At 68.7% G+C, this 57,671-nt stretch carries 50 protein-coding genes (2 of these 50 cut by a window edge); 31 read left to right on the top strand and 19 right to left on the bottom strand.

Features of this window, described 5'->3' with window-relative positions; translation table 11 throughout:
- The 3 genes in view from hscA to iscX are tightly spaced (at most 10 nt apart) and all read left to right on the top strand, a layout consistent with a single transcriptional unit that may run on beyond the window.
- Positions 1-5: the end of a Fe-S protein assembly chaperone HscA gene (gene hscA, locus PO78_RS09645; protein ID WP_012585420.1), read on the top strand. 1,864 nt of this gene lie to the left of the window's left edge; the window shows 5 of its 1,869 coding nt (coding positions 1,865-1,869); its start codon lies off the left edge, out of view; the stop codon is at positions 3-5.
- A 10-nt stretch (positions 6-15) separates the two neighbouring features.
- Entirely contained in the window at positions 16-357 is a 342-nt protein-coding gene (gene fdx, locus PO78_RS09640; protein ID WP_012585419.1) for an ISC system 2Fe-2S type ferredoxin, read from the top strand.
- A gap of 1 nt (position 358) precedes the next feature.
- On the top strand, positions 359-553 hold the full coding sequence (iscX, locus tag PO78_RS09635) for a Fe-S cluster assembly protein IscX (protein ID WP_004315108.1): 195 nt from the start codon (positions 359-361) through the stop codon (positions 551-553).
- A 108-nt stretch (positions 554-661) separates the two neighbouring features.
- On the opposite strand, the gene PO78_RS09630 is transcribed toward iscX, so the two are convergent.
- The 6 genes from PO78_RS09630 to dapC all read right to left on the bottom strand — a co-directional run bounded on the left by PO78_RS09630 (position 662) and on the right by dapC (position 6,646).
- Positions 662-1,120: a response regulator gene (locus PO78_RS09630; RefSeq protein WP_004315106.1), complete on the bottom strand. Its 459-nt coding sequence runs from the start codon at positions 1,118-1,120 to the stop codon at positions 662-664.
- Positions 1,121-1,175: 55 nt separating this feature from the next.
- On the bottom strand, positions 1,176-2,129 hold the full coding sequence (gene prmB, locus PO78_RS09625; protein WP_004315104.1) for a 50S ribosomal protein L3 N(5)-glutamine methyltransferase: 954 nt from the start codon (positions 2,127-2,129) through the stop codon (positions 1,176-1,178).
- Between the two features lie 59 nt (positions 2,130-2,188).
- A complete protein-coding gene (dapE, locus tag PO78_RS09620; protein ID WP_012585418.1) occupies positions 2,189-3,346 on the bottom strand; it encodes a succinyl-diaminopimelate desuccinylase in 1,158 nt (385 codons plus the stop codon).
- Between the two features lie 24 nt (positions 3,347-3,370).
- Positions 3,371-4,543, bottom strand: coding sequence for a PilT/PilU family type 4a pilus ATPase (locus tag PO78_RS09615; RefSeq protein WP_004315100.1), 1,173 nt, complete (start codon positions 4,541-4,543; stop codon positions 3,371-3,373).
- A gap of 73 nt (positions 4,544-4,616) precedes the next feature.
- Positions 4,617-5,438, bottom strand: a complete 822-nt coding sequence (gene dapD / locus PO78_RS09610; protein ID WP_012585417.1) for a 2,3,4,5-tetrahydropyridine-2,6-dicarboxylate N-succinyltransferase — start codon at positions 5,436-5,438, stop codon at positions 4,617-4,619.
- Positions 5,439-5,452: 14 nt separating this feature from the next.
- A complete protein-coding gene (dapC, locus tag PO78_RS09605; RefSeq protein WP_043743430.1) occupies positions 5,453-6,646 on the bottom strand; it encodes a succinyldiaminopimelate transaminase in 1,194 nt (397 codons plus the stop codon).
- Between the two features lie 266 nt (positions 6,647-6,912).
- On the opposite strand from dapC, the gene smc reads away from it, so the two are divergent.
- From smc to galU, 4 genes are all read left to right on the top strand, one after another.
- A complete protein-coding gene (gene smc / locus PO78_RS09600) occupies positions 6,913-10,539 on the top strand; it encodes a chromosome segregation protein SMC (RefSeq protein WP_197068756.1) in 3,627 nt (1,208 codons plus the stop codon).
- Between the two features lie 37 nt (positions 10,540-10,576).
- Positions 10,577-11,659, top strand: a complete 1,083-nt coding sequence (locus tag PO78_RS09595; RefSeq protein ID WP_004301383.1) for a cell division protein ZipA C-terminal FtsZ-binding domain-containing protein — start codon at positions 10,577-10,579, stop codon at positions 11,657-11,659.
- A complete protein-coding gene (gene ligA, locus PO78_RS09590) occupies positions 11,659-13,740 on the top strand; it encodes an NAD-dependent DNA ligase LigA (RefSeq protein ID WP_043743422.1) in 2,082 nt (693 codons plus the stop codon). Before PO78_RS09595 ends, ligA begins: the two co-directional genes overlap by 1 nt.
- A gap of 79 nt (positions 13,741-13,819) precedes the next feature.
- Positions 13,820-14,725: a UTP--glucose-1-phosphate uridylyltransferase GalU gene (gene galU, locus PO78_RS09585; protein ID WP_004301387.1), complete on the top strand. Its 906-nt coding sequence runs from the start codon at positions 13,820-13,822 to the stop codon at positions 14,723-14,725.
- A gap of 55 nt (positions 14,726-14,780) precedes the next feature.
- Here the strand turns inward: galU and PO78_RS09580 are convergent, their stop codons facing one another.
- The 6 genes from PO78_RS09580 to typA all read right to left on the bottom strand — a co-directional run bounded on the left by PO78_RS09580 (position 14,781) and on the right by typA (position 25,752).
- Positions 14,781-16,292, bottom strand: a complete 1,512-nt coding sequence (locus PO78_RS09580) for a c-type cytochrome (RefSeq protein WP_043743421.1) — start codon at positions 16,290-16,292, stop codon at positions 14,781-14,783.
- Positions 16,293-16,308: 16 nt separating this feature from the next.
- Entirely contained in the window at positions 16,309-17,856 is a 1,548-nt protein-coding gene (locus tag PO78_RS09575) for a c-type cytochrome (protein ID WP_043743420.1), read from the bottom strand.
- A 48-nt stretch (positions 17,857-17,904) separates the two neighbouring features.
- Positions 17,905-20,046, bottom strand: coding sequence for a hypothetical protein (locus PO78_RS09570; protein ID WP_043743419.1), 2,142 nt, complete (start codon positions 20,044-20,046; stop codon positions 17,905-17,907).
- Positions 20,047-20,117: 71 nt separating this feature from the next.
- Positions 20,118-21,041, bottom strand: a complete 924-nt coding sequence (locus PO78_RS09565; RefSeq protein ID WP_012585412.1) for a hypothetical protein — start codon at positions 21,039-21,041, stop codon at positions 20,118-20,120.
- Positions 21,042-21,058: 17 nt separating this feature from the next.
- Positions 21,059-23,449: a cytochrome c gene (locus PO78_RS09560; RefSeq protein ID WP_231570671.1), complete on the bottom strand. Its 2,391-nt coding sequence runs from the start codon at positions 23,447-23,449 to the stop codon at positions 21,059-21,061.
- A 485-nt stretch (positions 23,450-23,934) separates the two neighbouring features.
- Positions 23,935-25,752: a translational GTPase TypA gene (gene typA / locus PO78_RS09555; protein ID WP_004301400.1), complete on the bottom strand. Its 1,818-nt coding sequence runs from the start codon at positions 25,750-25,752 to the stop codon at positions 23,935-23,937.
- Positions 25,753-25,873: 121 nt separating this feature from the next.
- On the opposite strand from typA, the gene PO78_RS09550 reads away from it, so the two are divergent.
- Positions 25,874-26,611 (top strand): S-methyl-5'-thioinosine phosphorylase, encoded by a 738-nt coding sequence (locus PO78_RS09550; protein ID WP_004301402.1) that lies wholly within the window; start codon positions 25,874-25,876, stop codon positions 26,609-26,611.
- 25 nt (positions 26,612-26,636) lie between these two features.
- The gene (locus PO78_RS09545) at positions 26,637-27,143 is read left to right on the top strand and encodes a TIGR00645 family protein (protein ID WP_004301404.1); all 507 of its coding nucleotides are present in this window, start codon (positions 26,637-26,639) and stop codon (positions 27,141-27,143) included.
- Between the two features lie 39 nt (positions 27,144-27,182).
- Here PO78_RS09545 and PO78_RS09540 read toward each other — a convergent pair whose 3' ends face one another.
- Positions 27,183-29,759 carry a [protein-PII] uridylyltransferase gene (locus PO78_RS09540; RefSeq protein ID WP_012585410.1) on the bottom strand — a complete coding sequence of 859 codons (2,577 nt, stop codon included), beginning with the start codon at positions 29,757-29,759 and terminating at the stop codon, positions 27,183-27,185.
- A 22-nt stretch (positions 29,760-29,781) separates the two neighbouring features.
- On the bottom strand, positions 29,782-30,612 hold the full coding sequence (gene map / locus PO78_RS09535) for a type I methionyl aminopeptidase (protein WP_004301410.1): 831 nt from the start codon (positions 30,610-30,612) through the stop codon (positions 29,782-29,784).
- Positions 30,613-31,006: 394 nt separating this feature from the next.
- Here map and rpsB point away from each other — a divergent pair, with 394 nt between their 5' ends.
- From rpsB to PO78_RS09440, 19 genes are all read left to right on the top strand, one after another.
- Positions 31,007-31,762 (top strand): 30S ribosomal protein S2, encoded by a 756-nt coding sequence (rpsB, locus tag PO78_RS09530; protein ID WP_004301412.1) that lies wholly within the window; start codon positions 31,007-31,009, stop codon positions 31,760-31,762.
- 165 nt (positions 31,763-31,927) lie between these two features.
- Entirely contained in the window at positions 31,928-32,824 is an 897-nt protein-coding gene (gene tsf, locus PO78_RS09525; protein WP_012585409.1) for a translation elongation factor Ts, read from the top strand.
- 10 nt (positions 32,825-32,834) lie between these two features.
- Positions 32,835-33,548 carry a UMP kinase gene (pyrH, locus tag PO78_RS09520; protein WP_004301415.1) on the top strand — a complete coding sequence of 238 codons (714 nt, stop codon included), beginning with the start codon at positions 32,835-32,837 and terminating at the stop codon, positions 33,546-33,548.
- An 18-nt stretch (positions 33,549-33,566) separates the two neighbouring features.
- Positions 33,567-34,124 (top strand): ribosome recycling factor, encoded by a 558-nt coding sequence (gene frr / locus PO78_RS09515; RefSeq protein ID WP_004301417.1) that lies wholly within the window; start codon positions 33,567-33,569, stop codon positions 34,122-34,124.
- Between the two features lie 52 nt (positions 34,125-34,176).
- Positions 34,177-34,944, top strand: a complete 768-nt coding sequence (uppS, locus tag PO78_RS09510; RefSeq protein ID WP_004301418.1) for a polyprenyl diphosphate synthase — start codon at positions 34,177-34,179, stop codon at positions 34,942-34,944.
- Between the two features lie 7 nt (positions 34,945-34,951).
- The gene (locus tag PO78_RS09505) at positions 34,952-35,773 is read left to right on the top strand and encodes a phosphatidate cytidylyltransferase (protein ID WP_004301420.1); all 822 of its coding nucleotides are present in this window, start codon (positions 34,952-34,954) and stop codon (positions 35,771-35,773) included.
- A 45-nt stretch (positions 35,774-35,818) separates the two neighbouring features.
- On the top strand, positions 35,819-37,021 hold the full coding sequence (gene ispC, locus PO78_RS09500) for a 1-deoxy-D-xylulose-5-phosphate reductoisomerase (protein WP_004301423.1): 1,203 nt from the start codon (positions 35,819-35,821) through the stop codon (positions 37,019-37,021).
- A complete protein-coding gene (gene rseP / locus PO78_RS09495) occupies positions 37,018-38,382 on the top strand; it encodes an RIP metalloprotease RseP (RefSeq protein ID WP_004301425.1) in 1,365 nt (454 codons plus the stop codon). The genes ispC and rseP overlap by 4 nt, the downstream gene beginning before the upstream one ends.
- A gap of 8 nt (positions 38,383-38,390) precedes the next feature.
- Positions 38,391-40,745 (top strand): outer membrane protein assembly factor BamA, encoded by a 2,355-nt coding sequence (bamA, locus tag PO78_RS09490; protein ID WP_004301427.1) that lies wholly within the window; start codon positions 38,391-38,393, stop codon positions 40,743-40,745.
- 34 nt (positions 40,746-40,779) lie between these two features.
- Entirely contained in the window at positions 40,780-41,280 is a 501-nt protein-coding gene (locus tag PO78_RS09485) for an OmpH family outer membrane protein (protein ID WP_004301429.1), read from the top strand.
- 13 nt (positions 41,281-41,293) lie between these two features.
- Positions 41,294-42,328 carry a UDP-3-O-(3-hydroxymyristoyl)glucosamine N-acyltransferase gene (gene lpxD, locus PO78_RS09480; RefSeq protein ID WP_004301431.1) on the top strand — a complete coding sequence of 345 codons (1,035 nt, stop codon included), beginning with the start codon at positions 41,294-41,296 and terminating at the stop codon, positions 42,326-42,328.
- A gap of 6 nt (positions 42,329-42,334) precedes the next feature.
- Positions 42,335-42,769 carry a 3-hydroxyacyl-ACP dehydratase FabZ gene (fabZ, locus tag PO78_RS09475; RefSeq protein WP_004301433.1) on the top strand — a complete coding sequence of 145 codons (435 nt, stop codon included), beginning with the start codon at positions 42,335-42,337 and terminating at the stop codon, positions 42,767-42,769.
- Positions 42,766-43,536 (top strand): acyl-ACP--UDP-N-acetylglucosamine O-acyltransferase, encoded by a 771-nt coding sequence (gene lpxA, locus PO78_RS09470; protein WP_004301435.1) that lies wholly within the window; start codon positions 42,766-42,768, stop codon positions 43,534-43,536. The genes fabZ and lpxA overlap by 4 nt, the downstream gene beginning before the upstream one ends.
- A gap of 40 nt (positions 43,537-43,576) precedes the next feature.
- Positions 43,577-44,734: a lipid-A-disaccharide synthase gene (gene lpxB / locus PO78_RS09465; protein WP_004301437.1), complete on the top strand. Its 1,158-nt coding sequence runs from the start codon at positions 43,577-43,579 to the stop codon at positions 44,732-44,734.
- Positions 44,731-45,342 carry a ribonuclease HII gene (gene rnhB / locus PO78_RS09460; RefSeq protein ID WP_004301438.1) on the top strand — a complete coding sequence of 204 codons (612 nt, stop codon included), beginning with the start codon at positions 44,731-44,733 and terminating at the stop codon, positions 45,340-45,342. Before lpxB ends, rnhB begins: the two co-directional genes overlap by 4 nt.
- Positions 45,335-46,168, top strand: a complete 834-nt coding sequence (locus PO78_RS09455) for a TrmH family RNA methyltransferase (protein ID WP_004301440.1) — start codon at positions 45,335-45,337, stop codon at positions 46,166-46,168. Before rnhB ends, PO78_RS09455 begins: the two co-directional genes overlap by 8 nt.
- A gap of 111 nt (positions 46,169-46,279) precedes the next feature.
- Positions 46,280-46,792, top strand: a complete 513-nt coding sequence (locus PO78_RS09450; RefSeq protein WP_012585407.1) for a hypothetical protein — start codon at positions 46,280-46,282, stop codon at positions 46,790-46,792.
- Between the two features lie 72 nt (positions 46,793-46,864).
- A complete protein-coding gene (gene yaaA / locus PO78_RS09445; protein ID WP_043743412.1) occupies positions 46,865-47,650 on the top strand; it encodes a peroxide stress protein YaaA in 786 nt (261 codons plus the stop codon).
- A 5-nt stretch (positions 47,651-47,655) separates the two neighbouring features.
- The gene (locus PO78_RS09440; RefSeq protein ID WP_041589848.1) at positions 47,656-48,792 is read left to right on the top strand and encodes a M14 family metallopeptidase; all 1,137 of its coding nucleotides are present in this window, start codon (positions 47,656-47,658) and stop codon (positions 48,790-48,792) included.
- A gap of 96 nt (positions 48,793-48,888) precedes the next feature.
- Here PO78_RS09440 and hpnE read toward each other — a convergent pair whose 3' ends face one another.
- The 3 genes from hpnE to hpnC form a co-directional block, all read right to left on the bottom strand.
- Positions 48,889-50,214, bottom strand: coding sequence for a hydroxysqualene dehydroxylase HpnE (gene hpnE, locus PO78_RS09435; protein WP_012585404.1), 1,326 nt, complete (start codon positions 50,212-50,214; stop codon positions 48,889-48,891).
- A 67-nt stretch (positions 50,215-50,281) separates the two neighbouring features.
- Positions 50,282-51,115: a presqualene diphosphate synthase HpnD gene (hpnD, locus tag PO78_RS09430; protein WP_043743411.1), complete on the bottom strand. Its 834-nt coding sequence runs from the start codon at positions 51,113-51,115 to the stop codon at positions 50,282-50,284.
- Positions 51,112-51,960 carry a squalene synthase HpnC gene (hpnC, locus tag PO78_RS09425; protein WP_004301452.1) on the bottom strand — a complete coding sequence of 283 codons (849 nt, stop codon included), beginning with the start codon at positions 51,958-51,960 and terminating at the stop codon, positions 51,112-51,114. The genes hpnD and hpnC overlap by 4 nt, the downstream gene beginning before the upstream one ends.
- A gap of 267 nt (positions 51,961-52,227) precedes the next feature.
- On the opposite strand from hpnC, the gene PO78_RS09420 reads away from it, so the two are divergent.
- The 3 genes from PO78_RS09420 to PO78_RS09410 all read left to right on the top strand — a co-directional run bounded on the left by PO78_RS09420 (position 52,228) and on the right by PO78_RS09410 (position 56,652).
- Positions 52,228-52,905, top strand: coding sequence for an ABC transporter ATP-binding protein (locus PO78_RS09420; RefSeq protein WP_012585402.1), 678 nt, complete (start codon positions 52,228-52,230; stop codon positions 52,903-52,905).
- Positions 52,902-55,454: an ABC transporter permease gene (locus PO78_RS09415; protein ID WP_043743409.1), complete on the top strand. Its 2,553-nt coding sequence runs from the start codon at positions 52,902-52,904 to the stop codon at positions 55,452-55,454. The genes PO78_RS09420 and PO78_RS09415 overlap by 4 nt, the downstream gene beginning before the upstream one ends.
- A gap of 106 nt (positions 55,455-55,560) precedes the next feature.
- Positions 55,561-56,652 carry a carotenoid 1,2-hydratase gene (locus PO78_RS09410; protein ID WP_041589846.1) on the top strand — a complete coding sequence of 364 codons (1,092 nt, stop codon included), beginning with the start codon at positions 55,561-55,563 and terminating at the stop codon, positions 56,650-56,652.
- 165 nt (positions 56,653-56,817) lie between these two features.
- Here the strand turns inward: PO78_RS09410 and PO78_RS09405 are convergent, their stop codons facing one another.
- Complete coding sequence (locus tag PO78_RS09405) at positions 56,818-57,402, bottom strand: hypothetical protein (protein WP_004310869.1); 585 nt, start codon at positions 57,400-57,402, stop codon at positions 56,818-56,820.
- 33 nt (positions 57,403-57,435) lie between these two features.
- Positions 57,436-57,671 carry the 3' portion of a hypothetical protein gene (locus tag PO78_RS23375; RefSeq protein WP_231570669.1) on the bottom strand. Its footprint extends 295 nt past the window's final position, so the window shows 236 of its 531 coding nt (coding positions 296-531); its start codon lies off the right edge, out of view — the gene reads right to left on this strand; its stop codon occupies positions 57,436-57,438.

Here is a 57,671-nt window from a genome sequence, read left to right as displayed (position 1 = left end):
TCTGATACTTCGCCCATGACCCAGATCATCGTCCTGCCCCACGTCGAACTCTGCCCGGACGGCAGCGTCCTCGAGGCCGCCCCCGGCACCACCCTCTGCGACGCGCTGCTCGAGCACGGCATCGACATCGAACACGCCTGCGAGAAGTCCTGTGCCTGCACCACCTGCCACGTCATCGTGCGCGAGGGGTTCTCCTCGCTGAACGTCGCCGAGGACGAGGAGGAAGACCTGCTCGACAAGGCCTGGGGCCTGGAACCGCAGTCGCGCCTGTCCTGCCAGGCGGTGGTCGCCGCGACCCCGCTGGTGGTCGAGATCCCGCGCTACACCATCAACATGGCTCGCGAAGGAAAGCACTGACATGAAGTGGACCGAGGTTCAGGAGATCGCCATCCAGCTCGCCGACGCCCACCCCGACGTCGACCCGACCCGGGTGAATTTCGTCGACCTGATGAACTGGACGATGGCGCTGCCCGATTTCGACGACGATCCCAAGCGCTGCGGCGAACGCATCCTCGAAGGCATCCAGCAGGCCTGGATCGACGAGGTCGCCTGAAGGTGCGCGCGTCCGGTGCGCGAGCGCCGGACGCGGCATGCGTCGTCGTCGACGCGGTTCGGCTGGAATCGCGACTGGCGTCGCGCCTACGGGGGACTCCCGCGTCGCTCAATACGCCCCGCGCGCGACCGTTTCGGTGGACTCGTTGAGTTCCAGCCAATAGTGCCCGATCAGTCCGATCGCGCGCTCGAAGCGGTCGAAATCCACCGGCTTGCGGATGTAGCTGTTCGCTCCGAGGCGGTAGGCCTGGGCGAGATCGAGCGGCTCCCGCGAGGTGGTCAGCACCACCACCGGCAGCAGCGCCGTGCGCTGGTCGGCGCGGATGCGGCGCAGCACCTCCAGGCCGTCGATGCGCGGCAGCTTGAGGTCGAGCAGCACGACCGCCGGCAGCGGCGGCAGCGGCTGTCCCGCGCGACTCCCGGTCGAGAACAGGTACTCCACCGCCTCCACGCCGTCGTGCGCCACCACCACCGGGCTGGTGATGCGGTTGCGCGACAGGGCGTGGAGCGTCAGCGCCTCGTCGTCCGGATTGTCCTCGACCAGCAGGATCGGTCTTTCGCTTGCCATGTTCCTGAATGAGGTGAGGGGGGTAGGGGCGGCCGAGGCCGCCGAGGCGGCGGGATTACAGGTCCTTGCGCCGCAGGACGAACACCATGTCGTCGCCGCCGCGGGTAGGCAGCCACTCGAAGGGCAGGTCGGGGAAGGCGGCTTCGACGATGGCGCGATTATGCCCGACCTCGACCGCCAGGATGCCTTCGGGATTGAGGTGTTCGGCAGCCTCGGCGAGCAGGCGGCGCACCACGTCCAGCCCGTCCTCACCCGAGGCGAGCGCCATCTGCGGCTCGTGCAGGTACTCCGGCGGCAGGGCTTCCATGGCCTCTGCGGTCACGTAGGGCGGGTTGCTCAGGATGAGGTCGAAGCGGCGGCCTTCCAGCCCCTCGAAGACATCGCCGTGCACCAGCTCGATGCGATCCTCCAGGCCGTAGTCGGCAACGTTGATGCGCGCCACATCGAGCGCGTCCTCCGACAGGTCGACCGCGCTCACGTGCGCGTTCGGGAAAGCGTGCGCCATCAGGATCGCCAGGCAGCCCGAACCGGTGCACATGTCGAGCACGCTGCCTACCGCCTCCGGATCCTCCACCCAGGGCGCGAAGCCGTCCTCGAGCAACTCGGCGAAGAAGGAGCGCGGCACGATCACGCGCGGATCGACGGTGAAGCGGAAGTCGCCCAGCCAGGCCTCGCCGAGGATGTAGGCGGTGGGGACGCGCTCGTCGACGCGCTGCTCGATGGCTTCGAGCAGGCCGATGCGCTCCTCGGACGGGATGCAGGCGTCCATGAACGGCTCCAGGCGGTCGAGCGGCAGGGCGAGGCTGCCGAGGATCAGCCACACCGCCTCGTCGAAGCTGTCCTGCACGCCATGGCCGCAGAAGACGCCGGCGCGATTGAAGCGGGTGACGGCGTAGCGTAGCCAGTCGCGCACGGTCACGAGCTCGGCGAGCGGGCCGTGTTCATGCTCGTGGTCGTCGTGCTGTTCAAGGGCGAGGTTGTCGTCGTCGGCGTGTTGTTGGTTGGCCATGGCAAGTCTGTTCGGTAGATTGGGGGCGGAGGGGGCCGTCATCGCGACTTGCGTCGCTCCTACAGGCGGCCGGGGACGAGCAGGGCGGTCAAGGTGCGCTCATAAACCACGGACAAGGGTTCGATCGCATCGGCTGCGATGTGCTCGTCGATCTTGTGGATCGAAGCATTGACCGGGCCGAACTCGACTACCTCGGCGCAGATCTCGGCGATGAAGCGGCCGTCGGAGGTGCCGCCGGTCGTCGACAGTTCTGTCTCGACTCCCAGCGTCTCCCGGATCGCGGCCGACAGCGCGCCGACCAGCCTGCCGCGCCCGGTGATGAAGGGCTTGCCGGACAGGTGCCAGTCGATCTCGTAGTCCAGCCCGTGGCGGTCGAGCACCTCGCAAGTGCGGCTTTTCAGCTCGTCCGCGCTCGACACCGAGCCGAAGCGGAAATTGAACATCACCTCGCACACACCGGGGATCACGTTGTTGGCGCCGGTGCCGGCGTGGATGTTCGACACCTGCCAGGTCGTGGGCGGGAAGAACTCGTTGCCCTGGTCCCAGTCGCTCGCCGCGAGCTCGGCGAGCGCCGGCGCGAAAAGGTGGATCGGGTTGCGGGCGAGCTGCGGGTAGGCGACGTGGCCCTGCTGGCCCTTGACCCGCAGCGTACCCGACAGCGAGCCGCGGCGGCCGTTCTTGATCATGTCGCCGAGCGTCTGCACCGAGGTCGGCTCGCCCACCACGCAGTAGTCGAGGCGCTCGCCGCGCGCGGCCAAGGCCTCGACCACCTTGACCGTGCCATGGGTGGCGATGCCTTCCTCGTCCGACGTCAGCAGCAGCGCGATGCTGCCAGCGTGGTCGGGATGGGCGGCGACGAAGCGTTCGATGGCGGTGACGAAGGCGGCAAGCGAGGACTTCATGTCGGCCGCACCGCGACCGTACAGCACGCCGTCGCGGATCGTAGGTGCGAAGGGCGGCGAGGACCACGCGCTGTCCGGCCCGGGCGGCACGACGTCGGTGTGGCCGGCGAAGCACAGCACGGGCGCCGCAATGCCGCGCCGCGCCCACAGGTTGCAGACGCCGCCGCTGTCGATGCGTTCGAGGCGGAAGCCGAGCGGGGCAAGGCGGGAGGCGACGAGTTCGAGGCAGCCGGCGTCCTCCGGCGTGACGGAGGGGCGGGCGATGAGCTCGCAGGCGAGCGCGAGGGTGGAGGAGCTGGAGGGGCTGGTCTGCATGGGGGAGGGCGGCCGCGCGGGCGCCTAGTTGTTGTTGAGGTCCAGGGTGAACTCCTGGAAGGAGGCACCTTCCGTGTTGGTCGCCTCGAAGCCGGAGATGGCACTGTTGCCGTTGACGGTCAGCATCGGATCGCTCTGCATCTGCGCGTTGTTGATCAGCCAGTGCAGGTTGCTCGGCGAGTCGGCGTTGGCGAGCGCCTCCTCGAGGGTGATGATGTTGTCGTGGTGGAGACGGTAGAGCGCCTGCTCGAAGGTCTGCGAGCCCTGGGCGAGCGACTGCTCCATGGCCTCCTTGATCGCATTGAGCTCGCCGCGCTCGACCAGCTCGGCGATGTGCCGCGTGTTCATGAGGATCTCGACGGCCGGGATGCGCTTGCCGTCGGGCTTGCGCACCAGGCGCTGGGAGATCACGCAGCGCAGCGCCACCGCGAGGTCGAGGTAGAGCAGCTGGCGGTTCTCCAGCGGGAAAAAGTTGACGATGCGATTGAGCGCGTGATAAGCGTTGTTGGCATGCAACGTCGCCAGGCACAGGTGGCCGGTCTGCGAGTACGAGATGGCGGCTTGCATGGTCTCGCGGTCGCGGATCTCGCCGATCAGGATGCAGTCGGGCGCCTGGCGCATCGCGTTGCGCAGCGCCTCACCCCAGCTCAGGGTGTCGATGCCCACCTCGCGCTGGTTGACCACCGATTTGCGGTGCTTGAAGAGGTATTCGATCGGATCCTCGATGGTGAGGATATGGCCGCTGCGGTTGCGGTTGCGGTGGTCGATCATGGCCGCGAGCGTGGTGGACTTGCCCGAGCCGGTCGCGCCCACCACGAGCACCAGGCCGCGCTTCTCCAGCACGATGTCGTCCAGCACCGGCGGCAGGCCGAGCGCGCCGATGCTCGGAATGTCGCTCTGGATGTAGCGCACCACCACGGCCATCGAGTTGCGCTGCCAGAACACGTTGACGCGGAAGTTGCCGAGATCGCGCCGACCGAAGGACAGGTTGAGCTCGCGCTCGCGTTCGAGCACCGCCTGCTGGGCCGGGGTGATCGCCTCATGCAGCATGCGCTGGATCATCAGCGGGTCCATGACCTGCTGGTTGATCGGCATGGTGTGACCCTGGATCTTGATGTGGATCGGGGTGCCGGCGGTGATGAAGATGTCCGAAGCTTTCTTTTCGGCCATCAACTGGAAGAGATTGTCGAAGATCACGCCTTCGGACTCCTGTCGTCACCCAAGGATTTGCCCGGGAACCGCGCGCAGGCCGGTCCCCGGAGTGCGCCGCTCAGGCGCCGCGCAGCAGCTCGTTGATGCCGGTCTTGGCGCGGGTCTGCGCGTCCACCTTCTTGACGATCACCGCGCAGTACAGGCTGTACTTGCCGCAGGCCGAAGGCAGGCTGCCGGGCACCACGACGGCGCCCGCCGGCACGCGGCCGTAGGTGATCTCGCCGGTCTCGCGGTCGTAGATCTTGGTGCTCATGCCGATGTACACGCCCATCGACAGCACCGCGTTCTCCTCGATGATCACGCCCTCCACGACCTCGGAGCGCGCGCCCACGAAGACGTTGTCCTCGATGATCACCGGTCCGGCCTGCACCGGCTCGAGCACGCCGCCGATGCCCACGCCGCCCGACAGGTGCACGTTCTTGCCGATCTGCGCGCACGAACCGACGGTGGCCCAGGTGTCGACCATCGTGCCTTCGTCCACATAGGCGCCGATGTTCACGTAGGACGGCATCAGCACGACGTTCCGGCCGATGAAGCTGCCTTTGCGGGCGACCGCCGGCGGCACCACGCGGAAGCCACCCTCGCGGAACTGCTCGGGAGTGTAGTCGCCGAACTTGGTCGCCACCTTGTCGAAGAAGTTGAGGCCGCCGGCCTGCACCAGCTCGTTGTCGCGCAGGCGGAAGGAGATCAGCACGGCCTTCTTGATCCACTGGTTGACCACCCACTGGCCGTCCTTCTTCTCGGCCACGCGCAGCGTGCCGGCATCCAGGCCGGCGATGACCTCTTCGACCGCGTTGCGGATCTCTGCCGGGGCGGAAGTGGGCGACAGGCTGGCGCGGTTCTCGAAGGCGGTGTCGATGATCGATTGCAGAGCGTGCATTGGGGGGTTCTCTCTCAGAGGGTTTTGCAGAAATCGATGATGCGCCCGGCGGCCTCGACACATTCGTGGGTGTCGGCCACCAGCGCGATGCGCACGAAGCCGGCGCCCGGGTTGACGCCATTGGATTCGCGGGCCAGGTAGCTGCCCGGCAGGACCGTCACATTATATTCAGCCTGCAGACGGCGGGCGAACTCGGTATCGGGCAGCGGCGTACGCACCCAGTAGTAGAAGCCGGCATCGGGCAGGCGCACCGGCAGCCAGGGCTGCAGCATGGGCGTGATGCGGGCGAACTTCTCGCGGTAGAGGCGGCGGTTTTCCTCGACGTGCTCTTCGTCGTTCCAGGCCACCACCGAGGCCGCCTGCACCGCCGGGTTGAGGGCGCAGCCGTGGTAGGTGCGATAGAGCAGGAAATCCCCGAGGATCTTCGCGTCGCCCGCGACGAAGCCCGAGCGCATGCCGGGCACGTTCGAGCGCTTGGACAGGCTGGAGAACATCACCACGTTGCGGAAGTCGGTGCGCCCCAGGCGCCAGGCCGCCTCCAGGCCCCCGATCGGCTTGTCGGCGTCGTCGAAATAGATCTCCGAATAGCACTCGTCGGCGGCGATGACGAAGCCGTAGCGGTCCGAGAGCTCGAACAGCGTCTTCCACTCGTCTAACGTCAACAGCCGGCCGGTGGGATTGCCAGGCGAGCACACGTAGACGAGTTGGATGTCGCGCCAGGTGGCCTCGTCGATGCTGCCGAAGTCCGAGCCGAAGTCGCTCTCGGGCAGGTTGTTGATGAAGATCGGCTCGGCGTTGGCGAGCAGGGCCGCGCCCTCGTAGATCTGGTAGAAGGGGTTCGGGCACAGCACCTTGGCGCCCGGCTTCGTTCCGTCGACCACGCACTGCGCGAAGGCGAAGAGCGCCTCGCGCGTGCCCGCGACCGGGATCACCTGGCTGGCCGGGTCGATCTTCGGCAGCCCGTAGCGGCGCTCGAGCCAGTGCGCGATCGCGCCGCGCAGCGCGTCGCTGCCGAGCGTGGCGGGATAGCTCGACAGGCCGCCGAGGTTGTCGGCCAGGGTCTGGCGGATGAAACCGGGGGTGGGGTGCTGCGGCTCGCCGATCGACAGCCGGATCGGCTTGAGGTGCGCAGGCGGCTCGACACCGGCGAAGAGGGCGCGCAGCTTTTCGAAGGGATAGCTCTGCAGGCGGGCGAGGTTAGGATTCACGGGTACGCGGGCTCCTTGGCCGGCAATGGACGCGGGCGCCGAGTATACCTGCGTATGGCGGCGGCGCCCGTCGGAAGGCGACGGCGCGAATCCGGGCACAGGACCGCGCTGCGCGGCGACGATGCCTGAATCCGCTGCGTAACGTTTCGATGCGAGGCGGACGCACGGGATGACTTCGGCAGGGTGGTATGATGCCGGCCGCAAAAGCGGAGTGCGGCGGGGTGGATCGCCGGCCTGCACGTCCCGCTGTCTTCCCACTGCCCGCTGTGCGTCTCTCCAAGCTCAAACTCGCCGGTTTCAAGACCTTCGTCGATCCCACCACCGTGCTCACCCCCGGCAACCTCGTCGGAGTGGTCGGGCCCAATGGCTGCGGCAAGTCGAACATCATCGACGCCGTGCGCTGGGTGCTGGGCGAGACGCGCGCGTCCGCGTTGCGCGGCGAGTCGATGCAGGACGTGATCTTCAACGGCTCGACCACGCGCAAGCCGGTGTCGCGCGCGAGTGTCGAGCTGGTCTTCGACAACGCCGAGGGCAGGGCCGCCGGGCAGTGGTCGCGCTATGCCGAGATCTCGGTGAAGCGTGTGCTCGACCGCTCGGGCGAGTCGACCTATTACATCAACAACGTCCATGTCCGCCGCAAGGACGTGATCGACCTCTTCCTGGGCACCGGTCTGGGTCCGCGCGCTTACGCGATCATCGAGCAGGGCATGATCTCGCGCATCATCGAGGCGCGCCCGGAAGAGATCCGTGGCTTCCTGGAGGAGGCCGCGGGCGTCACCAAGTACCGCGAGCGGCGCAAGGAGACCGAGGGTCGGCTGCGCGACGCGCGCGACAACCTCGCCCGCCTCGACGACATCCGCATGGAGCTCGGCGAGCGCATCGTGCACCTCGAGGCGCAGGCCGCGGTGGCGGCGCGCTACCGCGAGCTCGACGCGGCGCACGTCGAGAAGCAGCAGCTCTTGTGGCTGGTCAAGCGCAACGAGGCGCGCGCCGAGCAGGCGCGCGTGGCGGCCTCCCTGAACGAGGCGAGCAGCCGCATCGAGGCCGACAGCGCCCGCCTGCAGGAGCTCGAGACCAGCGTGGAGTCGCGGCGCGACGCGCACTTCGAGGCATCCGAAGCGGTGCACGTGGCGCAGAACGACCTGTTCGCGGCGAGCGCCGAGGTCGCACGCCTGGAGACCGAGCTGCAGCATCTCGGCGAGGCGCGCAGGCGGCTGGAGGCGCGCCTGGCGCAGCTCGAACTCGACCGCGGGCACTGGTCCTCGCGCCGCGAGACGCTCGCCGCCGACCGCGCGCGCTGGCAGGAACTCGCCGAGAACGCAGCGCTGCGCGCCGAGCACGCCGAGGCCCGCCACCTGGAGATCGCCGACCGCCTGCCTGAGCTGGACTCTTCGCGCCAGGGCGCCGACGCGACCATGGCGGCGGCGCGCCGCGAGCTCGCCCAGACCGAGCAGCAATTGCGCGTCGAGGAAACCAAGCGCGCGAGTGCCTTGCGTGCGCTCGAAGCCCTGCAACAGCGTCGCGGCCGCCTGGAGGGCGAGCGCGGCGGGATCGTCGGCCCGGACGAGCGTGTGCTCGCCGAGCGCGAGGCGCGGCTCGAAGCGCTGCAGGACGAGCTGGAGGTGCACCAGCAGGAACTCGCCGCGGCGCAGCCGCGCCTGCCCGACGCGCAGGCCGCGCTGAAGGCGGCGCTGGAGCATGAGCGTGCGGTGCAGCGCCGGCTCACCGAGCTGCGCGCGCGTCGCGACGCCCTGATGCAGCTGCAGGCGCGCGTGCAGTCGCAGGGCAAGCTCGGCGACTGGCTCGAGCGCCACGGCCTCGACCAGCTGCCGCCGCTGTGGAAGCAGCTGCAGGTGGCGGCGGGCTGGGACGAGGCGGTGCAGGCCGTGCTGCGCGAGCGCCTCGCCGCGCTCACCTCGCCCGATCCCGCGCTCGCGCTCGCGGCCGCACGCACCGTGCTCGACGAGACGCCCCCCGAATCGCTCGCCATCGCGCTTCCGGCAAGGTCCGGCGCACCCGCCGAGCGCGCGAATTCTGCACAAGGACCGCTTTCGCCGCAGGGCCGCGTGACCGTCGCCACGACGGCGACGGAATCGTCGACGGCAATCGCGACGGATGTCGCTCCTGCGGTGTTGGCGCTGGCGGGGCTGGTGGAGGTGCGGGATCCGGCCTTGCGCGCGCTGGTGGACGACTTTCTGGCCGGGGCGTGGGCGGTGGAGCGGCTGGAGGACTGGCTGCCACTGCGCGCGCAGCTGGCGCCGAGCACCTGCCTCGTCGGCCCGCGCGGCCAGGTGCTGACCCGCGACGCGCTGGTGCACCACGCCCCCGACGCACGCACCCACGGCGTGATCGAGCGCCAGCGCGAGATCGAGGGGCTCTCCGCCGAATTGCAGGCGCACGAGGACGAGGCCCACCTCGCGCATGACGCGCTCGTCGTGGCCGAGTCGGCTGCGAGCGCGCTGCAGGAACGCATCAACGGCCTGCGCCGCGAGTTGCAGACCATCCAGGCACAGGTGCATGCCGAGCAGGTCGAGGTGCTCAAGCTCGCGCAGGCACGCGCCCGCGCGCAGGAGCGTCGCGAGCAGCTCGCCCGCGACCTCGAAGATATCGTCCATCTCGAGAGCGCAGAGCGCGAGCACCTCACCCGCGCCGAGCTCGAACAGGCGCGCGCGGCCGAGCTCGCGGAGTTGCAGCGCGAACGCCTCGACGCCGCCACCGAGGTGCTGCGCGAGCGCGAACACGCCGTGCGGGAGGCCCGCGCGCTCGAACAATCGGCCGCGCGCGAGTTGCAGGAAGCGAGGTTTTCCGAGCGCGAGTGCGCGGGCAAGCTCGAGGACATCGCACGCAACCAGCAGCTCGCCGGCGAGCAGCTCGAACGCGTCGTCGCCGAGCTCGCCGCGCGTGCCGCCGAGCTCGACGCCACCGACGACCACCGCAGCGCCGAAGCACTGCAAGAGGCGCTCGCGCTGCGGGGGCGCCGCGAGGCCGCGCTCGCCGCCCGCCGCGATGCGCTCGCCGAGGCCGCTGCGGCGCTCAAGCAGGTCGAGGAGCTGCGCCTGCGCACCGAGCACGAGGCCGCGCCGATCCGCGCCCGCGTGGCCGAGCTGCGCCTCGCGCTGCAGGCCGCCGAACTCGCGGTTGCCCAGTTCGAGGAGCGCCTCGTCGAGGCCCGCGCCGACGAGGCGGCGCTCGCGCCGCTGCTCGCCGCCGAGCCCAAGGAATCCACCCTGCAGCGCGAAGTCGCCCGCCTGGCGCGCGAAATCGCCGAGCTTGGCGCGGTCAACATGGCCGCGCTCGACGAGCTCACGACCGCCTCCGAGCGCAAGGGCTACCTCGACGCGCAGACCGAGGACCTGCTGCAGGCCATCGACACCCTGGAAGATGCCATCCGGCGCATCGATCGCGAGACGCGCGAGCAGCTTCAGGACACTTACAATACGGTCAATCGGCAGTTCGGCGCCCTGTTCCCGCAGTTGTTCGGCGGCGGACGGGCGGAACTGGTGCTGACCGGCGAGGAGATCCTCGACGCCGGCATCCAGATCGTCGCCCAGCCGCCGGGCAAGAAAAACGCGTCGATCCATCTGCTCTCGGGCGGGGAAAAGGCACTCACCGCGATCGCGCTGGTGTTCTCGATGTTCCAGCTCAATCCGGCCCCGTTCTGCATGCTCGACGAGGTGGATGCGCCGCTGGACGACACGAACACCGAGCGCTATGCGAACATGGTCAAGCGCATGTCCGCACAGACGCAGTTCATCTTCATCAGCCACAGCAAGATCACGATGGAATTCGCGCAGCAGCTGGTGGGGGTGACGATGCAGGAGCAGGGCGTCTCGCGGGTGGTGGAAGTCGATATCGAAGAGGCGCTGCGCCTGGCCGACCCGGCCGCAGCGTGACGCAGGACAAGCTACACGGAGCAATTCTGGGATCCAAATGGACAGCGAACTTCAGATCGCGCTGATCGGCGCCGGCATCGCCGCGGTGGTGCTGGTGGTGGGCTACAACAAATGGCAGGAGCGCCGCCACCGACGCGAGGCCGAGCGGGCCTTCAAGTCCGAGCACCGTGACGTGCTGCTCGAACCGCGCGAGGAGCCCGCCGAGGGCGAGCGTCGCGAACCCGGCATCGGTGCCGCCGAAGACGAGCCGCGCCGCTTCAGCGAGGCGCCGATGAAGCGCAGCACGCCCGAGTTGCCACGCCTGCTCGATGCGCGCGCCGACTGCGTGATCCGCCTCGAGACCATCGAGGCGCTCGAGGTCGGCCGTGTGTGGGCGATCCAGGCCGAGCAACTCGCCGGGCTGGGCAAGCCGGTGTACTGGTTCGGCTTCAACGATGCGGAGAACGTCTGGCAGCCGCTCGGTCCCGACAGCAGCGGCGCCTGCCACTGGTTCTGCGCCGCGCTGCAGCTGGTCAACCGCCAGGGCTCGATCGGCGAGACCGACTTCATGCGCTTCTCGGGCGGCGTGCAACGCGTGGCCGATGCGCTGATGAGCCTGCCCCCGGCGCTGCCGCCGCGCGGCGAGACCCTGCGCAACGCCACAGAGCTCGACCGCTTCTGCGCCGATGTCGACGTGCAGATCGGCATCAACGTCGTCTCCCGCGAAGGCCAGTTCGAAGGCCGCGCGATCCACGCCGTGGCCGAGAAGCACGGCCTGCGCCTCGGGGCCGACGGCGCTTACCACATGGTCGATGGCGAGCACAGCGTGTTCACGGTGGCCAACCTCGAGTCCGGTCGCTTCTCGCCCGAGAGCCTCAAGGGCCTGGTGACGCGCGGGCTGACGCTGGTGATCGACGTGCCGCGAGTGAGCAACGGCGGTGCCGCCTTCGACCGCATGATGAAGATGGCGACCACGCTCGCCGGCGAACTCGGTGGCGACGTGGTCGACGACAACCGTGCGCCCTTCGGCGCCGAGGCGGCGACGATCATCCGCAACCAGATCGGCCAGTTCCAGAGCCGCATGGCCGACCACGACATCCCCGCCGGCAGCCCGCTCGCCCTGCGCCTGTTCTCCTTGTGATGGACCTGTTCGCCGAAGACGGCCGCGGCGAGACCGCGGCCGACGCCGCCGCACGCGCAGCGGCCCTGCGCGCCGAGATCGCGCGTCACGACCATGCCTATTACGTGCTCGACGCGCCGACGATTCCCGACGCCGAGTACGATCGCCTGTTCCGCGAGCTGCAGGCCATCGAGCGGGCGTACCCGGCGCTGCGCAGTGCCGACTCGCCGACGCAGCGGGTGGGCGGCAAGGCGCTCGCGCAGTTCGCCACGGTGCGCCACCGCGTGCCCATGCTGTCGATCTCCACCGAGACCGACACCGAGGCGAGCGGGGCGTTCGCGTTCGATGCGCGCGTGCGCCGCGCGCTCGGCCTCGACGAGGACGATGCGGCGGTGGCCTACGCCGCCGAGCTCAAGTTCGACGGCCTCGCGATCAGCCTGCGCTACGAGGACGGCGTGCTCGTGCAGGCTGCTACCCGCGGCGACGGCGAGACCGGGGAGGACGTCACGAGCAACGTGCGCACGGTGAAGGCGATCCCGCTGCGCCTGCTCGGCGAGGCGCCGCCGGTGCTGGAGGTGCGCGGCGAGATCTACCTGCGCCGCGACGACTTCGAGCGCCTCAACGCGCGCCAGGCGGAGGCCGGCGAGAAGATCTTCGTCAATCCGCGCAACGCCGCCGCCGGCAGCATCCGCCAGCTCGACCCCGGCATCGCCGCGCGCCGGCCCTTGTCCTTCTACGCCTACGGGCTGGGCGAGGTCGCCGGTTGGACGCTGCCCGCGACCCATACCGAGGTGCTGGACGCGCTCGCCGCCTTCGGCCTGCCGGTGTGCGGCCACCGCGCGCAGGTGCGCGGCGCAGAGGGGCTGGCGGCCTTCCACGCACGTATCGGCGCACTGCGCGACACGCTGCCCTTCGACATCGACGGCGTCGTCTACAAGGTCGACACGCTCGCGCTGCAGAAGCAGCTCGGCTTCGTCACCCGCGAGCCGCGCTGGGCGGTGGCGCACAAGTACCCTGCTCAGGAGGCGGTGACGCTGCTGCGCGACATCGAGGTGCAGGTCGGCCGCACCGGCGCGCTGACCCCGGTGGCGCGCCTCGAGCCGGTCTTCGTCGGCGGCGTCACGGTCACCAACGCCACGCTGCACAACCAGGACGAGATCGACCGCAAGGACGTGCGCATCGGCGACTGGGTGATCGTGCGCCGTGCAGGCGACGTGATCCCCGAGGTGGTGGCGCCGATCCTGGAGCGCCGCGGCGGCGAACTGCCGCGCTTCGTGCTGCTCGACCGGTTCCCCACCTGTCCGGTGTGCGGTTCGCATGTGGTGCGCGGCGAAGACGAAGCGGTCGCGCGCTGCACCGGCGGGCTGTTCTGCCCGGCCCAGCGCAAGCAGGCGCTGCTTCACTTCGCCGGCCGACGTGCGATGGACATCGAAGGACTGGGCGACAAGCTGGTCGATCAGCTTGTGGACGCGGCGATCGTGAAGACGCCGGTCGACCTCTACCGCCTCGGCGTGCTCGCGCTCGCCAACCTCGAGCGCATGGGCGAGAAGTCGGCGCAGAATCTGCTGATGGCGATCGAGAAGAGCCGTGGCACCACGCTGGCGCGCTTCATCTTCTCGCTCGGCATCCGCAACGTCGGCGAGGCCACCGCGCGCGACCTCGCACGCCACTTCGGCAAGCTCGACGCGCTGATCGCGGCCGACGTCGATGCCCTGCAGCAGGTGCCCGACGTGGGGCCCATCGTGGCGAAATGCATCGCCGAGTTCTTCGCCGAGCCGCACAATCGCGAGGTGATCGAGCAGTTGCGTGCCGCCGGCGTGCATTGGGCCGAGGGCGAGCCGCAGGGCTCGGTGGCCGGCGCACTCGCGGGCAAGACCTTCGTGCTCACCGGCACGCTGCCGACCCTGAGCCGCGACGAGGCCAAGGCGCGGATCGAGGCCCGCGGCGGCAAGGTCGCCGGCTCGGTGTCGAAGAAGACGCACTACGTGGTCGCCGGCGCCGAGGCGGGCTCCAAGCTCGAGAAGGCGCAGGCGCTCGGGCTCGCCATCCTCGACGAGGACGGTCTGCGCGTGCTGCTGAACGAAACGGATACAAACGCTTGATGCAAACCGCGCACGCTTGCCGCATGATCGCGCCCGCTGTTGCGTCGCAACCCCCTCTATTCATGGGAGAGCAATAAAAATGAAGAAAGTCACCAAGGCGATTTTTCCTGTGGCCGGCATGGGTACGCGCTTCCTGCCCGCCACCAAGGCGAGCCCGAAGGAGATGCTGCCGATCGTCGACAAGCCCTTGATCCAGTACGCAGTGGAAGAGGCGGTCGCCGCCGGCATCACCGACATGATCTTCATCACCGGTCGCACCAAGCGCTCGATCGAGGACCACTTCGACAAGGCCTACGAACTCGAGACCGAGCTCGAGGCGCGCGGCAAGAAGCAGCTGCTCGAGATCGTGCGCCAGACGGTGCCGAAGGGCGTCAACTGTATCTACATCCGCCAGTCCGAGGCGCTCGGCCTCGGCCATGCCGTGCGCTGCGCCAGCCACGTGGTGAGCGACGAGGCCTTCGCGGTGATCCTCGCCGACGACCTGCTCGACAACAAGGATGGCACGCCGGTGTTGAAGCAGATGGTGGATGTGTACAACTATCACCGCTGCTCGGTGCTCGGCACGATGAATGTGCCGCGCGAGGAAACCCGCAGCTACGGCATCGTCAGCACCGAATCCGACAAGGGCCAGGTGCAGCGCATGACCGGCATCGTCGAGAAGCCCAAGCCCGAGGAAGCACCGACGACCCAGGCCGTGGTCGGTCGCTACATCCTGACCCCGCGCATCTTCGATCACATCCGTGCGTTGAAGCCCGGCGCCGGTGGCGAGTACCAGCTCACCGACGCGATCGCATCGCTGCTCAAGGAGGAGGCCGTGCTGGCCTTCCAGTTCGACGGCGTGCGCTACGACTGCGGTTCGAAGCTCGGCTACCTGAAGGCGACGATCGAGTTCGGGTTGCGCCATCCGGAAACTGGTGGCGACTTCGCGGCCTACCTGAGCGGGCGCTTCGGCGCCGAAGGCAAGGCGGCGAAGGCAGCCAAGTAAGTCCCGTCTCGCGCGTCGAGGCGGGTCGGAAACGGGCGGCCGCGGGTCGCCCGTTTCACATCGTCTTGAGGTACTCGAGCAGGTCTGCCTTGTCCGTGGCGGGGAGAGTGGTTCCGAACGCGTGACCACGGTTGCTGCCACCACGGGCCCCGACGTCGTGCACGGTGCCGATGCGTTCGGCCTCCGGGCCGTGGGTGACGAAGCCGACCCGGTCCGGATCATAGACGTCGTAACCGCGCCAGAAGCGGGTGGGGCGCTGCGCGGGCGGTTCGAGCAGGTCGCGCAGCGAGGGCACCGAGCCGTTATGCAGGTAGGGCGCGCGCAGCCAGATGCCGTCGAGGAAGGCGGCGACGTAGCCGGTCAGCGGGGCTTCGACCAGGCCCGGGCGCTCGATGCCCATCCCGGCCACCACCTGATTCGCTTCGCGCGCCGCGCGTTCGTTCCAGGTCGCGATGCGCTCCGCGCTGGTGCCGACCTCGGCAAGCGGGATCACCGTTCCGGTGCGCGCCGATGCGTGGCAGCTGGCGCAGGTCGTGTCGAACACCTGCTTGCCGCGCGCTACAGCGGCGGTATCGATTGCGAACGGATACGGCGGCGCACGTTTCGCCGAAACGTATTCGATGAGCCAGCGCACCTCGCCGAGGAACTCGGCGTTGTCCTTGGGTGGTGCGCCGAGCAGGCCGAGCGCGGAGTCGATCACCACCGAATACGCGTCGTGGCTGTCGCCGGCGAAGTTCATGCGCATGCCCTGATCGGCGCGGTACTTGCCGAGGTTCCACAGCGAAGGCATGTCGGTCGGGCCGAAACTGTCGTCCATCGGCCAGCGGATCATGAAGTACTTGGTCAGGTTCATCGCATCGTCGCGGCCGCGGCCCCAGGGCGGGAAATCGTCGCGGTACAGCCAGGCGAACTGCTGTTCGCGCTCGAGCAGGCGCTTGCGCGTGATCGGGATGATCACGAAGCGATAGAGCAGGCGGTCGATGAAGGACAGGTCGGTGACCAGATTGATCTCGGCCATCAGGTTGTCGGCGTTGAAGCGTGGGTCTTTCGCGCAGTCGACCAGAAAGCGGAAGAAGGCCCACAGGTTCAGCGTGTGATTGGGGCCGGTCGGCACGAAAGTCGGCGCCGCATCGGCCTGGGTGCGGTAGCTCGTGGTGTGGCAGGACGCGCAGTTGTTGGCCACGCGCGGAAAGCCCACCACCTTCTTCGAGAAGCCGACCGGCAGCTCCTGGCCTTCTTCCCACACCACGCCGAAGGCGGCGTAGCCGCCCGGGCCCGGCAGCTTGTCGGGAAACATCCGCGGCAGCACGTAGAAGATCCAGTAGGGGATGCCGGCATCGCGTTCGGCACCGATCGAGCCGTACTTGAAGCGCATGTCGGGATCGCTGGTGATCCATTCCGGCTGCGCTTCCTCGCGAAAGAACTTGTACCAGGCGAAGGCGCCGCCGGCGGCGCCGAGCGCGAGCAGCACGAGCAGCGCAACGAGCAGGCTGCGGCCGGTGTTGCGGCGCCGGCCGAGGAGCCGGGTGGGGCGCGGCCCCGGATTCGTGCAGGGGGCGAATTTCATGGCGGCACTCCTCGCATCAGAAGGTCTTCAGGTGCTCGACCAGCGCATCCTTGTCCGCGGCGGGCAGATCGGTGCCATAGGCCGGGCCTTCGTGACCGCTGTTGCCGTTGCCCGGCAGCGTGGTGTCGAACAGGAAGTGATCGGTTGCGGTCTGGGCCCTGCCCGTCGGCGCGGCGCATTGCGCAGGATCGGCAGCGCTGGCGAAGCCGACCCGCACCGCATCGATCAGCGTGCCGCCGCGCACAAAGCACGTCGGCCGAGCGAAGGCGGGCTCGAGCAGATCGCGCAGGGTGGGCACGGAGCCGTTGTGCAGGTAGGGCGCGCGCAGCCAGATGCCGTCGAGCGGCATGTTGGCGTAGCCCCAGGTCTTGCGGAAATGGCGGAAACGATGCGGATAGCCCGCATAGAGGGTCGCCTGATTGACCGCCAGATCCCGGGTGTAGGAATCGAGCCGGGCGGGGTCGGTGGCGATGTCCGCGATCGGGGTGACATGGCCGACCTTCGGCCCTGCGAAGTCGCTGCCGCTCGCGCCGTGGCAATCGGCGCAATAGCGCGCATACAGCGCCGCGCCGCGCGCGGCGAGTGTCTTATCCACCGGCAGCGGCCACGCCGGCGGGCCGAGGTCGAGCAGCCAGGCCTCGACCCGGGAGATTGCCGCCAGGTCGATGGTGGGGGGCGTGGTGCCGGTACCGAAGGCTGCACTCTTGTTGCGCTCCTCGGTGTGGGTGTTGTTCCCGTCCCAGTGCAGTTCCATGCGCTCGCCATCGTCACGTTGCATGCGCTTGCGCTGGTTCCAGATCGACGGAAAATCGGCGGCGCCGAGGCGCTCGCGGGCAGGAAGTCGTTGCACCGGAAAATTGAACAGGACCTTTGCGGCGTTGAAGGTGTCGACCCGACCCGGCCCCCAGGGCGCTTGCGCGGACACGAAGCCAAAGCGCGCGCGCAGCATCAGCAGGCGCTCGCGCATCAACGCGATCGCCACCGGATAGACGAGGTAGCGATCGACGAGCCCGAGTCCGCCGCTCAGGCGCTCGATCTCCGGCACGATGAACTCACGCGAGAAGGTCGGGCCAGCGGCGCATTCGAAGAAGAAGCGCTGGAAGGCGAGAATGTCGAAGCGATGGGCGGGCATGCCGACGACCAGGCGTGCGGGCGCAGCGGGCGTGTCGCGAACGAGGCCGGCGTGGCAAGCGGCGCAGTTGAGGAAGACGCGATCGATGCCGAGGTGGCGCCGCTTCGACACGCCCACCGGCAGGTCGCGGCCTTCCTCGAAAATCAGGCCGAGCGACGCGTAGCCGGGACCGGGCAGATGTTCTGCGCACACGGTCGGCAAGGCCTGCCAGATCCAGTACGGGAAGCCCGATGCGCGCTCGCCGCCGGTCGAGCCGTACTTGAAGTGCTCCACCGGGTCTGCATGGACGACCGGCTCGTCCGGCACGAACCGCACGAGGGCATAGCCGCCCGCGAGCAGGAGCAGCAGCCAGGGCAGCAGCACGAGGATGCGGAGCAGCGTGCGCGCGAGGCGCAGGCGATGCGTTGTGGGGACGGACTCGGGCGTGTTCACGGTGACCTCGGATCTGCAGGACGGTGCGGTGCGATGTCGGAGCGCCGATCACCCTGTCGGGACTCGGCAGGGCGCGAGGGTGGCGTACGGATGGGCAAGCACGTCGGCGCTGCGTACGCCACTTGCCTGCAGCACGTGCTCGAGCAGATCGCGCATCGCCGCCAGGTCGGGCGACTGCAGGAAGGCGCCGGCATGCGCGGCAGCGGGCGGCGGCATCGGGGTTTTCGAGCGGGCTGCGGGCGGCAGCCGGTTCATGTCCAGCCGATGGAGCATGCGTTGCGCACAGGTCGCGAGATTGGCGCGTACCTGTGCTTCGTCGCCGTGCAGGAAGCCGGGCGGGAAGGCGGTGTTCTCGGCATGACACTGGCTGCACTGGCGCAGGAAGGGCTGCAGGTCGGCGGGCCAGTGCGTCGTGCGGGACCGGGTGACATCGGCCATCAACGCGGGTGGAGGCGCTGCGGCGGCGGGCGGGGCAGGAACGTCCTCGCCGAGCCCGCGTAGCAGCGGCGCGAGCAGGGCCATCCGGCGTGCCGGGCCGCCCGTCAGCGCATCGTCCTGACCGGCGACATTTGCCTGCGCGAGGGCCTCGACGGCGTGCCCGAGCGGCTCGAGGTCATCGACGAGTTCGAGGGCTGCCACGACCGCTTCGGCCGCGCCCGGCGACCCCGGCAGGTGGGCGCTGCCGCCGTCGCCACCGAGCCGCAAGGTGGTGATGGCTTCCCCGGTGCTGGCGCGGATCGGACCCCCCGCCCTGGCAGTGAGCGCGAAGCGGATCGGCCAGCCGGATGCCGGGTCGTGGTCCTTCGCGATGGCCAGCGTCACACCGGTGTGCGCGCTCGACCCGGACAACTGGAGACGGTCGAGGATGCCGTCGGCGCTGCGCCCGCCGTCGAGCCTGATGCGCGCCTGCAGCCGGACCTCGGATCCGCGCGCGCAGTCGAGGTCGAGCCGCGTTGCGTCGGTGGCCCGGCGCAGGGTGCAGCTCAGGTCGATCTCCCGCGCTGCAGGCTGTGGCATGCGCGCGAGGGCGCGCTCGATGCGAGCAAGGTCGGCGCGCGAGAACAGCGTCCCGAGCAGGTGGATGAAGCGCATCACGTCGCCCGGGTCGCGTCCGCGCCAGTGCTCGATCGGCGCCCGCAGCGCGAGCGGATCGAAGACCGCCGGAATGTCCGCATAGCGCACGAGCTCGGCATCGCTCGGGGGCGCAATCCCGCCCTCGATGCCGGCGAAGGGCTGGCGGTTGGGGATTTGCGGATCGGGAATGACGAGGCCGTCCGGCCAACGCGCCTGCCAGTTGGCGAGCAGCGGATCCACCAGGCGGTTCGTGGCATCCGCGCGCGCGACCGGCGCCCCGGTGCCGATCAGCCGCTGGCGCAGCGCGTGCAGCAGCGCCTGGGCACGGCAGTCGATGCCGGCCTGCGGGGTGGCGAGGGCGCAGCCGTCCCGCCACAGGCGCTGGGCCACGCCGAGGCGATTCGCTCGTGCGCTCGCGGCGTCGATCGCTTCAGGCACATCGACGCCGTGACGCCAGGGCAGACCCTGATAGTCGAGGCCGGTCGCAGCCAGGCGTGCGGCGACCGGCGGGCTGGCGCTGGTCTCGTCCCACGACGGGCGCGAGAAGATCGGCGCCTCGTTCTGGTGGCAAGCGAGGCAGAGCGTACGGTTCGCGGCGACCACCCGCGGCGTTGCCCCGGCGCGGTAGTCGAGCACGAGCTGGAACTCGAAGCGACCCGCATCCTCGTTGTAGCTGATCACCTCGAGCGCCTCGGCACGTTCGTGGTGCGCGACGTACAAGCGGTCCTTCAGGTAGAGGTGTCCCGCGGGTGCGTCGCTTGCCGGCTCACCGGTGACCGCGGCCACCACACGCGGAAAACGGAAGGCATCGACGTCTCCTGCGGCGTGGCGCTGCAGCGAGCGCCCGAGCGGGATCAGCACGATCGCCAGTCCGCCGTTCGGGTCCTCGCCATCGAGCTGCGCACGCACGCGTTGGAGCAGTGCGGGGAACGGGAAGGGCACCTGCTGCGCGCCGTTCGCCCCGCGCTCGAGCAGGCGATCGAACAGCGACCGCCCGTGCGGCGACGGTGCGCGGTCGACCTCGGCGGCATTGGCCGGAGCCATGAACACGCTGCCGAACAGCGCGCCCAGCAGCACCGGGAGCACATGGCGGGAGACAGGACGAGACAGTCTCATGCTCGTTCCCCTGCGCGATCTTGCGGGCCGCGGACGCAGCCGCCGCCCGCAAAACCACGCGCGGACCGTTCTCAGCCACCCCCTGCCGCGGCGGCGATCAAGCGCTGCTGGGTGCCGCTCCAGCAATCCTGATCGACCTGGCCGGTCTTCAGGAACGCTTCGCGACTCGCCGCGATCATCTGCGCGTTGTGGAGGACGAAGTTCACCACGAAGGCGCGGTCCATGTAGGCCCGACCAAGGTAGAAGCCCGGGTAGACCATGCGGATCTCGTCGCGGATCGCGAAGCCGTTGCGGCCCGCGAGCAGGTCGGGCATGCGCCGGTAGCCCGGCAGTTCATCGGTGAAGGCGTAGTCGATGATGATGGATTCGCGCCGGCCGTCGAGCAGGCTCTGGCCGCAGTAGAGCTTCGCCGGGAACAGCAGCCACTGGTCCTTGCCGCCGACATTGAGCTTCTGCAGCGGGGTGTCCGCGCTTTCCTCGACGAGGCCGAGCTTGCGCAAGGTGGTGAGATCCTCGATGCGGTTACGCAGCAGGCGCTCGTCGCGGTAGAACACCTTGCCCTTCCACAACATCTCGCCAACGAGGTCGAGCTTGCCGCCCGCCACATTGACCAGCAAGCCCTTCAGGCCGCCGCCGGCGATCTCGGACAGGCGCAGCTTGCCGCTGCCACCGCGCGGGAAGAACAGGTCGCCGTCGAACGCGCCGTCGGGGATCGGCCCGGCGCTCAGGCGCGCATAGATCTGGTCGACCTGCTCCTGGTCGAGCTGCGCGATGTTCTGCGGCGTGATCTTGTACAGGTCGGCCGTCGACAGCGGATGGCGATGTTCCAGCCAGGCGAAATCGGGCTTGCCGGCATAGCCTTCGGCATGCGGGGCGAAGGCGATCTCCGGCGCCCGCTCCCCGTCGTCGTCGAACAGGCCGCATCCCGTAACCGCCATGGCGGCCAGCATGCAGACGGCGAGCGCCCCAAACGGCCAGTGCGAGATCCTTGTCATGATGAAGTCCCCCATGCTCAAAGCGTTGCGAGGAAGGCGATCAGGGCGTTCTTGTCGGCCTCGGACAAGTCCTCGCCAAAGCGGTGGCCCGCGTTCTCGACCTCGGCGGTGCAACTGCTGTACACCTGCTTGATCAGGTAGGGGCGCGCGCGCAGCGCCTCGACCAGGCCGTTCGGCTTACCGGTCACTTCCCGCGCGACGGCCTGGAGGTCGGCAAGCACCTTCCTCGCGCTCTCCTTGCCCAGGCGCTTGGCGAGGCTGCGCTCGAGCTCGTCGGGCGCGGTCTTCGCGCGCACGAGATCGACGATGAAGGCCTTGTGCTGGAAGTTGCCCAGCGTGCCGGCGGTCACGCCGCGGCCGTCGATCTCGCTCGGGATCGTCAGTTCGAAACCGAGCAGGCGTTCCTTGTCGGTGCCGTCCCATAGCCGCGGGCCGAGGCGCAGGGTCACGTCCTCGTTCAGCAGCGTCACCTTGGGGATGCGCTGGGCGGGATTGAGCAGCGCCTGCATCGACAGGGTGTACAGCTTGAATCGGCCTTCGACGCTCGGGTCGTACTCGAAGCAGGCGGGCTGGCGCTCGGCGGGCAACAGCTTGACATTGCTCGCATCGACGTAGCGCGGACGCTGGGCATAGAAGTCGTTGGCGGCGTTGTGCGGTTTGCCGCAAAGCTCGGGGCCGAGCGCGTTGTTGTGCAGGAAGGGGGCGTGCGCCCACAGGTTGAGCAGCGAGATGTTGCGGTAGTGGCCGCGGCCACCGTCGCCGGGTTCCTTGACGTTGGGGTCGGGCGGCTGTGCGCGCAGGGTTTCGGAGCCGTATTCCTGCCAGACGTGGCCGGCCATGTGGTTCGAGTGCAGGGCGCGGCAGCGGAAGGTGCCGACCTCGGACACTGCGGTGGGGCCATCGTTGCCCAGCCAGTCCTCGCGCAGCCCCGTCTTGAGGTCGAGCTTGTGGAAATCGAGGCCGGCAAGCTGGCCAGTCGCGGCCGCGGGCTGACTCGAGTGGCAGCGTGCGCAGCCATTGGCGAACACTTCACGGCCACGCGCGACCGCACCCGCTCCGAACGTGCGTTCGAGATCGGCGATCAGGTCCTGATCGGTGTAACGCGCGCCGGGGTTGGCAACCCGCAGCGTGTTCTCGCGTGCCTCGCGCAGGTCGGTGGCATGGCCTTCGGCCGACATGAAGAAGTCGAGAATGTTTCCCAAGCGGTCCTCGACGGCGCGGAAGTTCGGGCAGTCCCGCCTACACTGGCCGATGTCGAAGGGCGTCTGGCCAAAGCCGCGTTGTTGCGGATCGAGCTGGCGCAGGTCTGCAAGGTGATTGACCCAGCACTGCTCCGAGCACGAGCCGATGTTGAAGTACACGCGCTGGATGGCTTCGAGCGCGCCGATCGAGTCCTCACCGCCCTTGAGGATGTGGTGTACGGCTTCCTTGTGCAGGGACTTCTCCCAGCATTTGCCGTTGCGGCCCGGCTCGCACCAGCACCGGGTCTCGTCGACGCCCTTGGCGCAGGAGGCGGTCTTGCGCCACTTGATCACGGACTCGTTGGCGAAGGTCGGACGCTTGGCGAGATTGATCAGTGCGTTGATCGTGCCGGGATTGTTGACCTGGTCGGTCGGGATCGCCGAGGTGTCGCTGGTTCCCGGCCTGGCATGGGCGAACATCTGCCATTCGAGGGTGTTCGATGCCATGCCCGAGACCATGATCTCGGAGACGCGCGTGTATTGGTTGCCGATCAGCCCCTTGATGTTCTCCCATGCCGGGCGCGCCGGGTCAGCCGGGGGGTTGAGCGGATCGAAGGCGATGTGGCAGGAACCGCAGGAGGTGCCGATCAGGAAGGGGGGCTCGATGGCACCGTCCTGGAGGTGGGAGCGGGCCGCCTCGCCCCGGCCGCCGGCGGCGGCGATCGGCCGGTTATAGCCTTCCCAGGTGCCCGGGCTGCCGTTGAGCTTCAACCAAGCTGCGCGGTCGAAGCGCGGGTTCGGAAACTTGCGGATGCCCAGTGCGCCGGTCGAGGTGCCGAAACGCAGGTCGCAGGCGTCGTGGCGCTGGTCGGCTGGGCCATGCACATCGCCGGGCTTCAGCGCTGCATCGCGGAAGTCGCAGGCCGGATCGCGGTAGCCGCTGCGCCCGACATGGGGGAGGAGTTCCTCGTCGCCCGGACACCAGTCGAGACCGTAGGTCTCGTCCAGGCTCTTCGCCGGGCAGTCGGGGCTGCCGGGCACGCAGCAGGCCGGATCGTTGATGATGCCCCAGGCGCGGAAGCGGTCGCCGCGCTCGTCGCTGCGCAGCACGCGGAACCAGTCGATCAGCACGCCCACCCGCTGCTGGAACACGTAGGTGTGGAAGCGCTCGTTGCCGGCAGTGGCCTTGAACCAGATCAGCCGTCCGGCGCATTCGGACTCGTTCAAGCCTTCCCGCGCGCAAGCCTCGTAATATGGGAGGTCCTGGGCATGAATTCTTGCCGGCGTCGACGCGGGCGAGGCGGCGGGCGCATCAGCGATTGCCAGGGGAAGGGGCGGGGCGAGCATGGCGGCAATGAAGACAACGGCCGCCAACACCACCTGCGATGATGGACGCATCATGTTCGTTCTCCTGCTCTGTCGGATCGGCAGGGACGAAGGCATCCGAAGCGGACACCCGCAGGGACGCGCTGTGCAGATCGTCGGGCACAACTGCACCCGCGCTCTGCGCTTTGCGCAGCGAAGCTCTCTGTCGGTTCTGGGCGCGCATTACCGCGTGTCCGCGGCGCGCGCTCCATTCATTTGTGGTACTTCCGTGATAGCAGGAAAGCGGGCATTTGCAAACCGTGCGCTGCGTTTGTGGCAAGCGCCCGGATGGCAAGACGCCCCGCGGGCAGAACCGGCGGGGCGTCTTTCGTTCGAGCGGCCTGAGATCAGGACGCGTCGGCCTTGGCAGCGCGCTTGCGGTCGGTTTCCTTCAGGTGACGCTTGCGCAGACGGATGTTCTTGGGCGTGATTTCGACCAGCTCGTCGTCGGCGATGAACTCGATCGCAGATTCCAGGGTGAGCTGGATCGGCGTGATCAGGCGCACGGCTTCGTCGGTACCCGAGGCGCGCACGTTGGTGAGCTGCTTGCCCTTGATCGGGTTGACCACGAGGTCGTTGTCGCGGGTGTGGATGCCGATGATCATGCCTTCGTACAGCGCCTCGCCCGGGCTGACGAACATGCGGCCACGGTCCTGCAGGTTCCACAGCGCGTAGGCCACCGCGTCGCCGTCGTTCTGCGAGATCAGCACGCCGTTGCGGCGCTCGGCCATGGCGCCGGCCATCGGGCCGTAGTCGTCGAAGACGTGGCTGGCGAGGCCGGTGCCGCGCGTCATGGTGAGGAACTCGCCCTGGAAGCCGATCAGGCCGCGAGCCGGGATGCGGTATTCGAGGCGCACGCGGCCCCTGCCGTCCGGCTGCATGTCCTGGAGTTCGCCACGGCGACGGCCGAGCTCTTCCATGACGCTGCCCTGGTGGTCTTCCTCGACGTCGACGGTGAGCATCTCGTACGGCTCGCACTTCACGCCGTCGATTTCCTTGTACACCACGCGCGGGCGTCCCACCGCCAGCTCGTAGCCCTCGCGGCGCATGTTCTCGAGCAGGATGGTGAGGTGGAGTTCGCCACGACCGGAGACCTCGAACACGTCCGAGTCGCCGGTGTAATTGACGCGCAGGGCGACGTTCTTGAGCAGTTCCTTTTCCAGGCGCTCGCGGATCTGGCGGCTGGTGACGTACTTGCCCTCGCGACCGGCCAGCGGCGAGGTGTTCACCATGAAGTTCATGGTCAGCGTGGGCTCGTCCACCGCGATCGGCTTCATGCCTTCCAGACACTCCGGGTCGCACAGGGTGACGCCGATGTTGACCTGCTGGATGCCCGCGATCAGCACGATGTCGCCGGCCTCGGCCAGCTCGGAGGGTTTGCGCTCGAGGCCCTCGAAGGTGAGGATCTGGCTGACCTTGCCCTTGCCGCGGTTCTCTTCGCCGTACATGACGACGACTTCCTGGTTCGGGCGCACGCTGCCGCGCTTGATGCGACCGATGCCGAGCTGGCCCATGTAGGTCGAGTAGTCGAGCGAGCAGACCTGGATCTGCAGCGGGCCGTTGGCATCGACTTCCGGCGCGGGCACGTGCTCGAGGATGGCTTCGAACAGCGGGCGCATGTCCTTGCGCTCGTCGCCCTCGTTGATGACTGCGAAGCCGTTGAGGCCGGAGGCATAGATCACCGGGAAGTCGAGCTGTTCCTCGGTGGCGCCGAGCTTGTCGAAGAGGTCGAAGGTGTGGTTGATGACCCAGTCCGGGCGTGCGCCCGGGCGGTCGATCTTGTTGATGACGACGATCGGCTTGAGTCCCAGCGCGAGCGCCTTGCGGGTCACGAAGCGGGTCTGCGGCATCGGACCCTCGACGGCGTCGACCAGCAGCAGCACGCTGTCGACCATCGACAGGACACGCTCGACCTCGCCGCCGAAGTCGGCGTGGCCCGGGGTGTCGACGATGTTGATGTGGGTATCGCCATACTGGATGGCGCAGTTCTTCGACAGGATCGTGATGCCGCGTTCCTTCTCGATGTCTCCCGAGTCCATGACGCGTTCGGCGACCTGCTGGTTTTCGCGGAAAGTGCCGGACTGGCGCAGCAGTTGATCGACGAGGGTGGTCTTGCCGTGGTCGACGTGGGCGATGATGGCGATGTTGCGAATGGCGCGGGACATGGAGGAGGGCGGCGAAGTCTTTGAAAGGGCGAGGATTCTAGCACGTGCTGTGGCAGCGCAGCATGGATTTCTGAGGGGCGTGCTAGAATCGCGCGCCTCAGCCAAAGGAGGTCTCTTCACCATGCTCGCGATCATCGGCGGCAGCGGACTCACCCAACTGTCGAACATGGAGATCGAGCGCCGCGAGGTCGTGCGCACGCCCTACGGCGAGCCCTCCGGCGCACTCGCCTTCGGGCGCGTCTGCGACGAGCCGGTCGTCTTCCTCGCGCGCCACGGCTACGGCCACACCATCCCGCCGCACCTGGTCAATTACCGCGCCAACATCTGGGCGCTCAAGCAGGCCAAGGCCACCGGCATCGTCTCGGTGGCCTCGGTGGGCGGCATCCGCGCCGACCTGGCGCCGGGCACGCTGATCGTCCCGAACCAGATCATCGACTACACCTGGGGGCGCAAGAGCACCTTCTTCGAGGGCGGCGACACGCCGGTGCGCCACATCGACTTCACCGAGCCCTACGACGAGACCCTGCGCCACCGTCTGCTCGCGGCGATCGCCGCGGCCGGCGACAGCGCGATGGATGGCGGGGTGTACGCGAGCACGCAGGGCCCGCGCCTCGAGACCGCGGCGGAGATCGACCGCCTCGAGCGCGACGGCTGCGACATCGTCGGCATGACCGGCATGCCCGAGGCGGCGCTGGCGCGCGAGCTCGAGCTGCCCTACGCGGCGATCGGGGTGGTGGTGAACTACGCCGCGGGGCGCTCGTCGAGCGCGCACGGCATCCACTTCGACGACATCGAGCTGGTGTTGCAGGAGTCCATGGTGCGCGTGCGCGCCGTGCTGGAGGGGCTGTGCCATGTCTGATCGACCGGTCGAGGAGCGCGATGCGATGAAGCGGATCGAGAGCGGGTTCGAGCACGTGCTGTTCACCAGCCGCTGGCTGATGGCGCCGGTGTATTTCGGCCTCGTGCTGGCGATGGTATTGCTGCTGGTGAAGTTCTCCAAGGAGCTGTTCGGGCTGTTCGCGCAGATCTGGAGCGCCTCGGGCAGCGAGCTGATCATCGGCGTGCTGTCGCTGGTGGACGTGGCGCTGATCATGAACCTGCTGATCATCATCATGTTCAGCGGCTACGAGAACTTCGTGTCCAAGATGGAGGACCTGCACACCCACCGCGACCGCCCGGAGTGGATGGGACACATCGGCTTCTCCGACCTCAAGCTCAAGCTGATCGGCTCGATCGTGGCGATCTCCGGGATCGAACTGCTCAAGGCCTTCATGAACGCCCACAACCTCACCGACCGCCAGCTCGGCTGGATGGTGGGCATCCACGTGACCTTCCTGTTCTCGGGCCTGCTCTACGCCGCCATGGACCGCCTGGCGGGGAAGGGGCACTGAGCGCGCCGCGAGCGCATCCGGAGCGCGCCACGAGCGCGGCTAGACCTGCAGCCGCTCCAGCAGCTCGCGCTCGATCCTCAGCACCTGCGCGTCCTGGTTGAGCACGTTGCCGGTGAGCAGGAAGGTGTCCTCGACGCGCTCGCCCAGGGTGGCGATCTTGGCGGTGTGCAGGCGGATGCCGTGCTCGGCGAGCACCGCGGCGACGTCGTAGAGCAGGCCGGGGCGATCGGCGGCGGTGAGCGAGAGCACGTGATGGCGGCCGGCCTCGTCGGGACGGATGCTGACCTCCGGGCTGATCGGGAAGTGCTTGACCTGCCTCGACATTCTCCCGCGACTCGGGCGCTCGGGCAGCCCCGGTTTCTGCAGGCGGGCGGTGAGCTCGTGCTCGATCAGGATCACGATGTCGCGGTAGGCGGCCTGTTCGCCCGGGTCCTGCAGCATGAAGCTGTCGAGCGCGTAGCCGTGGCGGGTGGTGTGCACCTTGGCGTCGACGATGGTGAAGCCCATGCGCCCGAAGAAGCCGGTCAGGCGCACGAAGAGGTCCTTCTGGTCGCGGGTGAACACCATGACCTGCACGCCGTCCTCGTCCTCGGCCACGCGCGCCTTCACCACCGGCTCGTCGGATTCGGTGCGGTAGTACAACAAGCGGGTGTGCCAGGCGATCTCCTCGGCGGAGTGGCGCATGAAGTACACCGGGTCGAGCCGGGCCCACAGCGCGTCCTCGACGCCGGGGCGCAGGCCGTGGAAGCGCAACTGGCGGCGGGCGTCCTCGAGGCGGCCGTCGAGGCCGAGCGCCTCCTTGGCGGTGGCGCCGCGCAGCAGGCGCTGGGTGGCGAAGAACAGATCCTCGAGCAGCTTGCCCTTCCAGCCGTTCCACACCTTGGGGCTGGTGCCGCGGATGTCGGCGTGGGTGAGCAGGTAGAGCGCGACCAGGCGACGCTCGTCGCGCACGACGTCGGCGAAGCGCTGGATGACCTCGGGGTCGGAGGTGTCTTCCTTCTGTGCGACCCGCGACATCGTGAGGTGTTGCTCGACCAGCCACACGACCAGTGCGGTGTCGTTCACGTCCATGCCGTGCTGGGTGCAGAATTCGCGCGCGTCGGCCATGCCGAGCGTGGAGTGGTCGCCGCCGCGGCCCTTGGCGATGTCGTGGAAGAGCGCGGCGACGTAGAGCAGCCAGTGGCGCTCGAAGGCCATGATCAGCCGTGTCATCAGCGGGTATTCGTGCGCGTGCTCTCCCATCGTGAACCGGCGCACGTTGCGCAGCACCATCAGGATGTGCTGGTCGACCGTATAGACGTGGAAGAGGTCGTGCTGCATCTGGCCGACGATGCGCCGCCACGCCGGGATGTAGCGCGACAGGATGCCGTACTCGTTCATCTTGCGGAACACCCGCACGATACCGCGGCGCTGCTGCAGGATCTGCAGGAAGAGGACACGGTGCGCGGGGTCGGCGCGAAACGCGGCATTAACCTGATTGCGGTGGATCCACAGCGCGCGCAGGGTGCGCGCCGTCATGCCCTTGAGCTCGGAGCGCTGCTGCAGCAGCAGGAAGCATTCGAGCAGCGCGGAAGGGTGGCGCTCGAAGACGTCCTCGTCGCGGATGTCGAGCAGCTCGCGCACGACCTGGAAGCGCGCGTTGACCACGATCGCGGCGCCGCGGTCGGGGAAGATCACGCTGCCGTAGTTCTGCAGCAGCACGGTGTTGAGCTGCATCACCATCTTGGCGGTGACGTAGTAGCGCTGCATCAGCACCTCGGAGGCGCGCCGGGTGGGCGTGGCCTCGATGCCGAGGATGCGGGCGAGCTTTTCCTGGTGGTCGAAGAGCAGGCGGTCCTCCGCGCGCCCGGTGAGATGATGCAGGCGGATGCGGATGTGCTGCAGGAAGCGCTCGATCGCGCGCAGTTCGCCGGCTTCGCTGCCGGTGATGAGGCGGTGGCGGGCGAGGTCGCGCCAGCTGTGGCCAAGCCCGGCCGCGCGTGCGATCCAGCCCAGCATCTGCAGGTCGCGCAGCCCGCCGGGGCTCTCCTTGCAGTTGGGCTCGAGGGCGTAGGGCGTGTCGTTGAAGCGGGCGTAGCGTTGTTCCTGCTCGAGCAGCTTGGCCTTGTAGAAGGCGCGCACGTCGAGCGCTTCGCGGTAGCGCGCGCTCAGCTCGGCAAACAGCGCCGGGTCGCCGGCGAGCAGACGCGCCTCGAGCAGGTTGGTCTGCACGGTGATGTCGTCGGCGGCGGCGATCATGCATTCGTCGACCGTGCGCACCGCATGACCGACCTCGAGCCCGCAGTCCCACAACGCGCCGACCAGCGCCGACAGGCGCGCCTTCAGCGCCTCGTCGGGCGGTGTGGATAGCAGCACGAGCAGGTCGACGTCCGAGGCGGGGAAAAGCTCGCCGCGCCCATAGCCGCCCACCGCCACGAGCGCGGCGGAGGCGGGCATCGCGCACGCCGTCCACAGGCGGACGAGCTCGTGATCCACCAGTCGAGCGCGGCCCTTGAGCAGGATGGAGGTCTGCGGCCGCCCCTGATAGGCGTCGCGCAGCTGCGCCGTGCCCTCGACGAGACGTTGGCGTGCCGTGGTGGCAAGGGTGTGCAGCTCGTCGGTGAGGGCGTCGTTCATGTGCGGGCCTGCGACGGATTCTTCAGCCAGCCGTTGCGAAACGGGCAGCGACGAGCTCGGGCGGGGGCGGGCACCCGGCGGAAAGGGTGAGCACCTCGACACCGGTCTCGGTGACCACCACCGTGTGCTCCCACTGCGCCGACAGGCTGCGGTCCTTGGTGACGATGGTCCACCCGTCGGGCAGCTCGGAGATCGCCGCCTTGCCGGCGTTGATCATCGGCTCGATGGTGAAGATCATGCCGGGCTCGAGCGTGGGGCCGGTGCCGGCCTTGCCGTAGTGCAGCACCTGCGGTTCCTCGTGGAACTTGCGCCCGATGCCGTGGCCGCAGAACTCGCGCACCACCGAGAAGCCGTTGCCTTCGGCGTGCTTCTGGATCGCGGCGCCGATGTCGCCAAGGCGGCCGCCGGGCTTGACGGTGGCGATGCCCAGCCACATGCACTCGTAGGTGATCCGCGTCAGGCGGCGGGCGACGATGCTGCACGCCGAGTCGCCGCCGAGCAGGAACATGCGGCTGGTGTCGCCGTGGAAGCCCTCCTTGATCACCGTAATGTCGAGGTTGACGATGTCGCCCTTCTTGAGCGCCTTCTCGCCCGGTACGCCATGGCAGACCTGGTGATTGACCGAAGTGCAGATCGACTTGGGGTAGGGCTTGTAGCCGGGCGGTGCGTAGTCGAGCGGGGCCGGGATGGTGCCCTGCACGTTCACCATGTAGTCGTGGCAGAGGCGGTCGAGCTCCCCGGTGGTCACGCCGGGGACAACGAACGGCTCGATGTAGTCGAGCACCTCGGCGGCGAGCCGGCAGGCCACGCGCATCTTCTCGATCTCTTCGGGGGTCTTGATGACAATGCTCATTGTTGTGTGTTCTGTGTCGGGGCGGGAAAGCGGGAAGGCTATCGCAAGCGCCGCGCCGCAGCAAACCCGGTATCCGCGCAAACCGCATGCCAACCGATGCCTTCGCCATTTCCGCGGCGGGTACCCGCGAGGCTTGTGTCGGCCTGGGTTTCAATCCGCTTCAGCCTTGAGCACGATGCGGCCGGCGTGATAACATCGTGGGCTTGTCTGCATGTGCAGGCAAAATCCGCACGCCTTGCGGCACAGGGTCCTTCCGGGGCCTGCTCGACATCCTGCGTTCCGGCTCCGGCCGGGACGGGGACGCGCAAATCCCGGGGGGCAGCGTGGTGAACCGGTTTCCCGGTCGCCCATCCGCGAGGCGGAGGTTCAACCCTTGTACAGTTTGGAGCAACACATGTCCGTCACGATGCGTCAGATGCTGGAAGCCGGCGTCCACTTCGGTCACCAGACCCGCTTCTGGAACCCGCGCATGGCCCCCTACATCTTCGGCCAGCGCAACAAGATCCACATCGTCAACCTCGAAAAGACGATGGCGAAGTACAACGAAGCCATGGAGTTCGTGCGCAAGCTCGCCGCGAACCGCGGCAACATCATGTTCGTCAGCACCAAGCGCCAGGCGCGCGAGATCATCGCCGAGGAAGCCCAGCGCGCCGGCATGCCCTACGTCGACGAGCGCTGGCTCGGCGGCATGCTGACCAACTTCAAGACCGTCAAGCAGTCGATCAAGCGCCTCAAGGAAGTCGAGGCGATGATGGAAGACGGCTCGATCGAGCGCCTGTCCAAGCGCGAGGCGCTGACCGTGCGCCGCGAACTCGAGAAGCTGCAGAAGTCGATCGGCGGCATCAAGGACATGGGCGGCCTGCCCGACGCGCTGTTCGTCATCGACGTCGGCTACCACAAGATCGCCATCACCGAAGCCCAGAAGCTCGGCATCCCGGTCGTGGCCGTGGTCGACACCAACCACTCGCCCGAAGGCGTGGACTACCTGATCCCGGGTAACGACGACTCCTCGCGCGCCATCCGCCTCTACGCCCGTGGCGTGGCCGATGCCGTGCTGCAAGGCCGCAGCCAGGTGCTGCAGGAAATCGTCGATGCCGGCGGCGACGAGTTCGTCGAGGTCGAGGAAGAAGGCTCGCAGGAACAGGCCTGATCCTCAGCGAAGGGGGCCCGCGGGGCCCCTTTTGCAATCCGGGTGGCGCTTGCGAATCCCGCAACGTGCGCCCCGCACAATTCCCGATGTCGCGCCGATGGCCCTCCGGTGCGCTGCGCGGCATCCGCGTTTCGAATGTCAAACCGAACCTATTCAGGAGCTAGCATGGCGGAAATCACCGCAAGCATGGTCAAGGAACTGCGCGAGAAGACCGACGCGCCGATGATGGAATGCAAGAAGGCGCTGGCCGAAGCCGCCGGCGACATGGGCAAGGCCGAAGAGATCCTGCGCGTCAAGCTCGGCAACAAGGCCTCCAAGGCTGCCGCCCGCATCGCCGCCGAAGGCGTGGTCGGCATCGACATCTCGGCCGACGGCAAGCTCGGCTCGATCATCGAGGTCAACTGCGAGACCGACTTCGTCGCCAAGAACGACGACTTCCTGGCCTTGGTGCAGAACTGCGCCGGCCTCGTCGCCGCCAAGAGCCCGGCCGACGTCGCTGCCCTGTCGGCGCTGCCGCTGGGCGAGGGCACCGTCGAGTCGACCCGCACCGCGCTGGTCGGCAAGATCGGCGAGAACATGTCGATCCGCCGTTTCGCCCGCATCGAGGCCAAGGGCAAGCTGTTCTCCTACATCCACGGCGGCGCCAAGATCGGCGTGCTGCTGGACGTGGTCGGCGGCGACGAGCAGCTCGGCAAGGACATCGCGATGCACATCGCCGCGTCCAAGCCGAAGGCGCTCGACGCCTCGGGCGTGTCGCAGGACCTGATCGATGCCGAGCGTCGCATCGCGATCGAGAAGGCCCGCGCCGACAACAAGCCCGAAGCGATGCTGGAAAAGATCGCCGACGGCACCGTGCAGAAGTTCCTCAAGGAAGTGACCCTGCTGGCCCAGGTCTTCGTGAAGGCCGAGGACGGCAAGCAGACCATCGAGCAGCTGCTCAAGGCCAAGGGCGCCTCGGTCGCCGGCTTCACGCTGTTCATCGTCGGCGAAGGCATCGAGAAGAAGGTCACCGACTTCGCCGCCGAAGTGGCCGAACAGGCCGCCGCTGCCGCCAAGAAGTAAGGAGAAGAACGTGTCCGCCGCCTACAAGCGCATCCTGCTCAAGCTCTCCGGCGAAGCCCTGATGGGCGACGACGCCTACGGCATCAACGAGGAGGTCGTCAGCCGCATCGTGTCCGAGGTCGCCGAGATCAGCCGTCTCGGTGTCCAGGTCGGTGTGGTGATCGGCGGCGGCAACATCTTCCGCGGCATGAAGGGCGCGGCCTCCGGCATGGACCGCGCCACCGCCGACTACATGGGCATGCTGGCCACGGTGATGAACGCGATGGCGCTCGCCGACGCGATGCGACGCATGGGGCTCGAAGCGCGCGTGCAGTCCGCGCTGCGCATCGACCAGGTGGTCGAGCCGTACATCCGCGGGCGCGCGATCCGTCATCTCGAGGAAGGCCGCGTGGTCATCTTCGCGGCCGGTACCGGCAACCCCTTCTTCACCACCGACACCGCCGCGGCGCTGCGCGGCGCCGAGATCGGTGCGCAGATCGTTCTCAAGGCGACCAAGGTGGACGGCGTCTATACTGCGGATCCGAAGAAGGACCCGCAGGCGCAGCGCTACCATCGCATCAGCTTCGACGAGGCGATCGGGCGCAACCTGCAGGTGCTCGACTCGACCGCGTTCGCGTTGTGCCGCGACCAGAAGCTTCCGATCAACGTGTTCTCGATCTTCAAGCCCGGCGCGCTCAAGCGTGTGGTGATGGGCGAGGACGAAGGCACGCTGGTCCATTCCTGACCTCCGGAGAGGGCTTGCATGATTTCCGAACTCAAGAAGAACATCGAGCAGAAGATGCTGAAGTCGGTCGAGGCGCTCAAGACCGACCTCGCCAAGGTGCGCACCGGCCGCGCCCACACCGGCCTGCTCGATCACGTGATGGTCGAGTACTACGGTTCTATGGTGCCGGTGAACCAGGTCGCCAACATCACCCTGATCGACGCCCGCACGATCGGCGTGCAGACCTGGGAAAAGCCGATGCTCGGCAAGGTCGAGCGCGCGATCCGCGACAGCGACCTCGGCCTCAACCCCGCGAACATGGGCGAACTGCTGCGCGTGCCGATGCCTGCGCTCACCGAGGAGCGCCGTCGCGACCTCACCAAGGTGGTGCGCCACGAGGGCGAGACCGCCAAGGTGGCGATCCGCAACCTGCGCCGCGACGGCAACCAGCAGCTCAAGGATGCGGTCAAGGACAAGGCGATCTCCGAGGACGACGAGCGTCGCGGCGAGGACGAGATCCAGAAGCTCACCGACCGCTATGTAGCCGAGATCGACAAGCTGCTCGCCCAGAAAGAGCAGGAACTCATGCAGATCTGATCCGCGTGCGCGGATCGGCTGTATCGTCAACGGGCACGACAGGAGGCGGAGCATGATCGGAGGGCTGTTCAGGAGTTCCACCCGCGACATTCCCGACGTCTCGCAGGTGCCGAAGCACATTGCCGTCATCATGGACGGCAATGGGCGCTGGGCGCGCAAGCGCATGCTGCCTCGCGTCGCGGGGCATGCGCGCGGTGTCGAGGCGCTGCGCGCCACCGTGCGCGGCTGCGTCGATCGCGGGGTGGAGTACCTCACCGTGTTCGCGTTCAGCTCCGAGAACTGGCGCCGCCCGCAGGACGAGGTTTCTTTCCTGATGCAGCTCTTTCTGAAGTCGCTGCAGAAGGAGATCCGCCGCATGCACGACAACGACATGCGCTTCCGCGTGATCGGGGACCTCTCGAAGTTCGATCCGCGGCTGGTGGACATGATCCGCGAGGCCGAGACGCTCACCGCCGGCAATGGCGGACTCAACTTCACCGTCGCGGCCAACTACGGCGGTCGCTGGGACATTCTCGATGCGATGTCGCGCCTGATGGCGCGCGAACCGGGGCGCCTGGAACGCTTCACCGAAGATGAGATCGCCTCCGAGCTGTCGATGAGCTTCGCGCCGGAGCCCGATCTCTTCATCCGCACGGGTGGCGAGAAGCGCATCAGCAACTTCCTGCTCTGGCAGCTCGCCTATACCGAGCTCTACTTCACCGACGTGCTCTGGCCCGACTTCGACGACGGTGCGCTCGGGCAGGCCATCGGCTCCTATCAGGGGCGGGAGCGGCGCTTCGGCCGCACCAGCGAGCAGCTCAAGGCCGACGCCGGGGAATAGGGCCTCCATGCTCAAGGATCGCGTCCTCACCGCAATCGCCTTGCTGGTCGGCCTGCTGGCGGCGGTGTTCCTGCTGCCGGCATCGGTCTGGCTCGTGCTCTGCGCAGTCTTGTGCGGTGCGGCGGCGTGGGAGTGGGGCGCGCTCGCCCGCTTCGAGCGCGGGTTGCGCGTGTCCACGGCGGTCGCCTTTGCCGCCGCATCCGCGTTCCTGGGTTGGAGCGCGGGGCTGGGCAGCGGCGAGCTCGGCGGTGCTGCGGCCGTGGTGCCGCTCTATGTCTTCAGCGCGTTATTCTGGATCTTCGTCGTGCCGATGTGGCTGCGCGGCAAGTGGGCCTTGTCCAACCCGATGCTGGCTTCGCTGGTCGGCTTCGTCGTGCTCGTGCCGACCGCGCTGGCAATGATGCAGCTGCGCACGATGGGCCCCGGGGTGCTGCTCGGAACCATGGCCGTCGTCTGGGTGGCCGACATCGCCGCCTATTTCAGCGGCCGCGCCTTCGGCCGTCACAAGCTGGCCCCGGCGATCAGCCCGGGCAAGACTTGGGAGGGCGCCGCAGGTGGCGTGCTGGCGGTGCTGGCCTTCGGCTTCGGCGTGCTCGCGATGCGCGGCGCGGAATTCGAGGGCGGCGCGCCGGTGATCGCCGGCGTCCTGCTGGCGTGGACCGCGGTGAGCATCGTCGGCGACCTCTTCGAGTCGCTGCTCAAGCGTCAGGCCGGCCTCAAGGACAGTGGCAACATCCTGCCCGGCCACGGCGGCATCCTCGACCGCATCGACAGCCTGACGTCGACGCTCCCGCTCGTGGCGCTCGGCGCGGTGTGGCTCGCGCGCTGATCCTCCACGGCTTCCGCCGTGCTCCTTCCGCAACGGATTCTCCCCATGCCTGACCCCGCACCGCAGCGCCTGACCGTCCTGGGCGCAACCGGCTCGATCGGCCAAAGCACGCTCGATGTCGTCGCCCGTCACCCCGACCGTTTCGAGGTCTTCGCGCTCAGTGCGCAGCGCCAGGATGACAAGCTGCTCGAGCAGTGCCTGCGTTTTTCGCCGCGCTTCGCGGTGATGGGCGATGCGACCGCTGCCGAACGCCTGCGCGCGGGATTGCGCGCAGCGGGTCGCGACACCGAGGTGCTATGCGGTGAAGAGGCGCTCGAGCGTGTCGCCGCCGCCGACGAGGTGGCCATGGTGATGGCCGCGATCGTAGGCGCGGCCGGCCTGCGCCCGACCCTGGCCGCCGCGCGCGCGGGCAAGAAGGTGCTGCTGGCCAACAAGGAGGCCCTGGTGCTGTCGGGCCGCTTGCTGATCGATGCAGTGGCCGCAAGCGGGGCGGTCCTGCTGCCGATCGACAGCGAGCACAACGCGATCTTCCAGGCCCTGCCCGCCGGCTACGCGCGCGAACCCGCGCGCGCCGGCGTGCGCAGGGTGTTGCTGACGGCCTCCGGCGGCCCCTTCCGCACGGCGCCGATCGATTCGCTCGCGAATGTCACCCCCGAGCAGGCCTGCGCCCATCCCAACTGGGTCATGGGACGCAAGATCTCGGTCGACTCCGCGACCATGATGAACAAGGGCCTGGAGGTCATCGAGGCGCATTGGCTGTTCGGCGCCCCGGCGGACATGATCGAGGTGGTCGTGCATCCGCAGAGCGTGATCCACTCGATGGTCGACTACGCCGACGGCTCGGTGATCGCACAGCTCGGCAACCCCGACATGCGCACCCCGATCGCCAACGCCATGGCCTGGCCCGAGCGCATCGACGCGGGTGTGCGCCCGCTCGACCTGTTCGAGATCGCCCGCCTCGATTTCGAACGTCCGGACTTCGCCCGCTTCCCCTGCCTGAAGCTGGCCTTCGACGCGCTGCGCGCCGGCGGCACGGCGCCCGCCGTGCTCAACGCCGCCAACGAGGAGGCGGTCGCCGCCTTCCTCGACCATCGCATCGGCTTCCTCGACATCGCCGCCGTGATCGCAGCGAGCCTGGAACGCAGCCGGCCGGGCGCGGTCGATTCGCTGGAGGCGGTTTTGGCCGCCGACGCGCACGCCCGCGAACTCGCGCGGGACGAGATCTCCCGACTTCGCCGCGACCGATGACTCTCTTCGATTACCTGGTTCCCTTCGCGCTTGCCCTCGGCCTGCTCATCCTCGTCCACGAACTCGGCCACTACCTCGTGGCACGTTGGTGCGGGGTCAAGGTGCTGCGCTTCTCGATCGGCTTCGGCAAGCCGCTGCTGCGCCATACCGCCGGCAGCGACGGCACCGAATGGGTGCTCGCCGCGTTCCCGCTCGGCGGCTACGTCAAGATGCTCGACGAGCGCGAGGCGCCCGTAGCGGCACCCGAGCTGCACCGCGCCTTCAACCGCCAGAGCGTGTATCGGCGTTTCGCGATCGTCGCCGCCGGGCCGCTCGCCAACTTCCTGCTCGCGATCGCCCTCTACTGGGGCCTCTTTGTCGGCGGCACCGAGGAACTCAAGCCTCGCGTGGCGTTGTCCGACACGCCGGCGATCGCGCAGGCGGCGGGGGTGCGCGAGGGCGACCTCGTGATCGCGGTGGACGAGGAGCCCGTGCGCAGCTGGCAGGACCTGCGCTGGGTGCTGCTGCGCCACGCGCTCGACAACCGCGAGGTGGTGCTGCGCGTACGCACCCTGGAGGACGTCGATGCCTTCCGCCGCATGGATCTCTCGGGCGTGGCGATCGACGAGGGCAACACCGACCTGATCGCGCGCCTCGGCCTGCGCCCCTGGCGTCCGGCGCTTCCGGCGGTGATCGGCAGGATCGCGGATGGCAGCGCTGCCGAACGTGCGGGACTGCAGGTCGGGGATCGCGTGCTGGCGATCTCGGGCACGGCGGTCGCGGCCTGGGCCGACCTCGTGCGCCTGGTGCGCGAGGCGCCCGGACGCGCGCTCGACTTCGAGATCGACCGTGCGGGCGGGGTGGTAGGGCTTGTGGTGACCCCGGACGCGGCCGAGGAGGGCGGGGCGCGGATCGGCCGCATCGGCGTGGGGGTGGGCGAAGCCGCGACGGGCGGCATCGAGATGTTCGGCGAGATCCGCTACGGTGTGCTCGAAGGCCTCGCGCGCGCGGTTCGGCAGACCTGGGAGACCAGCGTGCTGAGCCTGAAGATGATCGGCCGCATGCTCACCGGCGAAGTGTCCTGGAAGAACCTCTCCGGACCGGTCACGATCGCCGACTATGCAGGTCAGACCGCCCAGCTGGGCTTGGCGCACTACCTCAAGTTCGTGGCCTTGATCAGCATCAGCCTGGGGGTCCTGAACCTGCTGCCCATCCCGGTTCTGGATGGGGGGCACTTGTTGTACTATACGGTCGAAATCATCAAGGGCGGTCCGATCCCGGAGCGCATCATGGAGGTCGGTCAGCAGATCGGCCTCGCCCTCCTGGTGATGTTGATGGCATTCGCCTTCTACAACGATCTCAATCGTCTTATTTCCGGCTGAACTCCCGCATGAATCGCAAGCTCCTGCCCGGGCTCCTGGTGGCCCTTTTTGCCGCAGCGCCGGCCCTCGCCTTCGATCCCTTCGTGGTCAAGGACATCCGCGTCGAGGGCATCCAGCGCACCGAGGCGGGCACCGTGTTCAACTACCTGCCGGTCCGCGTCGGCGAGACCTTCACCGAGGCGCAGGCCGCCGATGCGATCCGCGCGCTGTTCGCCACGGGTTTCTTCAGCGACGTTCGCATCGAGACCGAAGGCAACGTCATCGTGGTGGTGGTGGACGAGCGCGCAGCGATCGCCGACATCACCTTCGACGGGGTCAAGGAGTTCGACAAGGACGCGCTCAAGAAGGGCTTGCGCGAGGTCGGCCTCGCCGAATCGCGCATCTTCGATCGCTCGTTGCTCGAGCGCGCGGAGCAGGAACTCAAGCGCCAGTACCTCTCGCGCGGCAAGTACGCGGCCACGGTCACGACGACCGTCACGCCGCTCGAACGCAACCGTGTCGGCATCAACTTCAAGGTGGACGAGGGGGGCGTGGCCAAGATCCGCCAGATCCGCATCGTCGGCGCGAGGGCTTTCGAAGAAGAAGATCTCCTCGACGAGATGCAGCTCACCACGCCCGGCTGGTTGACCTGGTACACCAAGAACGACCAGTACTCCCGCCAGAAGCTCTCGGCCGACCTGGAGACCTTGCGCTCCTGGTACCTGAACCAGGGCTACCTCGACTTCAACATCGACTCCACCCAGGTCTCGATCACACCGGACAAGCAGGACATCTACATCACGGTGAACATCACCGAGGGCGAGAAGTACACCGTCACCGGCGTGCGCTTCACCGGCGACCTGATCCTTCCCGAGGCCGAATACCAGGCGCTGACGAAGATCCGACCGGGCGAAACCTTCTCGCGCGAACGCCTGACGGAGACCACCAAGGCGATCACCGACCGCCTTGGCAACGAGGGTTATGCCTTCGCCAACGTCAATGCCGCGCCGGAAGTCGACAAGGTCAAGCGCGAGGTGGCCTTCACCGTATTCGTCGATCCGGGTCGGCGGGTTTATGTGCGCCGCATCAACGTCGGCGGCAACACCAAGACGCGCGATGAGGTGGTGCGCCGCGAGATGCGCCAGATGGAAGGGGGCTGGTACGACGCGGCGGCGATCAACCGCTCGCGTACGCGCATCGACCGCCTCGGCTTCTTCGACGAGGTGACCGTCGAGACGCCGGCGATACCGGGCACGACCGACCAGGTCGACGTGAACTTCACCGTCAAGGAACGCCCGACCGGAAACCTGATGCTCGGCGCCGGTTTCTCCAGCTCCGAGAACATCGTGCTGTCGGCGTCGATCTCGCAGCAGAACCTGTTCGGCAGCGGCAACGCCCTGACGCTCGGCCTCAACACCAGTCAGTCCAGCCGCACGCTCGCGCTGTCCTTCACCAACCCCTACTACACGGTGGACGGCATCAGCCTGGGTTGGGACCTGTACCACCGCACCTACGACGCCGACGAACTCGACTCGGTGTCGCCGTACAAGACCGTCTCGACCGGCGCCGGCATTCGGCTCGGCTGGCCGATCGCGGAAGACGACCACGTTAACTTCGGGCTCACCGCCGACCGCACCGAGATCACCACGTACAACGCGAGTCCGCTGCTCTACAAGGATTTCTGCAAGGAAAACGGCCTCGACAACCCCAGCGGCGTCGGCGACTGCACGGTTGACAGCCTGCTGTTGACCGTCGGCTGGTCGCGCGACGGTCGCGACAGCTTCACCTATCCCCGCAGCGGCGTGTATCAGCGTGTCTATGGCGAGGTCACCGTCCCGGTTGGCGATCTGCGTTACGGCAAACTCGGCTACCAGTACCAGCACTGGTTCCCGATCGGAACCGACTACGCCCTGATGCTCAACGCGGACGTCGGCTACGCCAAGGGCTTCGGCGGCAAGGACGTACCCTTCTACAAGAACTACTACGTCGGCGGCATCGGCTCGGTACGCGGCTTCGACCAAGGCTCGGTCGGCCCCAAGTACAAGGATACCGACGGCGACATCAGCTCGACCGGCGGCACCCGCAAGGCCGTCGCCAACGCCGAGTTCTTCTTCCCGATGCCGGGCGCGGGCAAGGACCGTTCCTTCCGCATCTCGGCCTTCCTCGATGCCGGCTACGTCTGGGGCAGGGACGAAGAACCGCTCGGCGGCGGCACTTTCGTGGATCAGAACATCCGTTTCAGCGATCTGCGCTACAGTACCGGCTTGGCATTCTCGTGGAGCTCGCCGATCGGCCCGTTGAAGTTCAGCTTCGGCCATCCGCTCAAGAAGGAAGAGAACGACGAGATCCAGCGGTTCCAGTTCCAGCTCGGCAGCGTGTTCTGAGCTGCGGGCGAAACAGTTTCATCCGGAGGCATAATTGAAAGTCAGTACCCTCTCCCTGGTCGCACTCGCTGTGCTCGGCCTTTCCCAGACCGCGTTCGCCGAAACCAAGATCGGCTTCGTCAATTCCGATCGCGTCATGCGCGAAGCAGCGCCCGCCGTGCGGGCGCAGCAGCGGCTGGAGAAGGAGTTCGAAAAGCGCGACCAGGAGCTGCAGCGCATCGCGCGCGACCTCAAGTCGATGCAGGAAGACCTCGAGCGCAACGGCCCGACCATGGGCGACAGCGACCGTCGCAACAAGGAACGTGCGTTCAACGAGCTCAACCGCGACTTCCAGCGCAAGCAGCGCGAGTTCCGCGAAGACCTGAACCAACGCCGTAACGAGGAACTCGCCTCGGTGCTCGACAAGGCCAACCGCTCGGTCAAGCAGATCGCCGAGCAGGAAAACTACGACATCATCTTCCAGGAAGCGGTGTACGCGAACCCGCGCATCGACATCACCGACAAGGTCATCAAGACCCTGTCCGACGCCAAGTAAGACTGGTCGCCCGATGTTCCGACTGCACGAGCTGGTCGATCGCCTGGGCGGCGAGATCGCGGGAGACGGCGATGTCGCGGTTTCGCGCGTCGGCACGCTGGACAAGGCGGGGGAGGGCGATCTCGCCTTCCTTGCCAACCGCAAGTACCTGTCGCAGGTCGGCGAGTGTGCGGCAAGTGCGCTGATCGTCACGCCCGACCTGCGCGAGGCGCTGGCCGGGCGCAACCTGATCCTGACCGCCGACCCCTACCTGTACTTCGCACGCGTCGCGCAGCTGTTCAATCCGCCCCCCGCGGCGCGTCCCGGTATCCATGCGCTCGCCGCGGTCGCCAGCACCCTGCCGGCCAGCGTGCAGGTGGGACCCGGCGCCTCGATCGAGGAAGACGTGGTGCTCGGCGAGGACGTGGTGATCGGGCCCAACTGCCACGTGGGGCGCGGCACTCGCATCGGGCGCGGCACCCGGCTCTATGCCAACGTCAGCATCTACCACGACTGCGTGATCGGCGAGGACTGCATCCTGCATTCGGGCGTGGTCATCGGCGCAGACGGCTTCGGCTTCGCGCGCGAGAAGTCCGGCGCCTGGGTCAAGATCCCGCAGACCGGCCGTGTGGTCCTCGGCAACGACGTCGAGATCGGCGCCAACACGACGGTGGACCGCGGTGCGCTCGACGACACCGTGATCGGCGATGGCGTCAAGCTCGACAACCTCATCCAGATCGCGCACAACGTGCGCGTGGGCGAGCACACGATCATGGCCGGCTGCGCCGGGGTCGCGGGCAGCGCCCGGATCGGCGCGCGCTGCATGATCGGCGGCCAGGCCGGCATCTCCGGACACCTGAGCATCGCCGACGACGTCGTGGTGTCGGCGTGGACCCTGGTCGCCAAGTCGATCGCCAAACCGGGCGTCTACACCGGCAACCTGCCGCTGCAGACGCATGGCGACTGGGTGAAGAACTTCTCCCACCTGCGCCACCTCGACGCGCTCGCCAGGCGCGTCCGCCAACTCGAACAAAACAGCGACGGTCCCGACGACCGCTCGCAGGGCTGAGCCATCATGGACATCAAGGAAATCCTGCAGTACCTGCCGCACCGCTATCCCTTCCTGCTCGTCGATCGCATGCTGGAGATCGAACCGGGCGTGCGTGCGCGCGGGCTGAAGAACGTGACCATGAACGAGCCCTTCTTTCCGGGGCACTTCCCGCACCACCCGGTGATGCCGGGCGTGCTGATCATCGAGGCCATGGCCCAGGCTGCGGCGCTGCTGTCGTTCAAGAGCACCGGCGTGAAGCCCGACGACAACTCGGTGGTGTACTTCGCGGGCATCGACAACGCGCGCTTCAAGCGTCCGGTGGTGCCGGGCGACCAACTGATCTTCGACGTCGAGATCACCCACGCCAAGCGCAACATCTACAAGTACAAGGCACGTGCCAGCGTCGACGGCGAGCTCGCCGCCGAAGCCGAGCTGATGTGCGCGATCAAGACGCTATGATTCACCCGACCGCCATCGTCCATCCGGGTGCGAAGCTCGGCGCCAACGTCAGCGTCGGGGCCTATTCGCTGATCGGCGAGAACGTCGAGATCGGCGACGGCACGCGCATCGGCCCGCACGTCGTGGTCGAGGGCCACACCCGCATCGGCCGCGACAACGAGATCTTCCAGTTCTGTTCGATCGGCGCCAGCCCGCAAGACAAGAAGTACGACGCCGAGCCCACCCGGCTCGAGATCGGCGACCGCAACACGATCCGCGAATTTTGCTCGTTCAACGTCGGCACCAGCCAGGACGCGCACGTCACCCGCGTCGGCAACGACAACTGGATCATGGCCTACGTGCACATCGCGCACGACTGCCAGGTCGGCGACCACACCATCTTCGCCAACAACGCCACGCTCGCCGGCCATGTCCATGTGGGCGACTGGGCGATCCTCGGCGGCTTCACCGGGGTGCATCAGTTCTGCCGCGTCGGCGCGCACAGCTTCTGCGGTGTCGGTACCGTGCTGCTGCAGGATCTGCCGCCCTTCGTGACCGTGGCGGGCAACCCGGCCAAACCGCACGGCATCAACAGCGAAGGCCTCAAGCGCCGCGGCTACAGTGCCGAGGGCATCGCCGCGATCAAACGCGCCTACCGCGCGCTCTACCGCAGCGGCCTCACGCTCGACGAGGCGCGCCAGCGCGTCGCCGAGATCGCCGCCGGGCAGGCCGAGGCCGCGCCCTTCGCCGCCTTCATCGCGGACTCCGGTCGCGGCATCGTGCGCTGAGCATGATCCGCTGCACGGCGCGGGCCGCGTCTCGAACGGCATGAAGATCCGCATCGCCATGGTCGCCGGGGAGACCTCCGGCGACCTGCTCGCGAGCCACCTGATCCGAGCGCTCCGCCGCCATCTGCCCGACGCGGAGTTCTTCGGCATCGGCGGGCCGAAGATGCAGGCCGAAGGCTTCGACGTGCGCTGGCCCTGCGAGCTGCTCGCGGTGCATGGCTACGTCGACGCGCTCAAGCGCTACCGCGAGCTCTCCGGCATCCGCCGCGCGCTGCTCGCGCAGATCCGCGCCGAGCGCCCCGATGCCTTCATCGGCGTGGATGCGCCCGATTTCAACCTGTGGCTCGAAGGCAAGGTGCGCGACGCCGGCATCCCGGCGATCCATTTCGTCGGCCCGTCGATCTGGGCCTGGCGGGGCGGGCGGATCAAGCGCATCGCGCGCTCGGTGTCGCACATGCTGTGCCTCTTCCCCTTCGAGCCCGAGCTCTACGAGCGTGCCGGCGTGCCGGTGAGCTATGTCGGCCACCCGCTCGCCGACGAATTTCCGCTCGAGCCCGACCGCGCCGCTGCGCGCGAACGCCTCGGCATTCCTCTCGAGCGCGGCGTGGTGGCGATGCTGCCGGGGAGCCGGCAGTCCGAAGTGCGCAACCTGGCCGACATCTTCATCGGCACCGCGAAGACTTTGCACGAACGCGATCCGGAGCGCCTCTTCCTGGTCCCGCTGGCCACCCGCGAGACGCGCCAGATCTTCGAGGAGGCGCTGCACCGCAACGATGCGGGCGGGCTGCCGATCCGCATGCTGTTCGGTCACGCCGTCGAGGCGATGACCGCAGCCGACGTGGTGCTGGTGGCGAGTGGAACGGCAAGCCTGGAGGCGGCGCTGCTCAAGCGCCCGATGGTGATCACCTACCGCATCGGCAAGTGGCAGTACCGCCTCATGAAACGAATGGCCTACCTGCCCTGGGTGGGCCTGCCCAACATCCTGTGCGGCGAGACCGTGGTGCCGGAGCTTCTCCAGGACGAGGCCGACCCGGAACACCTTGCCGCCGCGATCGACGACTGGTTCGCCGACGATGCGCGGCGCGCGGCGGTCGCGGCGCGCTTCTCCGACCTGCATCGCACCCTCCGGCAGGACACCGCGCGGCGCGCCGCGGAGGCGATCCTGCCCTACCTCGACAAGGCGGGACCAAAGGCATGAACGCCGAGCTGTTCGATCCCGGACTGCCGTCCTCCAGCCTGATCTGCGGGGTCGACGAGGCTGGCCGCGGGCCGCTGTGCGGGCCAGTGGTCGCCGCTGCGGTGATCCTCGATCCCGCACGCCCGATCGAAGGCCTGGCCGACTCCAAGAAGCTGAGCGAGGCCGCGCGCGAGCGCCTCGCACCGCTGATCCGCGCTCGCGCGCTGGCCTGGGCGGTGGCCGAGGCGAGCGTCGAGGAGATCGACCGCCTCAACATCCTGCACGCCACCATGCTGGCCATGCAGCGCGCGGTGATGGCGCTCGGGATCGCGCCGGCCGAGGTGCGCATCGACGGCAACCGCTGCCCCAAGCTGCCCTATCCGGCGCGGGCGATCGTCAAGGGCGACGCCACCGAGCCATCGATCTCGGCGGCCTCCATCCTCGCCAAGACCGCACGCGATGCGGCCATGCGCGAGCTCGACGCGCAGTGGCCGCAGTACGGGCTGGCCGCTCACAAGGGCTACCCGACCGCCGCCCACCTTGCGGCGCTCGCGGCGCACGGCGTGCAGGCCTTCCACCGGCGCAGCTTCGCGCCGGTGAAGAAGCTGCTCGAGCGCCGGGATGAGTGAGCCGCAGCTCAAGGCGCTGGCATCGCGTGACAACGCCTTCGTCAAGCGCCTGCATGCGCTCGCGCACTCGGCACGCGACCGCCGCAAGCTCGACGAGACCGTGCTCGACGGCGCCCACCTGGTCGAATCCGCGCTCGCGGCGGGCGTGGCCTTGCGCGCGCTGGTGGTGTCGGAATCCGGCCTGCTGCGCGAGGAGCACCGCCGCCTGCTCGCGGCGGCGCCGGCAGAGGTGCCGCGCTACCGCCTGGGCGATGCCTTGTTCGCGCATGTCAGCCCGGTCGACAGCCCCGCCGGCTTGCTGGCCACCATCGCCATGCCGGCGAGCACGCCGAGCGCCCCGGGCGACGCCAGCCTGATCGTGGTCGACGGCGTGCAGGACCCCGGCAACCTCGGCAGCCTGCTGCGCACCGCGGCCGCGGCCGGCATCCGCCACGCGCTGCTCGGTGAGGGCTGCGCGCAGGCCTGGTCGCCGCGCGCGCTGCGTGCCGGCATGGGCGCGCAGTTCCTTGTCCGGATCGAGGAGGGCTGCGAACTGCTCGCCCGACTGGAGAGCTACCCGGGTCTGTGCCTGGCCACTGCCCTGCGCGAGGACGCCCACCAGCTCTACGAGCTCGACCTGCGCGGCCCGGTGGCCTGGCTTTTCGGGGCGGAAGGGCAGGGACTTTCCCCGGCCCTGCTGGCGCGTGCCGACGGCTGCGTGATCATCCCGATGGCGGCCGGCATCGAATCCCTCAACGTCGCCGCGGCCGCGGCGGTCTGTCTGTTCGAGCAGGCGCGTCAGCTCCGCGCCACGGGGACGATCCGAGGCGTGAATTTTCCTTCTTGACTCGGGCGCAGGCTTGCTTCCATGCTTTCCGCATTCCAAGCGGGGCACGGCGGACGCCGCGACAGACCCCGAGGACGAGACCAGGGGTGGTAGCGCCCCGCGAGGAGGATGATGGAAAAGTACGCCAAGACACTCAAGGGACAGGACGAGATCGCGCATCGCACGCACGGCCTCGGGCTGCGCGCCCGCCGCCTGCTGATCCTGGTCGATGGACAGCGCAGCGTCGAGGATCTGTGTGCCCTTACCGGCGACGCGAAGATTGCGGCTGCGCTCGGAGAACTCGCCGAGGCAGGGTTCATCGCGTCCAGCGCCGGGATGGCCGACCCGCCCGAAGCCAGCATACGCGAAGGACAGCCGGCGGCAGGCGCGGCGCCGGTCGCGCGGGCGCACACCGGCCACACGGCCAGCCTGCCGCTCGCGCGCGACTTCATGATCAACACCCTGCGCACCTTCCACGGCCCCTACGGCAAGCTCGGCCTGGTCAAGCGTGTCCATGCCACCCGGAGCAGCAGCGAACTGCGCGCGCTGATCGCCGAATGGAAGGAGTCGATCGACGAGTCACGCCTCGGCCGCAAGCGGGCGGACGAGCTGCTCGCGCTGCTGGAGGAGGTGCTGCCGGGCTGAAGGCGGTGTTGCGGGGCGATTCGCGTTAACATCCGGCCATCCGGCTCCGCGCCGACACAGCGAACAGAAGGCATGATCCTCGTCATCTCCCCTGCCAAGGCGCTCGACTACGAGACGCCGATCACCGTCTCCACCTACACCCGGCCCGACTTCCTCGACGATTCCGCAGCGCTGATCGAGGTACTGCGCGAGAAATCGCCCGCCGAGATCGCCGAGCTGATGTCGCTCTCGGATCCACTCTCCACGCTCAACGTGGCGCGCTACGCGAGCTGGTCGCGCCCATTCAGCCCCGACAATGCACGGCAGGCTCTGCTGGCCTTCAACGGCGACGTCTACGAGGGACTCGATGCGAGGAGCCTGACCGCGGACGAGTTGGCCTGGGCACAGGACCACCTGCGCATCCTCTCCGGCCTCTACGGCGTGCTGCGCCCGCTCGACCTGATGCAGGCCTACCGCCTGGAGATGGGCACCCGGCTGGCCAACCCGCGCGGCAAGAACCTCTACGAGTTCTGGGGCGAGCGCATCACCGACGCGCTCAACGGCCTGCTCGCGCGCGAGGAAGACGCCGGGCGCGAGCGTGTGCTGCTGAACCTCGCCTCCGACGAGTACTTCAAGTCGGTCAAGCCCAAGAAGCTGAAGGGGCGCATCGTCACCCCGGTGTTCGAGGACTGGAAGGGCGGGCGCTACAAGATCATCAGCTTCTACGCCAAGCGCGCGCGCGGGCTGATGAGCCGTTACGTCATCACGAATCGCATCGACGAGGTCGAGGCGCTGCAGGGCTTCGACGCCGAGGGCTACGCCTTCGCCGCCGACGCGTCCGATGCCGATACCCTGGTCTTCCGCCGTCGCGAGGAGTGAACGTGCTGAAGATCAGCTCCAGCTTCGACTCCGGCGCGATCGAGGTCGTGCGCCTCGACGATCCGGCCGACATCCGCCTGCGCCTGCGCAAGGACAACGCTGCCGACTTCCACCAGTGGTTCCACTTCCGCCTGATGGGCGCGGCCGGCAAGCCGGTGCGCATGGTGTTCGAGAACGCCGCGGGCGCGGCCTATCCGGACGGATGGCGGGACTACCGCTGCGTCGCCTCCTACGACCGCCAGAACTGGTTCCGCATCGCCGGCACGCGCTACGAGGACGGGCAGCTGATCGTCGAGCACACGCCCGAGCGCGACAGCCTCTACTACGCCTACTTCGAGCCCTATTCGCACGAGCGTCACCTCGACCTGCTCGCGCGCGTCGAGCTCTCGCCCTACGCCCGCGTGCGCAACCTCGGCAGTACGGTGGATGGGCGGGACCTCGACGTGGTGACGGTCGGGCGCGACGCGCCGGGACGGGTGCCGGTGTGGATCATCGCGCGCCAGCATCCCGGCGAGACCATGGCGGAATGGTTCGTCGAGGGCCTCCTCGAGCGCCTGCTCGACAATGCCGACCCGGTCGCGCGCAAGGTGCGCGAGCACGCCGTGCTGCACATCGTGCCGAACATGAACCCGGACGGCGCGGTGCGCGGCAACCTGCGCACCAACGCCGCCGGGCGCAACCTCAACCGCGAATGGCGCGCGCCCGACCCCGTCGCCAGCCCCGAGGTCTTCCTGGTGCGCGCGGAAATGGAGCGCACCGGCTGCGCGCTCTTCCTCGACATCCACGGCGACGAGTCGCTGCCCTACGTGTTCTTCTCCACCGCCGAGGAGGTGCCTGGCTTCACCGCCGCGGCGGCGGCCGCGCAGGCGCGCTTCGTCGAGACCCTCCTCATGGTCAGCCCCGACTTCCAGACGCAGGAGGGCTACAAGCCCGGCCGCTTCGGCGAGGAACTGCTGACGCTGGCGAGCAAGTGGGTCGCCAACCAGTTCGGCTGCGTGTCGCTGACCCTGGAGATGCCGTTCAAGGACAACATCATCCTGCCCGACGGCCACGTCGGTTGGAACGGTGCGCGCAGCAAGCGCCTGGGCGCGGCCATGCTCGATCCGATCCTGCGCCACCTGCGTGAGGGCGGCGAAGGCTGATCGGGAGGGGAGGCGGTGGCGAGTGGACGTGGCGGCGACGTGCAGCTGCGTCCCCGCTTCACGGCCGCGAGGCCGCGGCCGGATTCACCGAGCGGATCAGGCCTTGTGCCCGATCTCGGCGAGGATCGCGGTCGCGCAGGCCACACCCGAGCGCACCGCGGATTCCAGCGTCGCGGGGTAGTCCGAATCCAGGTAATCGCCGGCCAGCCACAGTCCGGGCAGCGGGGTGCGGATGCCGGGGCGGAAGACGCCTGGCCGACACGCGAAAGTGGCGCGCTTTTCGACGATGACCTGCGACCACTCCGGGGCTGGCAGACGGCGACCGAGCTGGCGTTCGAGCTGGGCGTGCACCGCGAGGACGAGCTCGTCGCGCGCGAGCGCCTCGTGCGGGCCGTGGGCGCTGATCACGCACGAGAAGAGGCCCTCCGGCCCGCCGAGCTGGCCGCGGTCGAAGACCCACTGCGCCGGCCCGGCGGTGCTGCCCGAGGCCAGGCCGATCATCGGCTCGGGGAGCTGCTGGCCGCGTCCGAGGGCGAGATAGACGGACACGATCGGCTCGTGCTCGAGCGCGTCGATCTGCGCCACCAGGCGCTCGCAACCGCCGACGGAGGCGAGCAGCGCTCCGGCATGGTAGGGCGCGGTGGCCACCACCACGTGAGGCCAGGGGTGGCTGCCGGGGTCGCCGTCGAGGCGGTAGCCGCCGGCCACCCGTTCGACGGCCTCGATCGCGTTGCCGGTGCGCAGCCTGCCGCGGCGCACACCGATGTAGCGCGCCGCCGGCACCGGGAAGAGCTCGGACAGGTCGGTGCGCGGCAGCAGCAGCTCGCTGGCGGCGGCACCCGCACCGAGGCTGTCGCGCAGCACGTTCGCGAAGACCTGGGCCGAGGCCGCGGCGGCCGGGGTGTTGAGCGCCGCCACGCACAGCGGCTCCCAGATCAGCTGGCACAGGGTCGGAGTCTGGCGGGTCTCGGCGAGCAGGGCGTCGACCGTCATCCCCGGATCGGCCAGGCGGAAGCCGCGTCGCTTCAACCAGCGCATGAGGCGCAGCATCGCCAGGCGGTCGGCCCAGTGCAGCCCCTGCGCACGCAGCAACCCCACGGCGAGGTGGAAAGGCGCCGGCAGGGACGCGGCCTTCAGGTGCAGGCGGCCGGGGACGTGCAGGGTCAGCGGCAGGTGGGCGAGCTGCTTGGGCGACACGCCGGTGAGGCGCAGCAGGCGGGTAAGCTCGCTGTAGGCGCCGATCAGGATGTGCTGGCCGTTGTCCACCCGCCAGTGGTGGTCCTTGTGCACCACGCGGGCGCGTCCGCCCATGGTGTGCGAGCGTTCGAACACGGTGACATGCACCCCGGCGCGGGCCAGCTCGACCCCGCAGGCGAGCCCGGCGTAGCCCGCGCCGATGATGGCGACGACCGGCACGCTCATGGCCGGAGGTTCCGGCTGCCGTGCCAGCTCGGTCCCGCGCGCTGGGTGCGCTTCCCTGCGGGCGTGCTCATGCGCGGAACCAGGTCGTGCCCGCGAGCCACACCTTGCGCAGCGGGGTCAGGGAGGTGCGGCGGTCGAGCACCAGGAAACCGTCGCGCGCGATTTCGCGCAGCAGGGTGCGGTAGATCGCCGCCATCACCAGGCCGGGGCGCTGCGCCTTGCGGTCGATCGCGGGCAACTGGGCGAAGGCCTGGTCGTAGAACTTCTCCGCGCGCTCGGCCTGGAAGGCCATGAGCTCGCGGAAGGCGTCGGAGTAGCGCGCCTCGAGGAGGTCCTTGGCGGGCACCTTGAAGCGCTGCAGGTCCTCGATCGGCAGGTAGATACGCCCGCGGCGGGCGTCCTCGCCGACGTCGCGGATGATGTTGGTGAGCTGGAAGGCCAGCCCGAGGTCGTGCGCATACTTGAGCGTCTGGCGGTCCTGGTAGCCGAAGATCTCGGCAGCGAGCAGGCCGACGACGCTGGCGACGCGGTAGCAGTAGAGCTGCAGGCCCTTGAAGTCGAGGTAGCGCGTCTGCGACAGGTCCATCGCCATGCCGTCGATGATCTCGAGCAGCTGCTCCTGCGGCAGGCGGAAGCCCTTCAGCACGTCCTTGAGCGCATGTCCGACAGGGTGGGTGGGCAGGCCGCCGTAGATGCGCCCGACCTCCTGGCGCCACCACTCGAGCTTGGTCTGCGCGAGCGAGAGGTCGTGGCATTCGTCGACCACGTCGTCCACCTCGCGGCAGAAAGCGTACAGGGCGGTGATCGCCTGGCGGCGCTCGGCGGGCAGGAACATGAAGCTGTAGTAGAAGCTCGAGCCGCTCTTGGCGGCCTTGTCCTGGCAGTAGTCGTGTGGATTCATCCGAGTTTTCCGTAATTCAGCGCGCGCCAGCCCAGGCGCGCCCAGTCGCCGCGACCAAGCGCGGGGCGGTGGTGGAAGACATCGTAGCCGACCGCCTCGATCCCTTCGAGAATGCGCAGCCCGCCCAGCACGACCAGTCGCAACTCCCAGCCGACGCGCCCGCGCAGGGTACGGGCGAGCGGGGCGCCGTCGAGCATCATCGTGCGAGCACGCCGCACCTCGAAGGCCATCAGCGCGCGCCAGTCCTCGCCCGGGCTGCGTTCGCCGCGGGCGAGCGCGTCGAGCGCGGGCTCGTCGAGGCCAAAGCGGGCGAGATCGTCGAGCGGCAGGTAGATGCGCCGCTTTTCCCAGTCGACCGCGACGTCCTGCCAGAAGTTGATCAGCTGCAGGGCGGTGCAGATCGCGTCCGAGCGGCGCAGGTTCTCCGCGTCCGCCGCGCCATACAGATGCAGCATCAGGCGCCCCACCGGGTCGGCCGAGCGCCGGCAGTAGTCGCGCAGCTCTGCGAAGTCGGCGTAGCGCGTCTTGCCGACGTCCTGCATGAAGGCGTCGAGCAGGTCGCGGAAAGGCTGCAGCGGCAGCGCATGGGTATGTATCGCACGGCCGAGGCGGGCGAACATCGGCGCCAGCGTCGCGTCGGCCACCGGCCGGCCCTGCGCGCAGGCCTCGAGCCCGAGCTGGTAGTCGTGCAGGCGCGCCAACCGCGCCACCGCGGGCGCGTCGCCCTCGTCGGCGACGTCGTCGGCCCCGCGCGCGAAGGCGTAGATCGCCTCCACCGGCTCGCGCAGGCGGGCCGGCAACAGCAGTGAGGCGACAGGGAAGTTCTCGTAGTGCTCGACCGGCATCGGGGCAAAGGAGCGGCGGGATCCGCAGGGTGCCGCAGTATATCCGCACGCCCCGTGGAGAAGCGGCGCAAGCCGCGAACAGGGCGGTTCGCCAATGGGGGCTTCGCAATCTCCACCGCCGCATTCGCGCCTTGCGGCGCTCCTACCGGAGGCATCGCACCGGGAAGCGCATGCAGTAGCGGCGCAAGCCGCGAACCTTTTGCGCAGGGCAATGACACAATGTCGTCCATCTTTCCGCTCTCCAGCCCCGTGCCACGAGGCCTTCCGATGCTGCAGCTCGACGACGTCACCCGCATCCTGCCCGGCGCCCCCGCGCGCGTGCTGTTCGAGCGCCTTGCGCTGCGGGTCAAGGCAGGGGAGTGCGTGGCGATCGTCGGCGAGTCGGGCTCGGGCAAGTCGACCCTGCTCAACTGCATCGCCGGCCTGGAACCGATCGACGGCGGCACGATCCGGGTCGGCGAAACACCCATCGAGCGCCTCGACGACGACGCCATGGCGCGCCTGCGCCGTAGTCACTTCGGTTTCGTGTTCCAGGCTTTCCACATCCTGCCCCACCTGAACCTGCTGCAGAACGTGGCGCTCCCCTTGTGGCTGCTCGGCATCGCGGAGGCCGAGGCCGCGCGCCGCGCACAAGAGATGCTCGGCCGCGTCGGGCTGGGCGCGCGCGCGCCGGATCCGCCGCAGCAACTGTCCGGGGGTGAGCTGCAGCGCGTGGCGATCGCGCGCGCGCTGGTACATCGGCCTCACCTGGTGCTCGCGGACGAGCCCACCGGCAACCTCGACCCGGGGCGAGCGAGCGAGGTACTCGACCTGCTGCTCGGCCAGATCCGCGACAGCCGCGCCGCCGGCGTCATGGTCACGCACTCGCGCAGCGCGGCGGCGCGCGCCGACCGCGTGCTGGAACTTCGAGCCGACGGGCTGCATGACGTCACGGGGCATCCGTGAGCGTGCCTCTTCGACGCATCTTCCTGGCCAGCCTGCTGCGCCGCCGCCTGGCGAGCGCCCTGTCGCTGCTGGCGATCGCGCTCGGCGTGGCGCTGGGGCTGGCGGTGCATCTGATCCACGGTGCCGCGCTCGACGAGTTCGGCCGCGGCATGCGCGCGGTGGCGGGCAAGGCCGACCTGCAGGTGGTGGGGCCGCGCGACGGGTTCGACGAGGCCTTGTTCGCCACCCTGGCGCGCCGGCCCGAAGTGGCGGCGGCGAGTCCGGTGCTGGAGATCGAGGCGCGCCTGCCCGGGCGCGAGGAGAGCCTGCGCATTCTCGGCGTGGACCTCTTCCGGGTGCTGCGCGTGCAGCCCGGGCTGATGCCGCTGGCAGAGGGCGGCGGGGACCTGCGCTTCGCGGCACTGCGTCCCGGCGTGGTGTTCCTCAGCGACGACGCCCGGCAGCGCCTTTCCGCGCCGGGGCGCTCCATGGAAGGCGAGGTGCTGCCGCCGGCGCTCGTCGACGCCCGCATCGCGGTGCAGTCGGGCGTGCGCAGCCTGGTGCTCGAGGCGGGTGGGCGGGTGCCTGGCGCAGGCGGCGTGCTCGGCGTCATGGACCTCGGCGCAGCGCAGCAGGCCTTCGCACGCATCGGCGTGTTGAGCCGGATCGACCTGCGCCTGGCCGAGGGCGTTTCCCCGGCGGCGGCGCAGGCGGCCTTGTCCGCCCTGCTGCCACCGGGGATCGCCTTGCGCACACCCGAGGCGGCAGCGGGCGAGCTCGGCTCGCTGTCGCGCGCGTACCGGGTGAACCTGACCATGCTGGCGGCGATCGCGCTGCTGACCGGCGGCTTCCTCGTGTTCTCCACGCAGCTGCTGTCGGTGGCGCGGCGGCGGCGCGAGTTCGCGCTGCTGCGCGCGCTCGGTCTGGTGCGCGCCGAGCTGATGCGCGGTCTGCTTGCCGAGGGCGCAACGGTGGGCGTGGTCGGCGGGCTGCTCGGGGTCGTGCTCGGCCACGCCCTCGCGGCGGGCGCCTTCCGCCTGGTGGGGGGCGACCTCGGCGCGGGCTTCTTCCGCGGCGTGGCGCCACAGCTGGCGTTCGACCCCGCGGCGGGCCTGGCTTACCTGCTGCTGGGCGTGGCCGCCGGTGTCGCCGGCACCTGGCTGCCGGCGCGTGCCGCAGCCGCGGTGGCGCCAGCGCGTGCCTTGCGCGCGGGGGAGGGCGAGCGCGCCGGCCTACCGCGAGGCGACGGTCGCGGGCGACTGGGGGCGGCGATGCTGGTGCTCGCTGCGCTGGCCTGCCTGCTGCCGCCGTTCGGCGGCATCCCGCTAGGCGGCTATGCGGCGGTGGTGTTCGTGCTCGCGGCGGCCATCCTGGCGCTGCCGGTGCTCGCGCGCCTCGTGCTGCCCTTGCTCGCGCGCGGGCGCAGCGCGATCTGGCGGCTGGCGCACGCGCGCCTGGCGGCGGCGCCGGGGCAGGCGGTGGTGGCGGGGGCAGGGGTGATCGCCAGCGTCGCGCTCGCGGTGTCGATGGCGATCATGGTGAATTCCTTCCGCGTCTCGGTGGATGAGTGGCTCGCCCAGGTCTTGCCGGCAGACCTGTACGTGCGTGCCTCGGCGGCGAGTGGCAGCGGCTACCTCGATCCGCCTGCGCTCGTGGCGATCGCGGCCACGCCCGGCGTGGCGCGAGTAGAGACGACGCGGCTCGTGAACCTGCGCGTTTCGGACACCGAGCCGCTGTTCAGCGTGCTGGCGCGCGCGACGCAGGGCAACCGGGGGCTGCCGCTGGTGAGCGGATCGATGGAGCCGGTGGCCGGGGACGCGGAAGGCCTGCCTCCGGCCTGGGTGTCGGAGGCGGCTGCCGACCGCCACGATCTGGCGCGCGGCAGCCGCTTCGAGCTGCCGCTGGGAGGCCGGATGCAGGCCTTCCGCGTCGCTGGGGTGTGGCGCGACTACGCCCGCCAGCACGGCGCCGCGCTGATCGAGCGCCGCGACTACGTCGCCCTCACCGGCGACGACCGGGTAAACGACGCCGCGCTACTGCTCGAGCCGGGTGCCACTCCGTCAGCGGTGGCGCAGGCGCTGCGCGAGCGCTTCGGCGCCGAGCACATCACCATCGCGCTGCCGGGCGAGATCCGCGCGCTCAGCCTGCAGATATTCGATCGTACCTTCCTGATCACCTACCTGATGGAGGCGGTCGCGGTGGTGATCGGCCTGTTCGGCATCGCCACCACCTTCGCCGCGCTCGCCGCCACCCGCCAGGGCGAGTTCGGCATGCTGCGCCATCTCGGTTTCACGCGCGCCGAGATCGGTCGCCTGATCGCCACCGAGGGCGCGCTGACCGCAGGGCTGGGCGTGATCGCCGGACTCGCCGGCGGCGCGGCGATCGCCTGGGTGCTGATCGAGATCATCAACCGGCAGAGCTTCCACTGGAGCATGGAGCTGGCCGTGCCGTGGAGCGGGCTGGCGATCTTCGCCGTCTGCCTGGTGCTGCTGGCGGCACTGGTGGCCCGGCTCGCCGGAAGGCACGCGATGCGGCGGTCGGCGGTGCTGGCGGTGAAGGCGGATTGGTAGGGGGTGAGGCGTGAGGAGTCAGGAGTCAGGAGCGGTGGGGGCGGGCAGGCTCGCGGCGGGCGTTGCGCTTGTGGCGCTGGAGAGGCGGCTTGTCCGGCTGCGCGTGCTGCTCCTGGGAGCGCTGATGCTGGTGTGCGGTGGGGCAGCGCAGGCGCAGGATTCCGGACCGCCCTACCCGCCGGTCGTGCCGGGCAAGGCGCTGGTGTTTCCGCAGGATTTCGGCGCGCATCCGGCCTATCGCACCGAGTGGTGGTACATCACCGGCTGGTTGCGCGATGCGGCGGGGGTGGAGCGCGGGTTCCAGCTCACCTTCTTCCGCGTGCGCACGCGCATCGGCGAGGACAACCCGAGCCGCTTCGCGCCACGCCAGTTGGTGCTCGCGCATGCCGCGGTGGCCGACCCGGCGACCGGCAGGCTGCGCCACGCCGAGCGCTCGGGACGCGCCTATCCCGGACTGGTCGAGGCGCTGGAAGGGCGTACCGCGGTACGGGTGGATGACTGGTTCCTCGAAGGAGGAGAGAGCCCGGCGGCCGGCTACCGCAGCCGCATCGAGGCGGAGGACTTCGGTTTCGAGCTCGAATTCACCCCGGACCGCGCGCCAGTGCCGAACGGGCGCGATGGCTACAGCCAGAAGGCGCCCGATCCGCTCAATGCCAGCTACTACTACAGCCGCCCGCAGCTCGCGGTGAGCGGCTCGCTGCGCCTGGATGGCGAGCCGGTGGCGGTGAGCGGCCATGCCTGGCTGGATCACGAGTGGTCGAGCGAGATCCTGCCCGAGGGCGCGCGCGGCTGGGACTGGATCGGCATCAACCTCGGCGACGGCGGCGGCCTGATGGCCTTCCGCATGCGCGACCACGAGGGCCGCGCGCTCTGGGCGGCCGCGACCACGAGCACGCGCGATGGCAGCGTCCGCATCCACCCGCCCACGGAGGTGCGCTTCGAACCGCTGCGCCGCTGGCGCTCGCCGCGCACCGGAATCGAGTACCCGGTGGAGTGGGCGGTCACGGTGGGCGAACGGCGCTACCGGCTGCGGCCGCTGATGGACGACCAGGAGCTCGACAGCCGCGCCTCCACCGGGGCGATCTATTGGGAGGGCGCGGTGCGCCTGCACGAGGCGGGGGGGGGTGCCGGGGAGGGCCCCGAGCTCGGGCGCGGCTACCTGGAGATGACCGGCTACGCCGAGCGCTTGCGCATGTAGAAACCATGAAGGGCCATCCGTTCCCTCTCCACCTGACCCCGTTGCACGGGAGCTCGCGGCAGAGCGAAATTCCGTCTGACGCGTAGAACGCCAACGCCCGCCGGACCAGCCACGCGAGCCCGGTGCCGGCAACACCTCATCGCGCCCGTTTCGCCAGCGCAGCCGTCAATGAAGCTGGCTGGATGCTGCCGGCCCTGGCGCCTGAAAGGCCGCGCGCGCCTGTGCAAGGCGTCCTTCCAGTTCGTCCTTGGACAAGACGTCCTGCTCATGCAGCCAAGAGAACTTTGCGATCTCGTCCTCGAGCGTGTTGCGCATGTCCAGTTCGCCATAGAGAGCAAGGAGCTGGTCCTTTCGCCGGCGGTTGATTTCATCGACGATCCGATCATGCTCGCGGTCCTGAATCACGAGGACGTTACCCGCTTGCGAGCGGAAAACCGAATACTTGACGGTTGCCCAGCGGTACCAGACAAGGCAGATCACCCCGATGAGAAGCCAGAAGCCTCGCCCCTGAAGCGAGTCGCCGGTGACCATCGCGTGCCCCAATTGCAGCACACCGATGACGCACCAGATCAGTCCGGCATTGCGCAGCCATTCGTTCCGCTCGATCGAGACCGAGGCCTTCGTCGGGAAGCCGGCGTACTGCACGTCGATGTCGCCGGAGCCGCTGCGGTCCTTGTACGCATAGTTGAAGCTGTCGTCGTTGAACGTGAACTTCAATCGGTTGGAACGCTTCTTCTGGTTGATTTCCACGGAGTCCTCCGGTTCATGGGTTGTCTTGCGCCGTCAGGCAAGCCGCTTGATCAGCGCCACGACGCCCAGCAGCAGTGTCAGTTTGGTAATCGACAGCAGGTTCCTGCTCATCTGCTCCTTCATCAGCGCTCGACCTTCACCCCGGACCCGCACCCACGGATAGAACACGAGCACGCCCCACAGGGCGACGGGCAGCAGCGCGACGAGCGCGAACCAGGCGACGCCGCCATCTCCGACCCGTAAGACAGCCTCGCCGGGGTTGAACGTCG

This window comes from Thauera sp. SWB20, assembly GCF_000831325.1.
In the GTDB taxonomy this organism is placed as follows: Bacteria; Pseudomonadota; Gammaproteobacteria; order Burkholderiales; family Rhodocyclaceae; genus Thauera; species Thauera aminoaromatica.
This window is presented reverse-complemented; position numbering and strand designations above follow the sequence as displayed.

Coding starts and splice junctions, on each gene's coding strand:
- fdx (WP_012585419.1), top strand. CDS start 16: ATGACCCAGATCATCGTCCTGCCCCACGTCGAACTCTGCCCGGACGGC.
- iscX (WP_004315108.1), top strand. CDS start 359: ATGAAGTGGACCGAGGTTCAGGAGATCGCCATCCAGCTCGCCGACGCC.
- PO78_RS09630 (WP_004315106.1), bottom strand. CDS start 1,120: ATGGCAAGCGAAAGACCGATCCTGCTGGTCGAGGACAATCCGGACGAC.
- prmB (WP_004315104.1), bottom strand. CDS start 2,129: ATGGCCAACCAACAACACGCCGACGACGACAACCTCGCCCTTGAACAG.
- dapE (WP_012585418.1), bottom strand. CDS start 3,346: ATGCAGACCAGCCCCTCCAGCTCCTCCACCCTCGCGCTCGCCTGCGAG.
- dapD (WP_012585417.1), bottom strand. CDS start 5,438: ATGCACGCTCTGCAATCGATCATCGACACCGCCTTCGAGAACCGCGCC.
- PO78_RS09595 (WP_004301383.1), top strand. CDS start 10,577: ATGGACAGCGAACTTCAGATCGCGCTGATCGGCGCCGGCATCGCCGCG.
- ligA (WP_043743422.1), top strand. CDS start 11,659: ATGGACCTGTTCGCCGAAGACGGCCGCGGCGAGACCGCGGCCGACGCC.
- galU (WP_004301387.1), top strand. CDS start 13,820: ATGAAGAAAGTCACCAAGGCGATTTTTCCTGTGGCCGGCATGGGTACG.
- PO78_RS09580 (WP_043743421.1), bottom strand. CDS start 16,292: ATGAAATTCGCCCCCTGCACGAATCCGGGGCCGCGCCCCACCCGGCTC.
- PO78_RS09570 (WP_043743419.1), bottom strand. CDS start 20,046: ATGAGACTGTCTCGTCCTGTCTCCCGCCATGTGCTCCCGGTGCTGCTG.
- PO78_RS09565 (WP_012585412.1), bottom strand. CDS start 21,041: ATGACAAGGATCTCGCACTGGCCGTTTGGGGCGCTCGCCGTCTGCATG.
- typA (WP_004301400.1), bottom strand. CDS start 25,752: ATGTCCCGCGCCATTCGCAACATCGCCATCATCGCCCACGTCGACCAC.
- PO78_RS09550 (WP_004301402.1), top strand. CDS start 25,874: ATGCTCGCGATCATCGGCGGCAGCGGACTCACCCAACTGTCGAACATG.
- PO78_RS09545 (WP_004301404.1), top strand. CDS start 26,637: ATGAAGCGGATCGAGAGCGGGTTCGAGCACGTGCTGTTCACCAGCCGC.
- PO78_RS09540 (WP_012585410.1), bottom strand. CDS start 29,759: ATGAACGACGCCCTCACCGACGAGCTGCACACCCTTGCCACCACGGCA.
- map (WP_004301410.1), bottom strand. CDS start 30,612: ATGAGCATTGTCATCAAGACCCCCGAAGAGATCGAGAAGATGCGCGTG.
- rpsB (WP_004301412.1), top strand. CDS start 31,007: ATGTCCGTCACGATGCGTCAGATGCTGGAAGCCGGCGTCCACTTCGGT.
- tsf (WP_012585409.1), top strand. CDS start 31,928: ATGGCGGAAATCACCGCAAGCATGGTCAAGGAACTGCGCGAGAAGACC.
- frr (WP_004301417.1), top strand. CDS start 33,567: ATGATTTCCGAACTCAAGAAGAACATCGAGCAGAAGATGCTGAAGTCG.
- uppS (WP_004301418.1), top strand. CDS start 34,177: ATGATCGGAGGGCTGTTCAGGAGTTCCACCCGCGACATTCCCGACGTC.
- PO78_RS09505 (WP_004301420.1), top strand. CDS start 34,952: ATGCTCAAGGATCGCGTCCTCACCGCAATCGCCTTGCTGGTCGGCCTG.
- ispC (WP_004301423.1), top strand. CDS start 35,819: ATGCCTGACCCCGCACCGCAGCGCCTGACCGTCCTGGGCGCAACCGGC.
- rseP (WP_004301425.1), top strand. CDS start 37,018: ATGACTCTCTTCGATTACCTGGTTCCCTTCGCGCTTGCCCTCGGCCTG.
- bamA (WP_004301427.1), top strand. CDS start 38,391: ATGAATCGCAAGCTCCTGCCCGGGCTCCTGGTGGCCCTTTTTGCCGCA.
- lpxD (WP_004301431.1), top strand. CDS start 41,294: ATGTTCCGACTGCACGAGCTGGTCGATCGCCTGGGCGGCGAGATCGCG.
- fabZ (WP_004301433.1), top strand. CDS start 42,335: ATGGACATCAAGGAAATCCTGCAGTACCTGCCGCACCGCTATCCCTTC.
- lpxA (WP_004301435.1), top strand. CDS start 42,766: ATGATTCACCCGACCGCCATCGTCCATCCGGGTGCGAAGCTCGGCGCC.
- lpxB (WP_004301437.1), top strand. CDS start 43,577: ATGAAGATCCGCATCGCCATGGTCGCCGGGGAGACCTCCGGCGACCTG.
- rnhB (WP_004301438.1), top strand. CDS start 44,731: ATGAACGCCGAGCTGTTCGATCCCGGACTGCCGTCCTCCAGCCTGATC.
- PO78_RS09455 (WP_004301440.1), top strand. CDS start 45,335: ATGAGTGAGCCGCAGCTCAAGGCGCTGGCATCGCGTGACAACGCCTTC.
- PO78_RS09450 (WP_012585407.1), top strand. CDS start 46,280: ATGGAAAAGTACGCCAAGACACTCAAGGGACAGGACGAGATCGCGCAT.
- yaaA (WP_043743412.1), top strand. CDS start 46,865: ATGATCCTCGTCATCTCCCCTGCCAAGGCGCTCGACTACGAGACGCCG.
- hpnE (WP_012585404.1), bottom strand. CDS start 50,214: ATGAGCGTGCCGGTCGTCGCCATCATCGGCGCGGGCTACGCCGGGCTC.
- hpnD (WP_043743411.1), bottom strand. CDS start 51,115: ATGAATCCACACGACTACTGCCAGGACAAGGCCGCCAAGAGCGGCTCG.
- hpnC (WP_004301452.1), bottom strand. CDS start 51,960: ATGCCGGTCGAGCACTACGAGAACTTCCCTGTCGCCTCACTGCTGTTG.
- PO78_RS09420 (WP_012585402.1), top strand. CDS start 52,228: ATGCTGCAGCTCGACGACGTCACCCGCATCCTGCCCGGCGCCCCCGCG.